55 protein-coding genes (1 of these 55 cut by a window edge) are annotated in these 57,220 nt (G+C 61.3%); 22 read left to right on the top strand and 33 right to left on the bottom strand.

The window, feature by feature from the left end:
- The 3 genes in view from hisF to coaA are tightly spaced (at most 19 nt apart) and all read left to right on the top strand, a layout consistent with a single transcriptional unit that may run on beyond the window.
- Window positions 1-168, top strand: partial view of an imidazole glycerol phosphate synthase subunit HisF gene (hisF, locus tag AX760_RS08850; protein ID WP_071832517.1) — the end only. Its footprint begins 609 nt before the window's first position; 168 of the gene's 777 nt are visible here — the last part of the coding sequence; the start codon falls outside the window, past its left edge; the stop codon is at window positions 166-168.
- 19 nt (window positions 169-187) lie between these two features.
- Window positions 188-508, top strand: a complete 321-nt coding sequence (locus AX760_RS08845; protein WP_071832516.1) for a phosphoribosyl-ATP diphosphatase — start codon at window positions 188-190, stop codon at window positions 506-508.
- A complete protein-coding gene (gene coaA, locus AX760_RS08840) occupies window positions 508-1,503 on the top strand; it encodes a type I pantothenate kinase (RefSeq protein ID WP_071832515.1) in 996 nt (331 codons plus the stop codon). Before AX760_RS08845 ends, coaA begins: the two co-directional genes overlap by 1 nt.
- Window positions 1,504-1,506: 3 nt before the next feature.
- Here coaA and AX760_RS08835 read toward each other — a convergent pair whose 3' ends face one another.
- The 5 genes from AX760_RS08835 to AX760_RS08815 form a co-directional block, all read right to left on the bottom strand.
- The gene (locus AX760_RS08835) at window positions 1,507-2,118 is read right to left on the bottom strand and encodes an alpha-ketoglutarate-dependent dioxygenase AlkB family protein (protein ID WP_071832514.1); all 612 of its coding nucleotides are present in this window, start codon (window positions 2,116-2,118) and stop codon (window positions 1,507-1,509) included.
- Between the two features lie 9 nt (window positions 2,119-2,127).
- A complete protein-coding gene (locus tag AX760_RS08830) occupies window positions 2,128-2,571 on the bottom strand; it encodes a hypothetical protein (protein ID WP_245294965.1) in 444 nt (147 codons plus the stop codon).
- Complete coding sequence (lysM, locus tag AX760_RS08825) at window positions 2,568-3,044, bottom strand: peptidoglycan-binding protein LysM (protein ID WP_071832513.1); 477 nt, start codon at window positions 3,042-3,044, stop codon at window positions 2,568-2,570. Before lysM ends, AX760_RS08830 begins: the two co-directional genes overlap by 4 nt.
- A gap of 102 nt (window positions 3,045-3,146) precedes the next feature.
- Window positions 3,147-3,581 carry an alternative ribosome rescue aminoacyl-tRNA hydrolase ArfB gene (gene arfB, locus AX760_RS08820; RefSeq protein ID WP_071832512.1) on the bottom strand — a complete coding sequence of 145 codons (435 nt, stop codon included), beginning with the start codon at window positions 3,579-3,581 and terminating at the stop codon, window positions 3,147-3,149.
- A gap of 113 nt (window positions 3,582-3,694) precedes the next feature.
- Window positions 3,695-5,305: a phosphoenolpyruvate carboxykinase gene (locus AX760_RS08815; RefSeq protein WP_071832511.1), complete on the bottom strand. Its 1,611-nt coding sequence runs from the start codon at window positions 5,303-5,305 to the stop codon at window positions 3,695-3,697.
- Window positions 5,306-5,643: 338 nt separating this feature from the next.
- On the opposite strand from AX760_RS08815, the gene AX760_RS08810 reads away from it, so the two are divergent.
- From AX760_RS08810 to trxA, 12 genes are all read left to right on the top strand, one after another.
- Window positions 5,644-6,375 (top strand): response regulator transcription factor, encoded by a 732-nt coding sequence (locus AX760_RS08810; RefSeq protein ID WP_071832510.1) that lies wholly within the window; start codon window positions 5,644-5,646, stop codon window positions 6,373-6,375.
- 294 nt (window positions 6,376-6,669) lie between these two features.
- Window positions 6,670-8,433: a sensor histidine kinase gene (locus tag AX760_RS08805; protein WP_425348828.1), complete on the top strand. Its 1,764-nt coding sequence runs from the start codon at window positions 6,670-6,672 to the stop codon at window positions 8,431-8,433.
- Window positions 8,430-8,894: an HPr kinase/phosphorylase gene (locus AX760_RS08800; protein WP_071832508.1), complete on the top strand. Its 465-nt coding sequence runs from the start codon at window positions 8,430-8,432 to the stop codon at window positions 8,892-8,894. The genes AX760_RS08805 and AX760_RS08800 overlap by 4 nt, the downstream gene beginning before the upstream one ends.
- A 147-nt stretch (window positions 8,895-9,041) precedes the next feature.
- Entirely contained in the window at window positions 9,042-9,443 is a 402-nt protein-coding gene (locus tag AX760_RS08795) for a PTS sugar transporter subunit IIA (protein WP_071832507.1), read from the top strand.
- A gap of 16 nt (window positions 9,444-9,459) precedes the next feature.
- A complete protein-coding gene (locus AX760_RS08790; RefSeq protein WP_071832506.1) occupies window positions 9,460-9,732 on the top strand; it encodes an HPr family phosphocarrier protein in 273 nt (90 codons plus the stop codon).
- Between the two features lie 174 nt (window positions 9,733-9,906).
- Window positions 9,907-11,307, top strand: coding sequence for an adenosylhomocysteinase (gene ahcY, locus AX760_RS08785; RefSeq protein WP_071832505.1), 1,401 nt, complete (start codon window positions 9,907-9,909; stop codon window positions 11,305-11,307).
- A gap of 399 nt (window positions 11,308-11,706) precedes the next feature.
- A complete protein-coding gene (locus tag AX760_RS08780; protein ID WP_071832504.1) occupies window positions 11,707-14,196 on the top strand; it encodes a sensor histidine kinase in 2,490 nt (829 codons plus the stop codon).
- Window positions 14,196-15,704, top strand: coding sequence for a tRNA (adenosine(37)-N6)-threonylcarbamoyltransferase complex ATPase subunit type 1 TsaE (tsaE, locus tag AX760_RS08775; RefSeq protein WP_071832503.1), 1,509 nt, complete (start codon window positions 14,196-14,198; stop codon window positions 15,702-15,704). Before AX760_RS08780 ends, tsaE begins: the two co-directional genes overlap by 1 nt.
- 9 nt (window positions 15,705-15,713) lie before the next feature.
- The gene (locus tag AX760_RS08770; protein ID WP_071832502.1) at window positions 15,714-16,448 is read left to right on the top strand and encodes a nucleotidyltransferase family protein; all 735 of its coding nucleotides are present in this window, start codon (window positions 15,714-15,716) and stop codon (window positions 16,446-16,448) included.
- Window positions 16,448-19,639: a double-strand break repair protein AddB gene (gene addB / locus AX760_RS08765; RefSeq protein WP_071832501.1), complete on the top strand. Its 3,192-nt coding sequence runs from the start codon at window positions 16,448-16,450 to the stop codon at window positions 19,637-19,639. The genes AX760_RS08770 and addB overlap by 1 nt, the downstream gene beginning before the upstream one ends.
- Window positions 19,629-23,198: a double-strand break repair helicase AddA gene (gene addA / locus AX760_RS08760; RefSeq protein ID WP_071832500.1), complete on the top strand. Its 3,570-nt coding sequence runs from the start codon at window positions 19,629-19,631 to the stop codon at window positions 23,196-23,198. The genes addB and addA overlap by 11 nt, the downstream gene beginning before the upstream one ends.
- 88 nt (window positions 23,199-23,286) lie before the next feature.
- Window positions 23,287-23,610, top strand: coding sequence for a thioredoxin (gene trxA, locus AX760_RS08755; protein ID WP_071832499.1), 324 nt, complete (start codon window positions 23,287-23,289; stop codon window positions 23,608-23,610).
- Window positions 23,611-23,662: 52 nt separating this feature from the next.
- On the opposite strand, the gene AX760_RS08750 is transcribed toward trxA, so the two are convergent.
- From AX760_RS08750 to AX760_RS08730, 5 genes are all read right to left on the bottom strand, one after another.
- Window positions 23,663-25,006: a bifunctional folylpolyglutamate synthase/dihydrofolate synthase gene (locus AX760_RS08750; RefSeq protein ID WP_071832533.1), complete on the bottom strand. Its 1,344-nt coding sequence runs from the start codon at window positions 25,004-25,006 to the stop codon at window positions 23,663-23,665.
- A gap of 142 nt (window positions 25,007-25,148) precedes the next feature.
- A complete protein-coding gene (gene accD, locus AX760_RS08745; protein ID WP_071832498.1) occupies window positions 25,149-26,066 on the bottom strand; it encodes an acetyl-CoA carboxylase, carboxyltransferase subunit beta in 918 nt (305 codons plus the stop codon).
- Between the two features lie 50 nt (window positions 26,067-26,116).
- Entirely contained in the window at window positions 26,117-26,956 is an 840-nt protein-coding gene (gene trpA / locus AX760_RS08740; protein ID WP_071832497.1) for a tryptophan synthase subunit alpha, read from the bottom strand.
- Between the two features lie 4 nt (window positions 26,957-26,960).
- Window positions 26,961-28,181 carry a tryptophan synthase subunit beta gene (gene trpB, locus AX760_RS08735; protein WP_071832496.1) on the bottom strand — a complete coding sequence of 407 codons (1,221 nt, stop codon included), beginning with the start codon at window positions 28,179-28,181 and terminating at the stop codon, window positions 26,961-26,963.
- Window positions 28,178-28,864 (bottom strand): phosphoribosylanthranilate isomerase, encoded by a 687-nt coding sequence (locus AX760_RS08730; protein WP_071832495.1) that lies wholly within the window; start codon window positions 28,862-28,864, stop codon window positions 28,178-28,180. The genes trpB and AX760_RS08730 overlap by 4 nt, the downstream gene beginning before the upstream one ends.
- Before the next feature lie 156 nt (window positions 28,865-29,020).
- On the opposite strand from AX760_RS08730, the gene AX760_RS08725 reads away from it, so the two are divergent.
- Entirely contained in the window at window positions 29,021-29,221 is a 201-nt protein-coding gene (locus AX760_RS08725; protein ID WP_071832494.1) for a YqaE/Pmp3 family membrane protein, read from the top strand.
- Window positions 29,222-29,230: 9 nt separating this feature from the next.
- Here the strand turns inward: AX760_RS08725 and AX760_RS08720 are convergent, their stop codons facing one another.
- A complete protein-coding gene (locus tag AX760_RS08720; protein ID WP_245294967.1) occupies window positions 29,231-29,926 on the bottom strand; it encodes a M48 family metallopeptidase in 696 nt (231 codons plus the stop codon).
- Between AX760_RS08720 and AX760_RS27960 the strand changes: the two genes are divergently transcribed.
- Window positions 29,865-29,996 carry a hypothetical protein gene (locus tag AX760_RS27960; RefSeq protein ID WP_280950765.1) on the top strand — a complete coding sequence of 44 codons (132 nt, stop codon included), beginning with the start codon at window positions 29,865-29,867 and terminating at the stop codon, window positions 29,994-29,996. The genes AX760_RS08720 and AX760_RS27960 overlap by 62 nt on opposite strands.
- Before the next feature lie 137 nt (window positions 29,997-30,133).
- Here the strand turns inward: AX760_RS27960 and AX760_RS08715 are convergent, their stop codons facing one another.
- From AX760_RS08715 to AX760_RS08670, 10 genes are all read right to left on the bottom strand, one after another.
- The gene (locus AX760_RS08715) at window positions 30,134-30,556 is read right to left on the bottom strand and encodes a DUF2852 domain-containing protein (RefSeq protein WP_071832492.1); all 423 of its coding nucleotides are present in this window, start codon (window positions 30,554-30,556) and stop codon (window positions 30,134-30,136) included.
- Window positions 30,557-30,704: 148 nt separating this feature from the next.
- Window positions 30,705-31,979 carry a polyhydroxyalkanoate depolymerase gene (gene phaZ / locus AX760_RS08710; RefSeq protein WP_071832491.1) on the bottom strand — a complete coding sequence of 425 codons (1,275 nt, stop codon included), beginning with the start codon at window positions 31,977-31,979 and terminating at the stop codon, window positions 30,705-30,707.
- 217 nt (window positions 31,980-32,196) lie between these two features.
- Window positions 32,197-33,030, bottom strand: a complete 834-nt coding sequence (locus AX760_RS08705) for an amidohydrolase family protein (protein ID WP_071832490.1) — start codon at window positions 33,028-33,030, stop codon at window positions 32,197-32,199.
- The gene (locus tag AX760_RS08700; protein ID WP_071832489.1) at window positions 33,027-34,046 is read right to left on the bottom strand and encodes a zinc-binding alcohol dehydrogenase family protein; all 1,020 of its coding nucleotides are present in this window, start codon (window positions 34,044-34,046) and stop codon (window positions 33,027-33,029) included. Before AX760_RS08700 ends, AX760_RS08705 begins: the two co-directional genes overlap by 4 nt.
- Before the next feature lie 69 nt (window positions 34,047-34,115).
- Window positions 34,116-35,090, bottom strand: coding sequence for an ABC transporter permease (locus AX760_RS08695; protein ID WP_071832488.1), 975 nt, complete (start codon window positions 35,088-35,090; stop codon window positions 34,116-34,118).
- Between the two features lie 48 nt (window positions 35,091-35,138).
- Window positions 35,139-36,674 carry a sugar ABC transporter ATP-binding protein gene (locus AX760_RS08690; RefSeq protein WP_071832487.1) on the bottom strand — a complete coding sequence of 512 codons (1,536 nt, stop codon included), beginning with the start codon at window positions 36,672-36,674 and terminating at the stop codon, window positions 35,139-35,141.
- Window positions 36,675-36,797: 123 nt separating this feature from the next.
- The gene (locus tag AX760_RS08685; RefSeq protein WP_071832486.1) at window positions 36,798-37,787 is read right to left on the bottom strand and encodes an ABC transporter substrate-binding protein; all 990 of its coding nucleotides are present in this window, start codon (window positions 37,785-37,787) and stop codon (window positions 36,798-36,800) included.
- 348 nt (window positions 37,788-38,135) lie between these two features.
- Window positions 38,136-38,591, bottom strand: a complete 456-nt coding sequence (locus AX760_RS08680; protein ID WP_071832485.1) for an RbsD/FucU family protein — start codon at window positions 38,589-38,591, stop codon at window positions 38,136-38,138.
- A gap of 22 nt (window positions 38,592-38,613) precedes the next feature.
- Window positions 38,614-39,633, bottom strand: coding sequence for an aldo/keto reductase (locus AX760_RS08675; RefSeq protein ID WP_071832532.1), 1,020 nt, complete (start codon window positions 39,631-39,633; stop codon window positions 38,614-38,616).
- A gap of 52 nt (window positions 39,634-39,685) precedes the next feature.
- The gene (locus AX760_RS08670) at window positions 39,686-41,191 is read right to left on the bottom strand and encodes a UxaA family hydrolase (RefSeq protein WP_071832484.1); all 1,506 of its coding nucleotides are present in this window, start codon (window positions 41,189-41,191) and stop codon (window positions 39,686-39,688) included.
- Between the two features lie 305 nt (window positions 41,192-41,496).
- Between AX760_RS08670 and AX760_RS08665 the strand changes: the two genes are divergently transcribed.
- Window positions 41,497-42,375: a GntR family transcriptional regulator gene (locus AX760_RS08665; protein WP_071832483.1), complete on the top strand. Its 879-nt coding sequence runs from the start codon at window positions 41,497-41,499 to the stop codon at window positions 42,373-42,375.
- A 17-nt stretch (window positions 42,376-42,392) separates the two neighbouring features.
- Complete coding sequence (locus tag AX760_RS08660) at window positions 42,393-43,484, top strand: mannitol dehydrogenase family protein (RefSeq protein ID WP_071832482.1); 1,092 nt, start codon at window positions 42,393-42,395, stop codon at window positions 43,482-43,484.
- Here the strand turns inward: AX760_RS08660 and hpaI are convergent, their stop codons facing one another.
- Complete coding sequence (gene hpaI / locus AX760_RS08655; protein WP_071832481.1) at window positions 43,485-44,303, bottom strand: 4-hydroxy-2-oxoheptanedioate aldolase; 819 nt, start codon at window positions 44,301-44,303, stop codon at window positions 43,485-43,487.
- A gap of 94 nt (window positions 44,304-44,397) precedes the next feature.
- Entirely contained in the window at window positions 44,398-45,858 is a 1,461-nt protein-coding gene (gabD, locus tag AX760_RS08650) for an NADP-dependent succinate-semialdehyde dehydrogenase (protein WP_071832480.1), read from the bottom strand.
- 263 nt (window positions 45,859-46,121) lie between these two features.
- Here gabD and AX760_RS08645 point away from each other — a divergent pair, with 263 nt between their 5' ends.
- Window positions 46,122-46,724 carry a nitroreductase family protein gene (locus AX760_RS08645; RefSeq protein ID WP_071832479.1) on the top strand — a complete coding sequence of 201 codons (603 nt, stop codon included), beginning with the start codon at window positions 46,122-46,124 and terminating at the stop codon, window positions 46,722-46,724.
- Between the two features lie 59 nt (window positions 46,725-46,783).
- On the opposite strand, the gene gyrB is transcribed toward AX760_RS08645, so the two are convergent.
- The 5 genes from gyrB to AX760_RS08620 form a co-directional block, all read right to left on the bottom strand.
- Complete coding sequence (gene gyrB, locus AX760_RS08640) at window positions 46,784-49,219, bottom strand: DNA topoisomerase (ATP-hydrolyzing) subunit B (protein ID WP_071832478.1); 2,436 nt, start codon at window positions 49,217-49,219, stop codon at window positions 46,784-46,786.
- A 137-nt stretch (window positions 49,220-49,356) separates the two neighbouring features.
- A complete protein-coding gene (locus AX760_RS08635; protein ID WP_071832477.1) occupies window positions 49,357-49,731 on the bottom strand; it encodes a helix-turn-helix domain-containing protein in 375 nt (124 codons plus the stop codon).
- A complete protein-coding gene (locus AX760_RS08630; RefSeq protein WP_071832476.1) occupies window positions 49,728-50,294 on the bottom strand; it encodes a Smr/MutS family protein in 567 nt (188 codons plus the stop codon). Before AX760_RS08630 ends, AX760_RS08635 begins: the two co-directional genes overlap by 4 nt.
- Window positions 50,287-51,396 carry a murein transglycosylase A gene (gene mltA / locus AX760_RS08625; RefSeq protein WP_071832475.1) on the bottom strand — a complete coding sequence of 370 codons (1,110 nt, stop codon included), beginning with the start codon at window positions 51,394-51,396 and terminating at the stop codon, window positions 50,287-50,289. Before mltA ends, AX760_RS08630 begins: the two co-directional genes overlap by 8 nt.
- A gap of 12 nt (window positions 51,397-51,408) precedes the next feature.
- Window positions 51,409-52,113 carry a Tim44/TimA family putative adaptor protein gene (locus tag AX760_RS08620; RefSeq protein WP_071832474.1) on the bottom strand — a complete coding sequence of 235 codons (705 nt, stop codon included), beginning with the start codon at window positions 52,111-52,113 and terminating at the stop codon, window positions 51,409-51,411.
- 138 nt (window positions 52,114-52,251) lie between these two features.
- Between AX760_RS08620 and AX760_RS08615 the strand changes: the two genes are divergently transcribed.
- Together AX760_RS08615 and secB are read left to right on the top strand one after the other, a co-directional pair.
- On the top strand, window positions 52,252-52,803 hold the full coding sequence (locus AX760_RS08615) for an FxsA family protein (protein WP_071832473.1): 552 nt from the start codon (window positions 52,252-52,254) through the stop codon (window positions 52,801-52,803).
- Between the two features lie 81 nt (window positions 52,804-52,884).
- Window positions 52,885-53,379: a protein-export chaperone SecB gene (gene secB / locus AX760_RS08610; RefSeq protein ID WP_071832472.1), complete on the top strand. Its 495-nt coding sequence runs from the start codon at window positions 52,885-52,887 to the stop codon at window positions 53,377-53,379.
- A gap of 64 nt (window positions 53,380-53,443) precedes the next feature.
- On the opposite strand, the gene dnaQ is transcribed toward secB, so the two are convergent.
- The 5 genes from dnaQ to AX760_RS08585 are packed head-to-tail and all read right to left on the bottom strand — an operon-like array spanning window position 53,444 to window position 57,051.
- Entirely contained in the window at window positions 53,444-54,148 is a 705-nt protein-coding gene (gene dnaQ / locus AX760_RS08605) for a DNA polymerase III subunit epsilon (protein ID WP_071832471.1), read from the bottom strand.
- A gap of 11 nt (window positions 54,149-54,159) precedes the next feature.
- Window positions 54,160-54,741, bottom strand: a complete 582-nt coding sequence (coaE, locus tag AX760_RS08600; protein WP_071832470.1) for a dephospho-CoA kinase — start codon at window positions 54,739-54,741, stop codon at window positions 54,160-54,162.
- On the bottom strand, window positions 54,738-55,598 hold the full coding sequence (locus AX760_RS08595; RefSeq protein ID WP_071832469.1) for a shikimate dehydrogenase: 861 nt from the start codon (window positions 55,596-55,598) through the stop codon (window positions 54,738-54,740). Before AX760_RS08595 ends, coaE begins: the two co-directional genes overlap by 4 nt.
- Window positions 55,591-56,190, bottom strand: a complete 600-nt coding sequence (locus AX760_RS08590; protein ID WP_071832531.1) for a Maf-like protein — start codon at window positions 56,188-56,190, stop codon at window positions 55,591-55,593. Before AX760_RS08590 ends, AX760_RS08595 begins: the two co-directional genes overlap by 8 nt.
- Window positions 56,191-56,229: 39 nt before the next feature.
- Window positions 56,230-57,051 (bottom strand): pyruvate, water dikinase regulatory protein, encoded by an 822-nt coding sequence (locus AX760_RS08585; protein ID WP_071832468.1) that lies wholly within the window; start codon window positions 57,049-57,051, stop codon window positions 56,230-56,232.
- Window positions 57,052-57,220 lie beyond the last annotated feature (169 nt).

Here is a 57,220-nt window from a genome sequence, read left to right as displayed (position 1 = left end):
GTGATTGCCTCCGGCGGCGTCGGTACGCTCGACGATCTGGTCGCCGGTATCAGGGATGGGCATGCGACGGCGGTTCTGGCCGCCTCGATCTTTCATTTCGGCACCTACAGCATTGGCGAGGCCAAGCGCTACATGGCCGAGCACGGCATTGCCATGCGTCTCGACTGACGCTGAAAAAGGACGCCTGATGAGTGATTTCACCCTATCGGATCTTGAAGAGATCGTTGCGGACCGCGCCAAGGCTTCGCCGGACGAATCCTGGACGGCGAAACTCGTGGGCCAGGGCCAGCAGAGAGCCGCAAAGAAACTCGGCGAGGAAGCCGTCGAGACCGTGATTGCCGCCATTGGTGGCGAGAAATCAGAGCTTGTCGCCGAAAGTGCAGACCTCCTCTATCACCTGATGGTCGTATTGAACATTGCCGGCATCCCGTTGCATGATGTGATGAACGAGCTTGCCAGGCGCACCGGCCAGTCCGGGCTACAGGAAAAGGCCAACCGGAAGAGTTAATGACGATCGTCGCAAAAGACCTTGAACCGGCCGACATTCCGGATCATTTCGACAACAAGCATTATTCGCCCTACCGTTTCTTCTCGGCGGAAGAATGGTCGAAGTTCCGTGCCGATACGCCGCTGACGCTGACGGCCGACGAGGTGCAGCGGTTGCGGTCGCTGAACGACCCGATCGATCTCTCCGAAGTCCGACGCATCTACCTGTCGCTGTCGCGGCTCCTGTCGGCCCATGTCGAATCCTCGCAGATGCTGTTTGCCCAGCGCCAGCGGTTTCTGTCGATGCCGGAAGAGGCAAAGACGCCCTTCGTCATCGGCATTGCCGGGTCGGTTGCGGTCGGCAAGTCGACCACTGCGCGTATCCTGGCCGAACTCCTGTCGCGCTGGCCATCGAGCCCCAAGGTTGACCTGGTGACGACCGATGGTTTCCTCTATCCGAATGCCGTGCTGCAGCGCGAAAACATCATGGATCGCAAGGGTTTTCCCGAAAGCTACGACACCGGGGCGCTGCTGCGCTTCCTCTCGGCGATCAAGGCCGGCAAGCCCTATGTCAAGGCGCCCTCCTATTCGCACCTGACCTATGACGTGCTGCCGGACCAGTTCAAGATCATCGACCGTCCCGACATCCTGATTTTCGAAGGCATCAACGTTTTGCAATCCCGCAACCTGCCGGCCGACGGCAAAATCGTTCCGATGGTCTCCGACTTCTTCGATTTCTCGATCTATATCGATGCCGAGGAAAGCCTGATCCACAGCTGGTACGTCAGCCGCTTCATGCAGCTGCGGGAGACTGCGTTCAAGGACCCGAATTCCTTCTTCAAGCGCTATGCGCAGGTCAGCGAGGACGCGGCGCTGGCGATCGCGGAAGGCCTCTGGCAGAACATCAACCTGAAGAACCTGCGCCAGAACATCCTGCCGACCCGCCCGCGTGCCGACCTGATCCTGCAGAAGGGCGAAAACCACCTGACGGCAACGGTTGCGCTGCGCAAGCTCTGACGATCAGAGCGTGACCCGGCGCAGCGTCAGATTGATGCGGCCACCATTCTTCAACAGCGTCGAGGTCGTCGGATAGATCTTGTCGACGCCATGGAAACAGAGGCGGCCCTCGCCGCCGAGCACGACGATGTCGCCGCTCGACAGCTTGAATGACAGGGTGCGCCCGCCGCGCTCGGTGCCGCCGACACGAAAAAGACAGGTATCGCCAAGCGAAATCGACAGGACCGGCGTCTGCAGATCCTGCTCGTCGCGATCCTGGTGCAGGCCCATGCGCGCATCGTCGCTGTAGAAATTCACCAGGCAGGCTTCCGGGGGGCTGGCGCCGGCGCAGACCGTGTTCCAGATATCGAGAAGGCTATCCGGCATGGCCGGCCAGGCTTTGCCGGTGACGGGATGATCAGGCTGATAGCGGTAGCCGCGCTTCTGGTCGGTTACCCAGCCGAGCGAACCACAATTGGTCATGCGCACGGTCATCGGCTTGCCGGTGCGCGGCATTTCCGGGACGAAGAGCGGTGCCTGTGCGACAACCTCCCGGATTGTTTCGACCAGCGCCTCCTGCCGGTCCCGATCAAGAAATCCGGGCAGATGCCGTATGCCCTTGGGCAGGACCTGCATGACCGCCCCCTATTCGAGCCCGAGGATCACCGGCGGCGCGCCGAAGCGGTCCGCCCAATCGAGATAGGCGACATCAGTCGGTCCGACGACGTGTTCGACGAGGTTCCAGCGTCCGGACTGGAAACGCAGCAGGGCAAAGACCGTCAGGCCGTCCATCATATCCGCGTCGCCGGAAAAGCTTGTATCCTCGACATTGATCGGGGCGCCGCCGGGGCGTTGCGGATCGACCTGGACGAAGGCCCATTTCGGCGTGGTGCGCAACGTTGCGACGACAAACTCGACCGGGCCGCGCATCTGCGCCTCGACCGCCGGCCGCAACGCATCGAGAACAGCGGCGCGCTCGGCGGATCCTTTTTTCGGTTGATGCACGGCCTGCGCCTGTGCAAGGCCTGCCCATGCGGCCAACAGAAGCGCACAGGCAAGCAGAAGGGTTTTTCCCAGACCGGAGCTCACGCCTGTTCCAGATCCGGAATGCGCAGGACCTGGCCGGGATAGATCTTGTCGGGATGGGTCAGCATCGGGCGATTGGCATCGAAGATCGCGGTGTTCTTGGCGCCCTTGCCCTTGCCGTACTGGGTCTCGGCGATCTTCCAGAGATTGTCGCCCTTCTTGACCGTGTAGAACACCGGCGTCTTGGCAGCTGCCGGCGTTTCGCTTGCGGACTCCGCGACCTTCAGCTCGCTCGCCTCGACCTGCGAGATGCCCAGCGTATTGCCGACTGCGATGACGGCCTTTTCGAAGATGGACTGATCCTTGACGGTGCCGGTCAAGACGATCTTGTCCTCGACCACGGTGACATCCACCTTGTCGGTACCGAGATCATGCGAGGCGAGTTCCTTTTTGACGGCCTCGACGTCCGGAGCGTCATCATCGCCACCAATTCCGAGCTTCTTGCCGGCATTCTTGATAAAGCTGAAAAGACCCATCGCACATCTCCCTTGGCGTTTTTGTCTTGGCCTATGTTTGTCTGCACTTAAGAGAGTGCAGTTGCCGGCAAAAAACAAGGTGTGCGCCGAAAACTTGTGGCCTCAATCGCCATCCGGCCGGCCGCGCATTTTCTTGATCTCGCCGCGACCTGTCTTGGCTTTCAGCCGGCGCTCGATGGAGCCCTTGGTTGGCCTTGTCTTGCGGCGCGGCGGCGGAGGCGGCTCGGCGGCCTTCAGGATCAGCTCTTTCAACCGCTCGCGTGCATCCTCGCGATTGCGATCCTGGCTGCGGAACCGCGACGCCTCGATCATCAAGACGCCATCCTTGGACACCTTGCGGCCGGCGAGCTTGATGGCATTGTCACGGACGCGCTCCGACAGGGCCGGCGAGGCCGCGATGCCGTAGAACAGCTGGACCGCTGTCGAGACCTTGTTGACGTTCTGCCCCCCCGGCCCCCCGGCCAGCACGAATTGCTCCGTCAGTTCCCAGCCGGCAATGACGATGCGGTCGTTGATGTAGAGCGGATCACTGGCCATCGCTGTCTTCCTTCGACTGCGTCTATCTCACAGGATCGGCCCGTTGAAAACGGCGCAACGGAAAAACCCGGCCAGAGGAGCCGGGTTTCACGTGAATCATCGCCTGCGATGGTTTATTCGGCCGCAATCTTCATGCCGGGCGCCGCATCGAGAACGCTGCCATCGACATGGCTTTCGAACTTGGCGAAATTGCCGACGAACATATCGACCAGCTTGCGGGCCTGCGCATCATAGGCGACGGCATCGCTCCAGGTGGAGCGGGGATCGAGAATGGTGGTGTCGACACCAGCGACGGCCACCGGAACCGCAAAGCCGAAATTCGCATCCGTGCGGAATTCGGCGGTCTTCAGCGACCCGTCGAGGGCTGCGGCCAGAAGCGCGCGCGTTGCCTTGATCGGCATGCGGTTGCCGGTGCCGTAGGCGCCGCCGGTCCAGCCGGTATTGACCAGCCAGCAGGTGACCTCGTGGCGGGCGATCAGGTCCTTCAGCAGATTGCCGTATTCCGACGGATGCCGCGGCATGAACGGCGCGCCGAAGCAGGTCGAGAAGGTGGCCTCCGGCTCGGTGACACCCTTTTCTGTGCCGGCCACCTTGGCGGTGTAGCCCGAGAGGAAATGATACATCGCCTGTTCCGGCGTCAGTTGCGCGATCGGCGGCAAAACGCCGAAGGCATCTGCGGTCAGCATGATGATCGTTTTCGGATGTCCGGATTTGCCGGTTGCGCTGGCATTCGGGATGAAATCCAGCGGATAGGCGCAGCGCGTGTTTTCGGTCAGCGAGCCATCGTTGAAATCGGGCACGCGATCATTGTCGAGAATGACGTTTTCCAGAACCGTGCCGAAGCGGCGGGTGGTTGCAAAGATCTCCGGCTCGGCCTCCGCCGAAAGGCGGATGGTCTTGGCATAGCAGCCCCCTTCAAAATTGAAGATGCCGTCTTCACCCCAGCCATGTTCGTCGTCGCCGATCAGCGTGCGCTTCGGATCGGCCGACAGCGTTGTCTTGCCGGTGCCCGAGAGGCCGAAGAAGACGGCCGAATCACCGGCGGGGCCGACATTGGCCGAGCAATGCATCGGCATGACGCCCTTTTCCGGCAGAAGATAGTTCAGCACCGTGAATACGGATTTCTTCATTTCGCCAGCATAGGAGGTGCCGGCGATGAGCACGAGACCATTGACCAGATCGCAGGCGATGACCGTTTCCGAGCGGCATCCGTGCCGGGCCGGATCCGCCTTAAAGCTTGGCAGGTCGATGATCGTCAGCTTCGGCAGGAAGGTTGCGAGTGCTTCGCGATCCGGGCGGATCAAAAGGTTGCGGATGAACAGCGAGTGCCAGGCGAACTCGGTCACGACCCGTGTCGGCAGGGCATTGACCGCATCGGCACCGCCAACCAGATCCTGTACATAGAGCGACAGCCCATTGGTATGGGCCAGCATGTCGGCATGCAGCACGGCGAAATGCTCCGGCGACATTTCCTTGTTGTTGTCCCACCAGATCTGGCCGGATGTCGTGGCGTCGCGGACAACGAACTTGTCCTTCGCCGAACGGCCCGTGTGCTGGCCGGTCAAGGCGCGAAGGGCGCCATGGGCGGTGACCTGTGCTTCGCCGTGGCGCAGGGCCTCCTCGTAGAGTTCAGCCGTACCGAAGTTATAGCGAACCGTATCCAGAGCCTTGAAACCGATTGCGTCCAGCCCGAGCGCCGGGTTGCGGATACCAAGTTCCTTCATGGTCCAGCTTTCCTTCCGTGTTTTGCCAAATGGCCTTTGAATTTCCCGGACCATAAAAGCGGAACATCTAAAACACAAGGCAACGGACTAAAAAATTCAACGATTTCAGTATATTAATCGATTTAAAGAAAAATATCGCTTTTTTAATCGGTTGAAATACGCGCTTCAAACGTCATATTTGAAAGGCCTTTTCCGATTTCTCGGTGCGGAGAGAACGTTTGGCGATTTACTTCGCCACAATTTGTTCCACCTTTATACTCAAGAAGCGCTTGGACTGGCAGTATGGCCTGAGGCTGGATCATTCGACCAGGAGCGCCTTAATGATGGAGCCACTTAACATGCAGACGATTGCACTTGTCGATGACGACCGGAACATCCTGACCTCCGTTTCCATTGCCCTGGAAGCGGAAGGCTACAAGGTTGAGACCTATACCGACGGTGCCTCCGCTCTTGACGGGCTTCTTGCGCGGCCGCCGCAACTGGCGATCTTCGATATCAAGATGCCGCGTATGGACGGCATGGAGCTTTTGCGCCGCCTGCGCCAGAAGTCGGACATTCCGGTGATCTTCCTGACGTCGAAGGATGAGGAAATCGACGAGTTGTTCGGCCTGAAGATGGGCGCGGACGATTTCATCACCAAACCGTTTTCGCAGCGATTGCTGGTCGAGCGGGTAAAGGCGATCCTGCGGCGCTCTGCCAATCGCGAGGCGGCGGCGGCTGCCAATGCCGCCGGCACGCCGAAGTCGGCCGCCGATATCCAGGCACGCTCACTCGAGCGCGGCCAGCTCGCCATGGACCAGGAACGCCACACCTGCACCTGGAAGAACGAGCAGGTGACGCTGACCGTCACTGAATTCCTGATCCTGCATTCGCTGGCCCAGCGTCCGGGCGTCGTCAAAAGCCGGGATTCGCTGATGGATGCGGCCTATGACGAGCAGGTCTATGTCGATGACCGCACCATCGACAGCCACATCAAGCGGCTGCGCAAGAAGTTCAAGATGGTCGACAATGATTTCGACATGATCGAAACGCTTTACGGCGTCGGCTATCGTTTTCGCGAGTCAGCCTGATTTCAACCGGCTTCAACAGGTGAACGGCGGTGCTGCAAGACTGGCGCGTCGCCGTCCCAGCCTGTATGATCGCCCGGGCGGCCAGATGGATAGGCGGAACTCGGGCTTGCCGGGACGGTCTGGCTCACCCCGAGATCGGGATCGACCGCCTGTTGTTCAAAGCCTGCAAATCAAGGTCTGTAGTTTCAAGGCCTGTAATTTCAGGGCCCGTAGTTTCAAGACCCGTAGTTTCAGGGCCCCTCGTTAAGGACCGCGCTGGCGGAAGTGGAAGGCTTGGTCGAAGTCTTGCGAAATATGGACATGGACGATAGCGACGGAAACAACCCTTCCGATCGGCGCTGGGTGCATCCGTTCACCCTGGTGCGCCGGATCTTCGGCAATGCCGTTTTTTCGAGCCTGACACGCCGCATCCTGTTTTTCAACCTTGTGGCGCTTGTCGTGCTCGTCGGCGGCATCATGTATCTCAACCAGTTTCGCGAGGGGCTGATCGATGCCCGCGTCGAGAGCCTGCTGACCCAGGGCGAAATCATCGCTGGGGCGATCGCGGCGTCGGCCTCCGTCGACACCAACTCGATCACCATCGACCCGCAGAAACTGCTGGAACTGCAGGCCGGGCAGAGCATTACGCCGCTCCCGAGCGACGAGGACCTGGAATTTCCGATCACGCAGGAGCGCGTGGCGCCTGTGCTGAGACGGCTGATTTCGCCAACACGGACGCGCGCACGTCTGTTCGACGCCGATGCCGATCTTCTGCTCGATTCGCGCCATCTCTATACCGGCGGCCAGGTGCTGCGCTTCGACCTGCCGCCGATCGACCCGGAATCGGCCACCTGGTCGGAACGGCTGAACGGCCTGTTCAACCGGATCCTGCAGCCCGGCAACCTGCCGCTCTACAAGGAGCCGCCCGGCGGCAACGGCTCGATCTATCCCGAAGTGATGAACGCGCTGACCGGCGTGCGCGGTGCTGTCGTTCGCGTCACGGACAAGGGCGAACTGATCGTTTCCGTCGCCGTGCCGGTGCAGCGCTTCAGGGCTGTGCTCGGCGTGCTGCTCCTGTCGACGCAGGCCGGTGATATCGACAAGATCGTGCATGCCGAACGGCTCGCCATCATTCGTGTGTTCGGCGTTGCCGCGCTCGTCAACGTGATCCTGTCGCTTCTCCTGTCCAGCACCATTGCCAATCCCCTGCGCCGATTGTCGGCGGCAGCCGTCCGGGTGCGCCGCGGCGGCGCCAAGGAGCGCGAGGAGATACCCGACTTTTCCTCCCGCCAGGACGAGATCGGCAACCTTTCGGTTGCCCTGCGCGAAATGACCTCCGCGCTCTACGACCGGATCGCCGCCATCGAGAACTTTGCCGCCGATGTCAGCCACGAGCTGAAAAATCCGCTGACATCCTTGCGCAGCGCCGTGGAAACCCTGCCGCTGGCACGGACCGACGAATCGAAAAAGCGGCTGATGGATGTGATCCAGCACGATGTGCGCCGTCTCGACCGGCTGATCAGCGATATTTCCGACGCCTCCCGGCTGGATGCCGAACTGGCCCGCAGCGACGCCAGTATCGTCGACCTCGAAAAGCTGCTCGGTGACCTCGTGGACATTTCCCGGCAGATCCGCAGCCACAAGAAGGCCGTCCTTCTGGAGTTTGTCGTCGACCGCAAGGACAATCCGAAAACCCGCTTCGCGGTTGCCGGTTATGAGCTGCGCATCGGCCAGATCATCACCAACCTGATCGAGAACGCCCGATCCTTCGTTCCCGACCCCGGTGGGCGGATCGTCGTGCGGCTGGCCCGGACGCGCACGCGCTGCGTCGTCTATGTCGAAGACAACGGCCCCGGCATCCAGGTGGAAGACATCGACCGCATTTTCGAGCGCTTCTACACCGACCGGCCGGAGGGCGAGGATTTCGGCCAGAATTCGGGGCTGGGCCTGTCGATCTCACGCCAGATCGCCGAAGCCCACGACGGGACGCTGAAAGCGGAAAACATCATAGACGCGAAGACTGGCGCGATCGTCGGCGCGCGCTTCATCCTGTCTCTGCCGACCGAGGCCAACCCGTGAGCGGCAGCCGTTTCAACGTCCACGGCACGGCGATCGTGCTGGGAACGATGGGTTTTCTTTTGGTCGGGCCTTCAGGTGCCGGAAAATCAACCCTTTCGCTCAGCCTGATGAGCCAGGCAAGGCTGCGGGGGCTATATGCCGCGCTTGTCAGCGACGACCAGGTGTTCGTCTCCTGTGCCGGCGGACAGATCCTTGCGCATGGCCCGGAAACGATCCGCGGCCTGATCGAGATCCGCGGCGCCGGGATTGCCGACATAGAGACGATTTCCTGCGCCGTCCTGCACCTCGCCCTTCGTCCGGTGAAGCTCGAAAACGTCGAGAGACTGCCGCCGGCGGCGGAACTTCATAGGCTCGACGCGCGGATGAGCCTGCCTCTCCTGCGTTTGCCCTATGGTGACGGGCAGGATTCCTTCGCAATTCTGGAACAGCTTTTGCCTCAAAATTCGGCGCTTGCAGGATGAAAGTGCCGCATTTGCCGCCGTTGTAGCATTTTGGGCTTGCACTTCGCCTTTTCCTTGCCAAGATGACCGCCCGAAAGGTGGACGAAATTGCTGCATTGCGATATCTGACCATCGAAGCGTTGCAGATGCAGTTGGAGCATAGACATCATGATCGGACTTGTGCTTGTCACACACGGCAAGCTGGCTGAAGAGTTTCGTCATGCACTCGAGCATGTTGTCGGTCCGCAAAAGGCAATCGAAACCGTCTGTATCGGCCCGGAAGACGACATGGACCAGCGGCGCCAGGACATAATCGATGCCGTCACAGCGGCCGATTCCGGCAAAGGCGTGATCATCCTGACCGACATGTTCGGAGGCACGCCCTCGAACCTGGCGATTTCCGTCATGCAGAGCGGCGTGACCGAAGTGATTGCCGGCGTCAACCTGCCAATGCTGATCAAGCTGGCCGGCGTGCGCGGCGAAAGCGATATGGACCGGGCCCTGGTCGAGGCTTCGGAAGCCGGCCGCAAATACATCAATGTCGCCAGCCGCGTTCTGAGCGGCAAATAACCGGAATGCCTGCCCGATGTCGCTCTCCCGTGAACTGCTGATCGTCAACAAAAGAGGGCTTCATGCCCGCGCCTCGGCCAAGTTCGTCCAGATGGTCGAAGGCTATGAGGCCGACATCACCGTGTCCAAGGATGGCATGACGGTGGGCGGCACGTCGATCATGGGCCTTATGATGCTGGCCGCCAGTACCGGATCCACCATCTTTGTCACCGCCGGTGGCGCGCAGGCGCAGGAAGCGCTCGATGCGCTCGATGCGCTTGTTGGCGACAAATTTGGTGAGGAAATGTAAAGCAAAGATATAAACATATAAAGACCTCTTTATATGACTATTGCTGCTGACGCCTTTTCCTGATAGGTCAATGCCAAACTCCCATTGCTTTTCGGGAGAGCATGATTCTGCGCCATGCCTTCGCCTCATCTGTCCGGGGCCGGCCGGCGGAATGCCACCAGTCAGGAGACATCCATGAGCACCACCAATGACTATATCGTTGCCGATATCGGCCTCGCCGACTTCGGCCGCAAGGAAATCACCATTGCTGAAACGGAAATGCCGGGCCTGATGGCCTGCCGTGAGGAATTCGGGGCTTCGAAGCCGCTGAAGGGCGCACGCATCACCGGCTCGCTGCACATGACCATCCAGACGGCCGTGCTGATCGAGACGCTCGCTGTTCTCGGCGCCGATATCCGCTGGGCATCGTGCAACATCTTCTCGACGCAGGACCATGCTGCGGCCGCGATCGCCGCGACCGGCATCCCGGTCTATGCAGTCAAGGGCGAAACCCTTGAAGACTACTGGACCTATACCGACAAGATCTTCCAGTGGGCCGATGGCGGCGTTTCCAACATGATCCTCGACGATGGCGGCGACGCCACCATGTACATCCTGCTCGGCGCCCGCGCCGAAGCCGGCGAAGACGTCCTGTCGAAGCCTGAGTCCGAGGAAGAAGAAATCCTCGTGGCCCAGATCAAGAAGCGGCTGGCAGCCTCACCGGGCTGGTTCACCAAGCAGCGCGATGCAATCAAGGGCGTGACCGAAGAAACCACGACCGGCGTTAACCGCCTGTACCAGCTCCAGGCCAAGGGCCTCCTGCCCTTCCCGGCAATCAACGTCAATGATTCGGTCACCAAGTCGAAGTTCGACAACAAGTATGGCTGCAAGGAATCGCTGGTCGACGGCATCCGCCGCGGCACCGACGTGATGATGGCCGGCAAGGTTGCCGTCGTCTGCGGCTATGGCGACGTCGGCAAGGGTTCGGCTGCCTCGCTTTCGGGCGCCGGCGCGCGCGTCAAGGTCACGGAAGTCGACCCAATCTGCGCCCTGCAGGCCGCCATGGACGGTTTCGAAGTCGTCCAGCTGGAAGACGTCGTGGCGTCTGCCGACATCTTCATCACGACGACCGGCAACAAGGACGTCATCCGCATGGACCACATGCGGGCAATGAAGGACATGGCGATCGTTGGTAATATCGGCCACTTCGACAACGAGATCCAGGTCGCATCGCTGCGCAACCTCAAGTGGACGAACATCAAGCCGCAGGTCGACATGATCGAGTTCCCGAAGGGCAATCGCATGATCCTGCTCTCGGAAGGGCGCCTGCTCAACCTCGGCAACGCCACCGGCCACCCGTCCTTCGTGATGTCCGCCTCGTTCTCCAACCAGGTTCTGGCGCAGATCGAGCTGTTCACCAAGGGCGAACAGTACGGCAAGGAAGTCTACGTCCTGCCGAAGCACCTCGACGAGAAGGTCGCGCGCCTGCATCTTGCCAAGCTCGGCGTTAAGCTGACTGAGCTGTCCGAGGAACAGGCCGGTTATATCGGCGTGAAAACGCAGGGCCCGTTCAAGTCGGAACACTACCGCTACTAATCCTTACCCGGATAATCCACAACATATAGAAGCCGCGTCCTTGACAAGGGGCGCGGTTTCTTTTTTGAGCATCGCCCTTCCCGGAGATTCCCCGAAGAAGTATGTTTTCAGGCATTGATTCGTGATGGAGATGCGGACCTCCAGCATTGCGGATCGGGCTGTCTTGTCGTTCTGCGGCAAACAGACAAAGACATGCCGGACATGCGATCGGACTGAACGAGCCTGCCAGTGGCGGACATCGATGTATCCTGCGTGGCGATTTGCAACCGGACCAGAAACCTTGACGATCGCGCTTCACCGAAAGGTCGGGGCACGCTCCAAGGTGTTGAATACGCGTGTGATTGCTGTTGCCGATTCGGCTCTGGCATCACGTGTTGTGCAAACGGGGAAAAGCACGCCATGAAAACAGGTTCTTCAAGGCGCACAAGCGCGGGTGGAAAAATCCGCCGGCTGATGCGCAGGCTCACGGCCGGATCTGCCCTGGCGGCATTGGCAAGCCCCGCCAGCGCATCCGTCGAAAACCTGCTGACCACAGGCACAATCTTTCATTCTTCGGAAGTCATCACCTTTTCCGTCCTGATCGGCGTGATTTCGGCTGCGATGATCTCGGCCATCTGGCTTATCCGCCAGCGGGGCAATATCGAGACCGAAAACCGCGACCTGAATGCTGCGCTGGCCGACGCCAATCAGCGGATTTCACGTTTCCAGGCCCTGATCGCCGACAAGAACCGCCGCATCGTCGTCTGGGACGGTCTGTCCGACAAGCCGGAATTCCTTGGCCTGCTGCCGGCCGAAACAGGCGCGCCGCAGGATGATCGCGATTTCCTCGCCTTCGGCCGCTGGATCAAATCGACATCCGCATCCGAACTCGAAAAAGCCATCGAGCTATTGCGCTCGAACGCCCAGAGTTTCGACCTCGTGCTCGAAACGAACCGCAACGAGGTGCTCGAAGCACAGGGACGGGTGTCCGGCGGCCGTGCCTTCGTGCGGTTCGTGGCACTCAACAATCTGCGCGCCGAACTCGCCGATCTGAAGCTCGAACGCGACCGCCTGCATGCCTCGCTCTCCTGTGTCCAGACCATGCTCGATTCCATCGACCTGCCGGTCTGGCAACGGGGTCCGGACGGCAATCTGCTCTGGGTCAACCACGCCTATGCGGAATCGGTCGAGGCGGCGGCGCCCGCAGTCGCCATCCGCGAAGGTCGCGAATTGCTGGCCACCGTGGCGCGGGAAAAGATCCGCTCGGTGAGCACCTATGACACGCCCTACCGCGACAAGGTCTCGACCGTCGTTCGTGGAAACCGGACCTTCTTCGATGTCGTCGACGCCAAGAGTTCCTCCGGTTCGGCCGGCATCGCCGTCGATGTTTCCGAGGCCGAGGCGGTGCGCGAGGAACTGAAGCGTACCCTGAAGAGCCATTCGGAAACGCTCGACCATCTGGCCACGCCCGTCGCCACGTTTGACGGCAGCCAGCGCCTGCAATTCTACAACCAGGCTTTCCAGACGCTCTGGGATCTCGACATGGGCTTTCTCGAGCGCAAGCCCGGCAATGGCGAAATCCTCGACCGGTTGCGAGCCGGCGGCAAGCTGCCTGAACAGCTGAATTGGAAACAATGGAAGGACCAGGCGCTTTCCGTCTACCAGGCCATCGAAACGCAGACCGATCTCTGGCACCTGCCCAACGGCCAGACGCTGCGCGTGTTTGCCACGGCACGGCCGCAGGGCGGCGCCACCTGGGTTTTCGAGAACCTGACCGAGAAAGTCGATCTCGAAACACGCTACAATACGCTGGTCCAGGTTCAAGGCGAAACCATCGATCATCTGTCGGAAGGCGTTGCTGTCTTTGGGCCCGATGGTCGCATCAAGCTCTCCAATCCCGCCTTCCGGGCGCTCTGGGGCGTCAGCGAGGCAGATGCCAAACCGGGCACGCATATCCGCGCCATCGAACAGGCCTGCATCTCGTCCTACGACCAGCCGGACGGCTGGAAGCGGTTTGCGCACATCATCACCAGCTTTGACGATGAGCGGCCATCTTGCCAGGGCGTGCTGGAACTGCGCACAGGCCTGATACTCGATTTCGCCGTCATTCCGCTGCCGAACGCACAGACCATGGTGACCTTCGTCAACATCACCGACAGCGCCCGCGTCGAGCGCGCCCTGACCGAGAAGAACGAAGCCCTCAGGCTTGCCGATTCGCTGAAGAACGACTTCGTCCAGCACGTATCCTACGAATTGCGCTCGCCGCTCACCAATATCATCGGTTTTGCCGACCTTTTGAAGACGCCGACGTTTGGCGCGCTCAACGAAAGACAGGCGGAATATGTCGACCATATCTCGACATCGTCCTCGCTGCTGCTGACCATCGTCAACGATATTCTCGATCTTGCCACCGTCGATGCCGGCATCGTCGAGCTCGATCTCTCCGAAATCAACCTCACGGACTTCCTCGATGAAGTCTCGTTGCAGATGGCCGACCGGCTGCAGGAAAGCGCGGTGACCCTGCGCATCGATGCGCCCGACACGCTGGGGCTTTTCGTTGCCGATCACCAGCGGATGAAGCAGATCCTGATCAAGCTCCTGACCAATGCCGCGAATTTTGCGCCCGATGGCAGCACCATCAACCTGCGATGCCGTCGCGACGGCAATGACTTCGTCTTCAGCGTCTCCGACAACGGCCCGGGCATCCCGCAGGATATTCTCGACACGGTGTTCAACCGCTTCGAAAGCCATGGGCAGCACGGTGGCGCAGGCCTCGGCCTGTCCATCGTCGAAAGCTTCGTCAGCCTTCACCACGGCACGGTTTCGATCCGCAGCCATGAGGGCGAAGGCACTGAGGTCACCTGCCGCATTCCGTCCGGCGACCTGCAAAAAGCCGAAGCGGCGGAATAATGCAGCCGATCACGCTTTTCCTGAAGGATGAGGCGGCCACCATCGCATTCGGCGAGGATCTGGCGCTGGCATTGAAGGCGGGCGATTGCCTGGCGCTGTCCGGTGATCTTGGCGCCGGCAAATCGACCCTGGCCCGCGCGCTGCTGCGCGCCATGGCCGATGACGAGACGCTGGATGTGCCGAGCCCGACCTTCACGCTGGTGCAGGCCTACGACCTGCGCATTCCGGTGGCGCATTTCGACCTCTATCGTCTCGGCGATGTCTCCGAACTCGACGAGCTTGGTTTCGACGAGGCGCTGTCGGACGGCATCTGTCTGGTCGAATGGCCGGAAAAGGCCTTGTCGGGTCTTCCCCGGGATCGCCTGACCCTGGATTTTTCGCATGTCGGCGAGGGGCGCGACGTCACGCTTTCGGGCAATCCGCCGGCGCTGGAGCGCATTGCCCGCAGCCTGGCCATCCGCGAATTTCTCGACCGCAATGGCTATGCTGGAGCCAAACGCCGGCATCTGAGCGGCGATGCTTCGGCCCGCGCCTATGAGCGGATCGAAACGCCAGACGGCCCGACGACGATCCTGATGGACGCCGCCCGGCACAGTCCCGGCCCGATCCTGCAGGACGGGAAATATTACCAGCAGCTCGCCCACATCGCCGAAGATGTGGTTCCCTTTGTCGCCATCGCAGACGCGCTCCGGCGCCAAGGGCTTTGTGCACCGGAGATCCATGCCGCCGATCTCGATGCCGGCATATTGCTGATCGAGAACCTCGGCCACGATGGCGTGCTCGATGCTGCGGGCCAGCCGATCACGGAGCGCTATCTCGAAAGCGTGCGTCTGCTGGCGCAGCTGCACGCGACCCCGCCGGAACGGGACATTCCGGTCGCGCCGGGCATTATCCATTGCATTGCGGACTTTGATCGCACGGCGATGAAGATCGAGACGCAATTGCTGATCGACTGGTTTCTGCCCTGGAAACGCAATGCACCGGCATCGGAGGCGGAGCGAAAAGACTATGCAGCGATCTGGGACGGCCTGATCGATCGGATGGCCTCTTCGGAAAAAAACCTGCTGCTGCGCGACTATCATTCGCCGAACATCATCTGGCGCGCGGATCGCGACGGGCTGGAGCGGATCGGTATCATCGATTTCCAGGACGCGATGATCGGCCCGACCGCCTATGATGTCGCCTCGCTGACGCAGGATGCACGGGTCACCATCGCACCTGAACTCTCAATGCTTATGCTCGACGCATACACGGCAGCGCGCCGAGCGCAGGGGCCTTTCGATGAAGACGCGTTCCGGCGCGACTGGCACCTGATGTCGGCGCAACGCAACTGCAAGCTGGTCGGCATCTGGGTGCGGTTGATGCAGCGGGACGGCAAACCCGGCTACATGAAACATATGCCGCGCACATTTGCCTATCTCGAGGTCGCGCTCCAACATCCTGTCCTCGCGCCCTTGCGCGATTGGTGCATAAAGGCTGGAATCCTTTCCACCGAATCAGCGGATTGATGACCAGATATGCCGATCACGAATGCCATGGTGCTGGCCGCAGGGCTCGGCACCCGCCTGCGCCCGATTACCGACACGATGCCGAAGCCGCTGGTGCCCGTGGCCGGCGTTCCGATGATCAACACCGTGCTCGACCTTTTGGCCGATGCCGGTGTCGAGACAGCGGTCGTCAACGTCCATCATTTTGCCGACCGGATGGAGGCGCATCTGGCAGAGCGGGCCAGCCCGAGGATTCTCATCTCGGATGAGCGCGACGGGCTGATGAATTCCGGCGGCGGCCTTGCGCGGGGGCTGGCGCTTCTGCCGGACGGGCCTGTTCTGGTGATGAATGCCGACCTGTTCTGGATCGGTGAAACACCGGGTCAACCGAGCAATCTGGAAAGGCTGGCAGACGTCTTCGACCCAGACATCATGGACATGGCGCTGCTCTGCGTCCGGCTGGAGGATACGACGGGCCACAACGGCAAGCTGGATTTTTCGCTGGCGGACGACGGCCGCCTGACCCGGTTTGCCGAGGGCATGGCGAACCCCGTGGTCTATGCCGGCGCGATTGCAATGCATACAATGCTTCTGGACGATGCGCCCAATAATGCCTTCAACCTCAACATCTATTTCGACCGGGCGATCGAAAAGGGACGGCTCTACGGCCTCGTGCTCGAGGGACACTGGCTGACCGTCGGAACGCCGGAAGCGATCGGCGACGCCGAGGCCGTGATTGCCCGGCTGCTGGCGAAGGCCGGCTGATGGCGCAGGCTGCAGGCAATGTCTTCACGATCCCGGCCGGACTTGCTTTCCTGAAGACGCTGGTTGCAGCCCTTTGCAAGGGCGAACTCGTTCCCGGTTTTCGCTATGATCCGGCCGATCCCCTGTCGCTGGCCGGTGTGACCATCTTCGTGCCGACGCGGCGCTCGGCCCGTGTGCTGCGTTCGGAACTGGTCGATTATCTCGGTGGCCGCTCGGCGATCCTGCCGATGATCCGGGCGCTGGGAGAAACCGATGACGACAGCGGCTTCTTCGATGCCGAAATCCCTGCTATCCTCGATCTCAGCCCGCCCTTGCCGGGCACGTCCCGCCTGATCGAGCTGGGCCGGCTGGTACTGGCCTGGCGCAACCAGCTGCCGAAGATCGTGCTCGACATCCATGCCGAAAGCCCGCTGATCGCGCCGGCCAGCCCCGCCGACGCCATCTGGCTGGCGAAAAACCTCGCAGATCTGATCGATGCGATGGAGACCGAGGAGCTGGACTGGGCAGCGCTCGATACGATCGAGGCTGCGGACCACGCGCTGTGGTGGACCCTGACACTGGAATTCCTGAAAATTGCCCGGACCTACTGGCCGGCGCGGCTGGAAGAACTCAAACAATCCTCGCCGGCGCGGCACCGCAACGCCATCCTGCAGGCCGAGGTCCAGCGTATCGCGACCGGCAAGGTCACGGGGCCGATCATCATTGCCGGCTCGACCGGCTCGATTCCGGCAACGGCCGACCTGATCGCCGCCGTCCAGAAGCTCGACAACGGCACCATCGTGCTTCCCGGCCTCGACGAGGCGATGAGCGATGCGGACTGGGCGATGATTGCTTCGGATGGCGAGACGCTGGCGGGAAAACCGAGCCCGGCCAGCCGCAGCCACCCGCAATACGGATTTTTGCGCCTGCTCAAGCATATGGGGATCGCGCGCAGCGACATCCCGTCGCTTGCCGTGGCAGACCCCGACCTTGCCTATCGGGCGACGCTTCTCTCCCATGCCCTGCTGCCGGTCCAGGCGACCAGCGGCTGGCCGGATCTGCGCGCCGATATCGATCCGGCACGCAGCGATGCCGCCTTCCGCGATGTCGCGCTGATCGAGACGGCCAATGAACGCGAGGAAGCAACCGCCATCGCGATTGCGCTGAGACTTGCCCTGCAGGACGACGACAACAGCCAGGTGGCGCTGATCACGCCCGATCGTGATCTCGCCCGCCGGGTTGCAGCAGAACTGACGCGGTTCGGCATCGAGGCGGATGATTCGGCCGGTACGCCCTTGTCCGCGACACCGGCCGGCAGCCTGATGCGCCTTTTGCTCGAGGCGACGCTGCGGCCGGGTGACCCCGTCGCCGTGACCGCCCTGCTCAAACATCCGCTTGCCCGTTTCGGCCTGCCGTCGGACGAAGTCCGCGGGGCAGCCGACGGTCTGGAACTGCTGGCGCTGCGCGGCGGCACCGCCAGCGTTGATATCTCCGACCTCGAGAGCTTTCTCGACCAGGCTCTGGCGCGCGAGGCGGACAACCGCCACTGCCCAGAATGGCGCGCCGGGCTGGAGGAGGCCGCGATTTCCGCCAGCCGCGACCTTGCCGTGCGGATCGCAGCCGCCGTCGAACCGCTTGCCGGGACGCTGGTGCGCCGGCACCCCAGCGGGCGCGGCCTCACCGTTTCGCTGACCCTGGCCGAATGGGCGACGAAGACCGGGCAAGCCCTGGAAGCGGTCGCAATGGACGAGAACGGCAGCCTTGCCGGGCTCTGGTCCGGCGAGGCCGGCGATGCGCTGGCGACGCTGTTGCGCACCATCCTCGAGACCGATGGGCAGATGACTGCCGACGGCCCGCAATGGAGCGACATCATGGAGGCGCTTTCATCGAGCGAGGCGATCAAGCCGCGTTCGATGCGACATCCGCGTGTGTTCATTTTCGGCGCGCTCGAATCGCGCCTGCAGAGCGTCGATCTCGTGGTGCTCGGCGGCATGAACGAGGGCACATGGCCGGGGCAGACGGCCAACGACCCCTTCCTGTCGCGCACCATGAAAACCGCCATCGGGCTGGAGCCGCCGGAACGGCGCATCGGCCAGCTGGCGCACGACCTGCAAATGGCCTGCGGCACCCGCAAGCTGATCTTCACGCGCGCCATGCGCAAGGGGGCGACGCCGACGGTTGCCTCGCGCTGGCTCCAGAGGCTGCTCGCTATTGGCGGCAAGGGTCTGGGCGGCCAGCTTCGCGCCAATGGCCGGGATTATGCGACCTGGGCGGGCATGCTCGACCAGGACGGTTTCCAGCCTCTTGCGGAACGACCGCAGCCGAAACCCGATGCAGAATTCCAGCCGCGCAAATATTCCTTCAGCGAAGTGAGCCGGCTTCGCCGCGATCCCTATGCGATCTATGCGCGGCGTATCCTGCGCCTGCAGCCGATCGATCCGTTCAACCGCGATCCCGGCGCTTCGGAACGGGGCACGCTCTATCACCGCATCGTCGACCGTTTCATTCGCTCCGGCTTTGATCCCGCCTCCCCCCAAGCCGTGGAGGAGATGAGCCGGATTCTGAACGAAGTCTTCGACGCCGAGCTTCTGCCGGCACATATCGATGTCGTCTGGCGTCCGCGCTTTGCCGCCGTCGGCAAGGCCTTCATCCAATGGGAGGCCGGCCGCAAACCGGACATCCGCCAATCCTACACCGAAGTGCCGGCCGCCATGGATCTGGGCGTCGCCGGCATTCGCCTGACCGGTATTGCCGACCGCATCGATATACTCGGTGACGGCTCGGTCGTGCTCGTCGACTACAAGACCGGCTCCAACCCGTCGCTGAAGGAAGCGCGGGCACTGCTTGATCCGCAGCTGGCGCTCGAGGCTGCGGCCGTCAAGGCCGGCGCTTTCAGCGCTGTCGGCAAACGGCATCCGCAATCGCTGCTTTATGTGCGCCTCAAACCCGGCGAACGGTTTGCGTCGGAAGAGGTAAACAACGAACATGCCAAGCCCCGCGCCAATGTGCAGACCAAATCGGCCGAGCAACTGGCCGGCGAATCCCTGAAGGAGCTGACAGGCCTGCTGGCCGCCTTGATGAGCAAGCGGCATGGGTTTGCCTCCCGCCTGATTGTCCAGAAGGAGCGGGACTATGGCGGCGACTATGATCACCTCGCCCGCGTTGCCGAATGGACCACCGCCGACAGCGAGGACGAAACCGATGAGGGATGATGATTTCGGCCCGGCCGAGCCTTCGCCGCAGACCTGGCTGGACTGGACCTCTCAAAAACAGGCGCTGGCTTCCGACCCGGCCCGCTCCGCCTGGGTGTCTGCCAATGCCGGCTCGGGCAAGACGCATGTGCTGACGCAACGGGTTATCCGGCTGCTGCTGGCCGGCTGCCGGCCCTCGGCGATCCTCTGCCTGACCTATACCAAGGCTGCGGCCTCCGAAATGTCGAACCGTGTCTTTGAACGGCTGGCGGAGTGGGTGACGCTCGACGATGCCGCGCTGGAGGAACGAATCCGGCAGATCGAGGGTGAGCGCCCCTCGCTCTTCAAGCTGCAGGAGGCGCGGCGGCTGTTTGCCCGCGCGCTCGAGACACCGGGCGGGCTGAAGATCCAGACCATTCACGCCTTTTGCGAGGCGCTTCTGCACCAGTTTCCGCTGGAAGCCAATGTCGCCGGGCATTTTTCGGTTCTTGACGACCGGGCCTCGGCGACGCTGCTGGCCGATGCGCGACGCGCGCTTTTGACGGCAACGGCCAGCGAAGACGACATCGAACTCACAGAAGCCTTTGCCACCGTGCTTGAACTGGCCGACGATACCGGGTTGGAAAAGCTCCTGTCGGCGATCGTCGCCCAGCGGACCGCCATCCAGGGTTTTCTCGATCACGCCGAATCCAGAGGCGGCGCCGACGTTGCCTTACGGGCTGCGCTGGGGCTTGATTCGAACGAGACGGCCGACGGCATCCTGGCCTCCGTCTGGCCGCTTGACGGCCTGAACGGCGCAGCGCTGGAACGCTATATCGGCATTGCGCTCAATGCCGGCGGCAGCAAAGTGTTCGAATTTGCCGAAGGCCTGAAGGCGATCGGCCGGATGAGAGAGCCATTGGAACGTTTCACCGGTCTGCGGGATCTGTTCTTCACGCAGGCCGGCAAGCCGCGCGCCGATTCGGCGTTTGTCTCGAAAGCCATGCTGAAGGCCGCGCCGGATCTCGAAGAGATGATCACACGCGCCCGCGACCATGTCGTTTCGCGGACCGACCGGCTCAACCTGCTGCGCATGGTCGAGGCGACCTTGGCGGCGCTGGTTCTGGCCGACCGGCTGAACCGGGACTACGAGGACATCAAGAAGAGCCGCAGCCAGCTGGACTTCGACGATCTGATCAACCGCACGGCGACGCTTCTGTCGCGCGGCGATGTCAGCCCCTGGATCCACTACAAGCTCGACCAGGGCATCGACCACATTCTCGTCGACGAGGCGCAGGATACCAGCCCGGTGCAGTGGACGATCATCCAGTCGCTGGCCTCGGAATTCTTCTCCGGCGAAACCGCCCGGGCCGGAAACCGCACGATGTTTGCCGTCGGTGACGAGAAGCAGTCGATCTATTCCTTTCAGGGCGCACGGCCCGAGCGGTTTTCGAACGAGAGCATTGCGACCGAACGGCGGGTGCGGGCCGGCGAGCGTCTGTTCAGCGCCATCCGGCTGCAATTGTCGTTTCGCTCAACGGAGGATGTCCTGTCGGCCGTCGACACGGTCTTTGAAAACCCCGCCCATTCGCGGGGCTTAAGCGCCCGCAGCGATGCGGTGGTGCACGCATCGAACCGGATCGGCCATCCCGGCATCGTCGAGGTCTGGGATGAGATCGCACCCGCCGAGACGTTGCAGGAGGACGAGTGGACGGCGGCCTTTGATGCAACGCCGGAAACCGCGCCGGTCAATATCCTGGCGCAGCGCATCGCCGCCGTTCTCGGCACCTGGATCGGCCAGGAGACCGTGATCGAAAAGGGCGTGGCGCGGCCGATGCAGCCGGGCGATGTCATCGTCCTCGTGCGCAAGCGGGATGCCTTCGTCAATGCCCTGACGCGGGCGCTGAAGAGACGCGACAATATTCCGGTGGCCGGTGCCGACCGGCTTGTGCTGACCAGCCATATCGCCATTCAGGACCTGATGGCGCTTGGCCGCTTCGTGCTCCTGCCGCAGGATGATCTTTCGCTGGCAGCTTTGTTGAAAAGTCCGCTGTTCAACCACAGCGAAGAGGCACTTTTCGACCTTGCCGCCCGGCGCGCGCCGGCAGAGGGCCTGTGGATGGCCTTGCAGCATGCCGGAGCAGACCCGGAAAGCCCCTGGCACGGCACCGGGCAGTTGCTCAAAACCTATGCGCGGCTTGCCCGCCAGCTTCCCGTCCATGATTTCTACGCCCGCATTCTCGGCCCCGCCGGCGGGCGGGCGGCGTTCCTCGGTCGACTGGGCACCGAAGTGAGCGACATTCTCGACGAATTCCTGACCTTTGCCCTCGACCACGAAAAAAATGGCCTGCCCGGCCTGCAAGCCTTCATCTCCGGCCTCGAAATGGAGGCGCCGACCGTCAAGCGCGAGCAGGACAAGGAGCGCAACGAGGTCCGGATCATGACCGTGCATGCCGCCAAGGGGCTGGAGGCACCTGTGGTGTTTCTCGTCGATGGCGGCGGCAAGGCCTTCAATGCACAGCATGTCTCCGGCCTGCGGCTGCTGGAAGCGGATGACACGGCACCCTTGCCGATCCGGCTTCCGATCTGGCGCCCCCCGGGCGCCGCGTCGAATTCGGTCATGGACGCAGATACGGACCGGCTGAAAACAGCAGCCGAAGAGGAATATCGCCGGCTTCTCTATGTCGGCATGACCCGTGCGGCTGATCGCCTGGTTGTCTGCGGCTATCGTGGGAAACGGCAGAACCCGGATACATGGCATGCGATGATCACCGCCAGCCTTTCGGCCGACGCCAAGGGACGCTGCACACCGCAGCGCTTCACGGCTGCGGACCTGGAATGGTCAGGTTATGCCTGGCGCGTAGCCAATGGACCGCCGGTGGCACAGACCAAGTCCAGCGACGCAGGCGCCCCGAAGCCGGACCGCAAGCCATTGCCCGCGGCGCTATCCCTGCCACTGCCGCCGCAGCGGCACCTGCCGCGTCCGCTCAGCCCGTCCGGGGCCGGCGTCATCATCGAGGAGGACGCTGCCGATCTGATCGTCGGATCGGCACTGTTTTCACCCAAGGCAGCCCCCCACGCCTCGCTCCTGCGCGGCGCCATCCTGCACCGCTTCCTGCAGATGCTGCCCTCCATCGCGCCGGTGGACCGGCTGGCGGCGGCGGAGCGTTATCTGCAGCGCTCGGTTCCGGGGTGGGCGCAGGCAGAGCGGCAATCGCTGCTGACATCGGTCTTCCGGGTCCTCGATCATCCTGATCTCGACGATCTCTTTGATGAAAACGCCCGTGCCGAAGTAGCCTTGATGGGGACATTGAGGCTGGGACGGCGGGACTATGCCGTCTCGGGACGGATCGACAGGCTGGCGGTGACCGGAGACACGGTGGTGATCGCCGATTTCAAGACCAACAGGGACGTTCCGGAAACGGCTGAAGCCGTGCCCTTCACCTACAAGGCCCAGCTTGCGATCTACCGGGCTCTGCTGCAGCCACTCTATCCGCAGCATCGCTTCCGGTGCGTGCTGATCTACACGGAAGGGCCGCATGTTATCGCCTTGCCGGAGGCGATGCTCGACAGGAACCTTGAAGAGCTCGCGACAAAGTGAGATACCCCGTATTGAAAACCCGCGGCCGGCGCCTCACATCTGTGGCAACCGTTCCCCGAACGCAGACTTCGAAACCAAGGAGAGCCCCATGGCTACCGTAAAAGTCGATACATCCAATTTTCAGGCGGAAGTCCTGAATTCCGCCGAACCGGTGGTCGTGGACTTCTGGGCCGAATGGTGCGGCCCGTGCAAGATGATCGGACCGAGCCTCGAAGAAATCTCCAACGAGATGGCCGGCAAGGTCAAGGTCGTCAAGGTCAACATCGACGAGAACCCCGAGATCGCTGCCCAGTACGGCGTGCGCTCGATCCCGACGCTGGCGCTTTTCAAGGCCGGCGAAGTGGCGGACATCAAGGTCGGTGCGGCACCGAAGACGGCGCTGACATCTTGGATTTCCAACGCAGCCGCCTGATCGGCTGGTGTGAAATGAAAAAAGCCCGGTTCGCCGGGCTTTTTTGTGCGGTCTATTTCGGCGGCGTGCCGTTGTCTGCGAGCACATCCCCGACCAGATAGAGCGAGCCGCCGATCAGGATGCGCGGCGCAACCGGATCGTTTTCAAACATCTGCGAAATTGCCGCCAGCGCTTCGGCAACCCCGGATACGGCACCAGCCTCGAATCCGGCGGAGGCAGCATCATCCGCCAGTGCGACCGGGTCAAGACCGGCATCGGAGGCGCGGATCGGCACGGTGAAGACCTGTTCCGCAAGCCCCTTGAAGGCGTTGAAATAACCGATTGGATCCTTGGTGTTGATCATGCCGATGATCAGGAACAGCGGCCGTGGATCGCGCTCCTCGAAATTCGCCATGGTTTCGGCAATCACCTGTCCGGCACCCGGATTGTGTCCGCCATCCACCCAGATTTCCGCACCGACGGGCGCAATGGCGGCGAGCTTGCCCAGCGTCAACCGCTGCAGGCGTCCCGGCCACTCCACCGATTGCAGACCCTGCTCGATGGCGTGATCGGACACGTCGAAGCCGGCCGCCTTGACCGCACGGATGGCGGCAGCAGCATTGGCATATTGATGCCGGCCTGTAAGCCTGGGCAGAGGCAGATCCGAGAGGCTGAATTCGTCCTGGTAGATCAGGCGGCCGAATTCCTCATGGGCCATGAAATCCTGACCGTAGACCGTATAGGGGCAGCCGAGGCGATCGGCGGTGGAGACCAGCACCTCGCGGGCGGCCTCCTCTTCCTGATGACCAATGACCACCGCGCAGCCGCGTTTCATGATTCCGGCCTTTTCGGCGGCAATCAACTCGACGCGGTCGCCGAGATAGGCCTGATGATCGAGCGAGATCGGCATGATCACCGAGACCGCGGGCCTGGCAATGACATTGGTGGCATCAAAGCGACCACCCAGGCCGACCTCGATGATCGCCACATCGGCGGGATGCTCGGAAAACAGCAGGAAGGTGACAGCGGTGAGGATTTCGAAAACCGTGATCTTCTGGCCATCATTGGCAGCCGCAACGCGCCTGACAGCATCGGCAAACACCGCATCGCCGACCAACTGCCCGCGGCCGCCCTTGACGCCCAGCCGGTAGCGTTCATGCCAGTTGACCAGATGCGGCGAGGTGTGGACATGCACGCTGAGACCGGACGCCTCGAGAATGGCCCGTGAAAAAGCGGTGACCGAGCCCTTGCCATTGGTGCCGGCGATATGGATGACCGGCGGCAGGCGTTCCTGCGGATTGCCGAGCACTCCGAGCAGCCGGGTGATCCGGTCGAGCGAAAGATCGAATCCTTTCGGGTGAAGCCCGAGGAGCTTTTCAATTTCCTGCGCCGCTTCGCTGGCCTTTACTGCCGTCATCGTCTTTCCCCGGAAATCCCGGTGATACGACCGCTTGCCTGCGAACGCGGGATCACCGAACAGCTTCAACGTAAAACCGCCCCTGCGCAGACAGGCGCAAAGGCGGCGATGGTGGTCTGCCGTGCCCGGAAACAGCCTGAAATCAGGCGCTGGCCGCGATCGGGAGGGCGACGACAGGCGCTGCCGCACCGTTGGTTTTGACTGCATCAGCCGGCTTTTTCATCAGGATTTTCAGGACGCTGGCCAGCGTGTCCGGAATATCGTGCCGTTTGATGACCATGTCGACCATGCCATGCTCGAGCAGGTATTCCGAGGTCTGGAAGCCCTCCGGCAGCTTTTCACGGATCGTCTGTTCGATGACGCGTTTGCCGGCAAAGCAGATTTCCGCACCCGGCTCTGCCAGATGCAGATCACCCAGCATTGCATAGGAGGCGGTGACGCCACCCGTGGTCGGATTGGTCAGGACGACGATATAGGGAAGCCCCGCTTCCTTCAGCATCTGCACGGCAACGGTGGTGCGCGGCAGCTGCATCAGCGACAGGATGCCCTCCTGCATGCGGGCGCCGCCCGATGCCGGGAAGATGACCAGCGGGCATTTTTCCGCGATCGCCCGTTCGAAAGCCTTGATGATGGCTTCGCCGGCGGCAATGCCGAGTGAGCCGCCCATGAAGTTGAATTCGTGGACAACGCCGACAAGCTTGACGCCCCGGCAGCGGCCAAGGCCGGCAACGATGGTGTCTTCAAGCTCGGTCTTGATGCGGCTGTCGCGCAGCCGGTCAGTGTATTTCTTCGAATCACGGAATTTCAGCGGATCCTGCGCCACCTTCGGCTGCGGAAAGGCCTCGTAGACACCGTCATCGAACAGGTCTTTCAAGCGCGCCTTGGCCGGCATCTTCATATGAAAGCCGGAAGCGGGAATGACCCACTTGTTTTCCTCGAGATCGCGGTGAAACACCATCTCGCCGGTTTCCGGGCATTTGATCCACAGATTCTCCGCGACTTCCCGACGACCCAGCATCGAGTTGATCTTCGGGCGAACGTAGTTTGTGATCCAGTTCAAAGCGAAACTCCTGAATATTCACATCCGGTCCTGCGCCACAATGTGGGCAATTATTCGGCCGCTGCTAATCTTGCGCTGCGGACGCCGGCCGAAAGACCGCGCACCAGCGTTTCCACACCGGGAACGGTCGCCCCGGTGGCCTGTCCATCTTCGGTGAGGCTGGATGCAACCTGGTTGATGATCGCCGTTCCAACGACGACGCCGTCGGCTGCTGCGCCGATAGCCCGTGCATGTTCGGCCGTCTTGACGCCGAAACCGACGCAGACCGGCAGGTTCGTATGGCCCTTGATCCGCTGCACGGCGCCCGCCACCAGCGACGGATCGGGCAGTGCCGAGCCGGTGATGCCGTTCATCGACACGTAGTAGACAAAGCCGGAGGTGTTCTGCAGAACCTTGGGCAAGCGCTTGTCATCGGTCGTCGGTGTGGCCAGGCGAATGAAGTTCAGGCCCTTTTCCAGCGCCGGGATGCAAAGCTCGTCATCCATTTCCGGCGGCAGGTCGACGACGATCAGGCCGTCGATACCGGCGGCAAGCGCATCGCTGACGAACCGGTCGACGCCGTAGATATAGATCGGATTGTAATAGCCCATCAAAACGATCGGCGTATCCTGGTCGTCGGCGCGAAACCGGCGGGCGAGATCGATGGTCTTGACCAGCGTCTGTCCGCCCTTGAGCGCACGCTGGCCGGCCAGCTGGATCGCCGGGCCATCGGCCATCGGATCGGAAAACGGCATGCCGAGTTCGATGACGTCGGCGCCGGCCGAAGGCAGGGCCTTCATGATCGACAGCGAGGTTTCGAAATCCGGATCACCGCCCATGAAATAGGTGACCAGCGCCGGGCGGCCTTCGGCAGCGAGATCGGCAAAACGTTTGTCCATGCGTGCGGTCATCGTCTTACAGTCCCATTCCCAGCAGCTTGCCGACGGTGAAGATATCCTTGTCGCCACGGCCGCAGAGGTTCATCACGACAATCTGCTCCTTGTCCATTTTCGGCGCACGCTTCATCACTTCGGCGAGCGCATGGCTCGGTTCCAAGGCCGGAATGATGCCTTCGAGGCGGGTCAGCAACTGGAAGGCCTCGAGCGCCTCATGATCCATGATCGGCACATATTCGACGCGGCCGGCATCCTTCAGCCAGGAATGCTCCGGGCCGATGCCGGGATAATCGAGACCGGCGGAAATCGAGTGGCCTTCCTTGATCTGGCCGTCGCCGTCCTGCAGCAGATAGGTGCGGTTGCCGTGCAGCACGCCGGGCGATCCCGCGGTCAGCGATGCGCAGTGCTCCTCGCCGTCCAGGCCCCGGCCGCCGGCTTCGACGCCGACGATCTTGACGCTGGCGTCATCCAGGAACGGATGGAACAGGCCGATCGCGTTGGAACCGCCACCGACGGCGGCAATCAGCATGTCCGGCAGGCGACCTTCAGCAGCCATCATCTGCTCGCGGACTTCGCGGCCCATGACAGACTGGAAATCGCGGACCATTTCAGGATAGGGATGCGGGCCGGCAGCCGTGCCGATCATGTAATAGGTATCGTCGACATTGGTGACCCAGTCACGCAGGGCCTCGTTCATCGCATCCTTCAGCGTGCCATGGCCGGCCGTGACCGGCTTGACCTCGGCGCCCAAGAGCTTCATGCGGAAGACATTCGGCGCCTGACGCTCGACATCGGTTGCGCCCATGTAGACGACGCAGGGAAGCCCGAAGCGGGCAGCAACCGTGGCCGAGGCGACGCCATGTTGGCCAGCACCGGTTTCGGCGATAATGCGGGTCTTGCCCATGCGCTTGGCCAGCAGGATCTGGCCGAGGCAATTGTTGATCTTGTGCGAACCGGTGTGATTGAGTTCGTCGCGCTTGAAGTAGATCTTCGCGCCACCCAGTTCCTGCGTCATGCGTTCCGCGAAATAGAGCGGGCTCGGCCTGCCGGTATAATGGGTGTTGAGATGCTGGAGTTCCGCCTGGAACACCGGATCGGTCTTGGCGATATTCCACTTTTCCTCGAGATCGAGAATGAGCGGCATCAGGGTTTCGGCAACGAAGCGGCCACCGAAAATGCCGAAGCGCCCGTCTTCATCCGGACCGGCCTTGAACGAATTGAGTTTTGGCGTCTCGTTCACGTGTTTCTCCCTGCCACTGCTGCATGCTTGCCGATGACCGCTTCTGCCCGGTTCACCGCTTCGAAAAATGCGTCCATGCGCACCAGATCCTTGACCCCCGGGGCACTTTCGACGCCAGAGGACGTGTCGATGGCCCTGATGCCGGTCATTGCCAGCGCTTCACCGACATTGTCCGCGTTCAAACCACCGGAAAGCATGTAATCGACGCCGTCGTCAAGCGCCTCCAGCAGCCGCCAGTCAAAGGATACGCCATTGCCGCCCGGAAGCTCCGAGCCCTTGGGCGGCTTGGCATCGAGCAGGAACCTGTCGGCAATGCCGATATAGGCCTCGATCCGGCGCAGGTCGTCCGCATCGCGGATCGACAGGGCCTTGATCACAGGAAGCCCATAAACAGCCTTGACGTTGAGAACACGGGCCGGGCTCTCTTCGCCATGCAATTGCAAAATGTCCGGCGACAGCGCCGAGATGATCTCGTCGAGATCATCATTGTCGGCATTGACGGTCACAGCAACAATTTTTGCCTTGCCACGGATGCGCGCAGCCAGTCGGCCGGCGTCATCGGGCTCGATGTTGCGCGGGCTTTTCGGGAAGAAGATGAAGCCCGTGTGCGAGGCGCCGAGCGCAACGGCCCGGTCCACGGCTTCGGCGGTCTTCAGCCCGCAAATCTTCACTTCCGTTTTCATGCAAGCGACCTGACATGAAATCCCGCAGGAGTCGAGCCAAAAAGCGGCATTTGCTGGCCTATGGTCATGTTTGCCGCAACCGCGATTCCGTTCCTCTCTTGCAAGCGGGCCTGATGCGAACCATATCCGAACCGACAACGGCACCGGAGAACAACCATGCGCCTTCTGCTTGCCCTGCTTCTGCCCTGGCTGCAGTTTTTCACGATCGGCCGGCCGATTGCCGGGATCATCTGCCTGATCCTGCAGGTCACCCTGATCGGGTGGATTCCGGCGGCGATCTGGTCCGTCTATGCGCTCAGCCAATACAAGACCGACGAGAAGATCCGCGACGCGCTCGGCAACCAATCCCGTCGCTGACGCTTTCGATCAGTCGAAATCGATGGCGTGCAGCATAGTGCCGTTGCGTTTCAGCCAACGTTTGGCATCGTCCATCGCCGGGCAGAGGTCCTCGCAGAGATCCCAGAAGTCCGGGCCATGGTTCATCTCGCGCAGATGCGCCACTTCATGGGCCGCCAGATAGTCGATGACCCTGGGTGGCGCCATGACGATGCGCCACGAAAAGCTCAGTGCGCCATCGGCCGAGCAGGATCCCCAGCGGCTTCGCGTGTCCTTCAAACTGAGCGACTTTACCTTGCGGCCGACCGTGCGGGCGTGGGTCGCCACGAGGCGCTCGAGGTCCTTGCGGGCCTCTTTCTTCAGGAAATCGACGATGCGGCGTCCAAGATGCTCTTCCGCTCCGCTCACCCGCAGAACCTGTTCATCATCGATTGTGACCGCCTCGGTGAGACCGCGCAGCTTGCCCGTGCGCTCGATGCGATGGGCGATGCCACGAATGAGAATGCTGCCGCCATGCTCCAGCGCACTTTCACCGGAAAAACGCGCAAGCTTGGTCATCAGCCAGCCCTGATGCCGGTCCAGGAAAGCATTGACCTCCCGTTCCGGCAGGCCCTGCGGAATGGTCATCTTCAGCGACCGGCCACCGGGCTCGATCCTGAGAGTCATGCGCGTTGCCCGGGCATTCTGCCTTATCGTCAGCGACAGGATTTTTCCGGCCACGTCGATGCTGCGCACCGTTGGCGGCGGCGGCTTCTTTGGCGAACGACTGGATTTTCTCAGCAGCGAAAACATCTGACGGTGATAACCGATTCGATTGGCGGGTGCATGTCTCACGTAACAGCGGACCCGCTCGACAAGCAGGTCTCACAGAAAAGACCGGCGCCCTGGTGAAGGCGCCGGCCCGATGGTCTCAAAACAGCTGGCTGCTGTGGATCAGTTTGCCGGGAAACCGGGAACCGATCCGCTCGAATTGCGCTCGCGCATGAAACGATCGAAATCGTCCTGGTCCTTGGCGCGGCGAAGTTCACGCACGTAGCTATCGAACTGCTCGCGCATTTCGTCCAGCTTGCGGCGTTCCTCGTCGAGGCGGGCCAGTTCGGCGTCGCGCCAGTCATCGAAAGCAACGTTGCCGGTGCCAAAGGACGGGCGGTAGCGGTTGCGACCGCCGCGCTTGAAGGACGAAAACACGCCATCGACGGTGTCGTTGGCATCCTTCTTGAAGGTCTTCAGCCGTTCGCCGAAGATGATATAGGCGAGCATGGCCAGGCCGAGCGGCCAGAAAACCACGAAACCGAGAACCATCATTGCGATGGTCGCGGGCGTCCAGTCCGGACGGATCAATGCGGATTGGTTCATCTGTGGAAGTCCTCGTTAACAGTGGGCCGCCCTGTGCGACCCGCTAACGAGAATGTGGGAAGGCTTTCCCGCCTCCGCAAGATATTCCTCCATTCCAATCGATCAAGTGGCTGATCAGAATGGAGGAAATCCGTGACAGGCAAATGCCTCAGGCAGACTTTCCGCCCTTGATGACGCGCCGCACCGGTCTGGCGCTGCGGGCGTGTTCGCGCTGGAAAGCCGAAATCCGCGGAGCGATCTCGCGGCGGAAGCGCGAGCCGTTGAAGACGCCGTAATGCCCGACATCCGGTTGCATGTAGTGAAGCCGCATCGTGTCGGGGATATTCGTGCAGATCGTCTGCGCCGCCATGGTCTGGCCGACGCCCGAGATATCGTCGTTCTCGCCCTCGACTGTCAGCAGCGCCACCTTGCGGATGGCCGTCGTATCGACCCTCTGGCCGCGATGCATCATCTCACCCTTCGGCAGGGCATGCTGAATGAACACGACGTCGACAGTTTGCAGGTAGAACTCGGCGGTCAGATCCATGACCGCCATGTATTCATCATAGAAATCGCGGTGCTTTTCCGCCGCGTCGCCATCGTTCTTGACGAGGTGGTCGAAGAAATCCTTGGTCGCCGTCAGGTGGCGATCGAGATTCATCGACATGAAACCGGACAGTTGCAGGAAGCCCGGATAGACCTGGCGCATGAAACCGGCGAGCGGAAACGGCACCGGCATCACGACGTTGTCGCGGAACCATTCGATCGGCTTTTCCTGGGCAAGCTTGTTGACCGCCGTCGGATTGATGCGCGTATCGATCGGCCCGCCCATCAGCGTCATCGAGGCTGGCGACAGCGGATCATCATTGGCTTCCATGATGGCAACGGCAGCCAGAACCGGCACGGCCGGCTGGCACACCGCGATCACATGCGTGTCCGGTCCGAGAAAATGCAGGATGTTGATGACGTAATCGATGTAATCGTCGAGATCGAACGTGCCTTCAGCGAGCGGCACCGTGCGCGCGTCGATCCAGTCGGTGATGTAGACGTCGGAATTCGGCAGCATGGCTTCAACCGTGCCGCGGAGCAGCGTTGCATAGTGGCCGGACATCGGCGCGACGATCAGCACCTTGGGGTCTGAAGCCCGGCCCTTTGGCAAAGCACGCTGGAAATGCAGGAGATTGCAGAATGCCTCGCGCCAGACGATTTTTTCCGTGACGCCCACAGGCACGCCGTCTATCACGGTTTCCGGCAGACCGAAGGTCGGCTTGCCGTAGCGTCGCGTCGAACGTTCGAACACCTCGAGACCGGCCGCCGCGGCCCGCCCCATATAGGTGTGAGAAATAGGATTGAGCGGATTGCTATAGGCGAGACGCATGGCATCGGCAGCAGCACGCCACGGGGCCATCATTGCATGATTGAGTTCATAAAGCTGGTAAAACATCGGAAGCGCACTCCTTGTTACCGTCAACGACAACGCCGCTCCCCACTGGACGCAACCCTGCATTCATTTCTTTTCGCCGCAGCAACACGCGACACTAGGCAGTTTGCTGTTGCAACGCAACAAATAGGGCGGAAGCGCTGAGAGGCAAACCATCCTGTCCTGACCCTACAGGACAGGGCTTGATATAACGTAAAGTGGCTTGCCCCTGCCTGTCGGTTCAATCGACAAGTCCGTAGAAGCGGGCGGCCGTGCCGAAGAAGACCGCATGCCTGTCTGTCTCGCCGAGATGCGCCGTCAGATCATCCGCAGCCTGCATCCAGCCTTCATAGGTCGCGGCGAGTTCGACGACCGGCCAGTCGCTACCAAACATCACGCGGCTGGCACCAAAGACATCGAGCAGATGCTGCGCATAGGGTTTCAAGCGGTCCAGCGACCAGCTTTCACCAGCTTCCGTGACCAGGCCAGAGAGCTTCACACAGACATTGGAACGCTCCGCCAGGGCCGCCATATCGGCGCGCCAGGGCTGTGAAATGCCGTTTTCGATGAATGGCTTGGCGCCATGATCGACAACGATCGGCAAGGCCGGAAGGCGGTCCGCAAGCGCTGCCATCACCGGCAGATGTCTTGGCTGGATCAAGGCATCGAAGCGCAGCCCCATTTCTGCAATGACTTCGAGCGTGGCGAGCGCCGCCGGCTGCAGGATATAGGCGGTCTCCTCGATGCCCTGCAGCATCGGCCGGATGCCCCTGAATTTCGGGTGCTGGCTGAACCGGCGAAGATCCGCGATCGCATCGGGGGCGCAGACATCGATCCATCCGACGACGGCCGCAACGCTGTCTTCCGTTTTTGCAAGATCCAGCAAGAACTCCGTCTCGGTCATGTTCGGGGCGGCCTGGACCAGGACCGTCCCGACCACGCCGCAGGCCGACAGGTGCGGGCGCAGATCGGCGGGGGTAAAATCGCGGTGGATCGCAGCAAGGTCCGGCGTCGGCCAGTTGTTGTGGCCAAGGCCAAGCGTCCAGTAATGCTGATGCGCATCGATCCGCTTCATGGCGAGACCTGGATCACCGCCTTGATCAGACCGGCCTTTTCGCGTGCCCAGCGGGGCAGATCGTCGACTGCGCGCTCCAGTGTGGTGCGATGGGTGATCAACTGGTCGATTGGGACGTGCCCTGCCCGGATCGACGCCGCCACATGCTCGAAATCCACCCGCGTCGCATTGCGGCTGCCGATCAGCATCATTTCGCGCTTGTGAAATTCGGGATCGGAAAAGCGGATCTCGTCCTTCACGACGCTGACGAAGACCAGCGCGCCGCCATGGGCGACGAAGGAGAAGGATTTTTCCATGGAGCCGCCATAGCCGGTGGCATCGAAAACAACATCGAAGCCATCGCCCCCGGTCGCCGACAGGACGGCGTCGAGCGCGCCGTCGCCGGCCAGAATGCCAGAGGCAAAGCCGAGACGGTCGGCCGCCATGTCGAGGCGCTCGGCGCTGGCATCCAGCAGCGTCACGGCATGTCCAGCGATGCGCGAAAAAATAGCAGTGCCGAGGCCAATCGGCCCGGCGCCGATGACCAGCGCCCGTACACCGGACGGCGCCAGCGAGCGGCGCACCGCATGGGCGCCGATGGCCAGGAATTCGACGGTGGCTGCAGCCTCCAGCGACAGGTCACCAGCCGGATAGAGATTGGCCTCGGGAACGAGAATTTCCTCGCAGAAGGCCCCGTCGGTGTGCACGCCGAGCACCTTGATAGCGGTGCAGCAGTTCGGCTTGCCCTGCCGACAGGCGACGCAGGTGCCACAGGACAGATAGGGATTGACGATAACAGGCGTGCCGCGCTTCAGCGCAACACCAGGACCCGCTTCCAGCACTGTCGCCGAAATCTCGTGGCCCATGACCCGTGGATACTCAAGGAAAGGATGTTTGCCCTCGAAGATATGATAGTCGGTGCCGCAAATGCCGACATGGCTGACCGCAAGACGAACCCAGCCTTCCGGTGGCGTCGGCAGTGCCGGTCGCTCGACTATTTCCAGACGTCCGGGTTCAGGGCAAAGAACAGCTTTCATGGCAACGTCCGAATCATGTTTTGGGGGGACGCTCCGTGGCGCGGCAAAGCCAGCGCCACGGAGGATCGGTCAGCGGCTGGCGCGGCGGCGCAGCTGGTCGAAATAGACGATGATAATGATCAGCGCGCCGGTGATGATGCGCTGCCAGAACGAATTGACGTTGAGAAGGTTGGCGCCGTTGTTGATCGTCGCCAGGATGAAGGCGCCCAGCAAAGGACCATGCACCGACCCCACAGCACCGAACAGGCTGGTACCGCCGATGACGGACGAGGCAATCGCCTGCAATTCCCAGCCTTCGGCCTGCGTCGCATTGCCGATACCGATGCGCGAGGCCAGCAGCAGGCCAACGAAGGCGGCGCAGGTTGAGGACAGGATATAGGCGAGATAGATGGTCCGGTTGACGTTGACGCCGGACAGGCGGGCGGCCTCGCTATTGGAGCCGACAGCGAAGAGATAGCGGCCCCAGCGCGACAGATGCAGAAAGATATAGGCGGGCACCGCAACGACCAGGACCATCCAGAACAGGCTGGGCACGCCAAGGAAGTCGGCACGGGAGAAATCGGTAAAGGCATCATTGCTGATCGATATGGTCGAGCCGTTGGTGATCAAAAGGCCGATGCCACGCAATGATGTCAGCGTTGCCAGAGTGATGATGAACGCCGGCAGGCCCATGCGGACGATGCCGAAAGCGTGGAACGCGCCGATGGCCACACCGACCAGCAGCGTCAGCCCCATGGCGGGCCAGAGCGGCACGCCGGCCTGCAGCAGCCAGGCGATGGTGACGCTGGCAAACCCAACCACGGCACCGACGGACAGATCGATGCCGGCGGTGATGATGACGAAGGTCTGACCGACGGCCAGGATGGCCGTCATCGACCCCTGTCGCAGGAGGTTGCTGATGTTGTTCGACGTCCAGAAACTGGTGGTCGACATGCCGAGCAACAGCCAGAGGAACAGCAGCAGCCCGAGCAAGGTCAGGCCAAACAGGATGTTCATGCCCCTTTTCGGCACCGGGGCGGTTTCCGTTGTAGTCTCGACGCTCATGATTTTCCTCCACGCAATTTCTTGATTTTATCGCTCGTCCGGCGTCGATCAGACGCCAATCGCCTGCGTCAGCACTTCCTCGTGCGACGCGCTGCGATAGGTATGGCTGGCAACAAGCTTGCCCTGCCGGAACACGTGCAGCCGGTCGGACAATTCATAGACTTCCGGCAGATAGGACGAGATCAGAATGATGCCGGCGCCCTGCTCGAGGAGCCGGGCGAACAGCCGGTAGATTTCCGCCTTGGTGCCGACGTCGACGCCGACGGTGGGCTCATCGAAGATGAACAGCTTGGCGCCATGGCTCAGCCATTTGCCGATGACAATCTTCTGCTGGTTGCCGCCGGACATGGCCGAGGCCAGCACGCGCCGCGTCGGCGTCTTGATCTTCAGGTCGCTGATCTGCTTGTCGGCATTCTCGATCTCGCGGCGCCTGTTGATGGTGAGGCCCTTGGTCAGCCGGTCGAAGATCGGAAGATTGATGTTGAGGCCGATCGGCAGGTTGAGACAAAGCCCTTGGTCGCGGCGGCTTTCCGGCGCCAGCGCAATGCCGAGATCCATGGCCTTGCGCTCGTTGGCGATCTTGACCTTGTCGCCCTGCCAGAAGATTTCACCGCCGCTCACGGGCTGGCGACCATAGAGACCGAGTGCGAATTCGCTGCGGCCGGCACCGATCAACCCGTAGAGACCGACAATCTCGCCGGCCCTCACCGACAGCGAAATATCATCGAAACCCGGACCGGACAGGCCGCGCGTCTCGACGATCGTTTCGCCGATCGGCAGGTGTTCCTTGTGATAGATCTGCTCGATGGTGCGGTTGATCATCATCGAGATCAGTTCGGCATCATTGGTTTCGCCGATCAGGCGCGTTCCGACATGGGTTCCATCGCGCAACACCGAGACGCGGTCAGCCAATTCGAAGACTTCCTCCATGCGGTGGCTGATGTAGACGATCGTCACCCCCTCACTCTGAAGCCGGCGAATGAGCCGGAACAGCTGCGCCGATTCCTGGCGGGTGAGATAGGCGGTGGGCTCGTCGAAAATCAGGAACTGGGTGCCGCGCATCGCCGCACGGGCGGTTGCTACCAGCTGCTGCTGGCCGATCGTCAGATCGCTGAGCAGGGCGCCGGCCGGCAGGTTGAAGCCGAGGTCATCGAGAACCGCCTGCGCGGCCTCTGTCATGGCGCGCTTGCGCATCAGGCCGTTGGCCTGGATCTCGTCGCCGAGAAACATATTGGCCGCAACCGTCAAATGGCGGCAGAGGACGACCTCCTGATGCACGGCGTTGATGCCGCGCGCGATCGCCTCGGTCGGTGTTGCAAGCTGCACGGACTTTCCGCACCAGAAGACCTCGCCGGAGGTGCGTCGGATGACGCCAGTCAGGAGCTTGATCAGGGTCGACTTGCCGGCACCGTTTTCACCGACAATGGCGTGGACTTCGCCCGAAAGGAAGGTGATGTTGGCCGGCTTCAAGGCTTCGACGGCGCCATATTTCTTCTGCAACCCGCGCAATTCGAGGATCGGCTCTCCCTTGGCAACAGGGTGCCCCTCGGCGTGCAGCTTGGTGATATCGTGAAGTCCTGTCATGGCGACTCCCTCCCCATATTCGAAAACCCGCCTTACGCGGCAACAGCCCCATAAGGCGGGATGATTCGTCTGGCTTGATGCCGGCGGGGCACGGTCATAAACCGCGTCCCGCCGGCATGACGATCAGTTGACCTTCGGGTTCAGAAGGGCATCGATCTTCGGGTCTGCCATGTTGGCCTTGGTCACCAGGTTTGCACCGGTATCAACATTGGTCTCGACCTTTTCCTTCTTGGAAGCAGCGAGTGCCGTCTTGATGCCATCATAACCCATGCGATACGGGTCCTGCACGACGAGACCGGCAAGCACGCCTTCCTTGAGGAAGCCGACCGTCTTTTCGTCTGAATCGAAGCCGATGACCTTGATCTTGTCGCCGAGCTTGTTTTCAGCGATCGCCTGGCCAACGCCCTGCGCCATGATCAGGTTGGAAGCAAAGACGCCAACGAGGTTCGGGTTTGCGGTGATCAGGTCGGTCATCATGTTGAGGCCGGTGGTTGCCTGACCGTCTGCATATTTGTCGGCAACAACCTTCAGGCCTGGATATTTGGCAGCAATGACTTCAACGAAGCCTTCGTGGCGCTGGTCGAGCGAGCCGACGCCTGGCAGGCTGGTGATGATGGCGATTTCGCCCTCTTCCTTGCCGGTCGCTTCCTTGATGGCAGCGGCCAGACCGTCAGCAGCGATACGGCCGCCCTGGACGTTGTCGGTGGTCAGGAAGGAGGTGAACCCCTTCGAGTCAGCGCCGGAATCGATGCCGATGATCGGAACAGCCTTGGCCGCTTCGTCAATCGGCTTGCCGAGCGCCTTGAACTCGGTTGGCGAGATCACGACAGCTGCCGGTGCGCCGGCAACGGCGTTTTCAAGAATGCTGATCTGGCCGTTGATGTCGGATTCCGACTGCGCGCCCAGTTCCGGAACGTTGACGCCGAGATCCTTGCCGGCAGCGCGTGCGCCAGCCAGAACGATCTGCCAGTAGAAGGACGTCGTGTCCTTGACGATGATCGGGATGGTCACGTCCTGTGCGAACGATGGCATCGGCATCATGGTTGCAAAAACCGCAGCGCCAGCAAGGCTGGTGAACGCGCGACGGGACAGGATATTCTTCATCAGTGTCATGGTGTTGTTCTCCTCCAACAACGTCTTGTTGAGTTCTCCTCAGACCAGCCTGCAAGACGCGAACAGGTGATCTTTTATCCATAAAAAACATTTTACAGAGGCAAGCTATCCCAGTGGTTTTGAAAATGCAAGCGGTACAAAACGACTTTTTAGCGCGCCGCGATATATTTCAAACTATTGAATTAATTCAATTTATTGACTTCTGCACAAGCACACTTCCAAGACGACTGACGGGAAGCGGGCTCTTCTCCCTGTGCCGAGGCTAGATCAGAGCCATTTCAAACGCAACAGATAAATGATACATCTGTTCCGAATTAATCCGTTTTAGAATATTCAGTCTAACACGCTTCAATCGCTGTCGACCCTGAACAATTCCTCGGGACGGACAACCCCCTTCTTCAGAATGATATTTCCATAGAGCTGAAATTCGGTCGTCGCGACAATGTAGGCTGCCCGTCGGGCGCGCTCGTAAAAGGCAAAGCGTTCGATCGGCACAACCGTGAAGTCGCCGGCCAGCTTTTTGACCAGGCCCTGGAACGTGACGCAGATATCCGGCACAGCCGTTGCATCGCCGACAACCTCCATGCGCCACGCCGATTCGTCGACGAAGGTATCGAGCGGCATATGCGCCAATATCGCCTCAAGGATGCCCGGCGCACCGACACCGTCGGCGCGCACGACTTTCGGGCCCATCGTGCTCGACGGGAAATTCGCATCGGCGATGACGATCTCGTCGCCGTGACCCATGGTGCGGATCGCGTGCAAAAGCTCGGGTCCAAGCAGGGGGTGAATGCCTTTCAGCATGGGGTCTTCCTTTTCTGTCCGGTCAGACCCTGACCGCGTCCGTTCCAAGTTCAGGGGCGACCAACGTGTGGGCGTCATAGGCGGTGAAGTCTTCCGGCACGAGACGCCGGTCTGTCAGCTCCATATTGCGCAGAAGGCTGGAAGGTTTTGCCGTGCCGAGAAGGACAGAGGCGACGATAGGGTCCTGCAGCGGAAACTGGATCGCAGGCTGTGCAAGCGGCATGCCCTGCGCCTGTGCGATCTTCTCCATGGCCGCAACCTTTTCCAGCACGTCGGGGGTCGCCGCCATATAGTCGAAATGCGCCCCCTCGACAGGGCCCGTTGCCAAAATGCCGGAATTGAACACGCCACCAACCACGAGCGAAGTCTGCTTCCTGACGCAGAGCGGCAGAAGTTCGGCGGTCGCCGTGCGGTCGAGCAGCGTGTAACGACCGGCCAGGAGAATGCAGTCGAGGTCGGCTTCCCGCATCACGTCGAGGCAGACCGGAACTTCGTTGACACCAAGACCATAGGCAGCGATCGCGCCGCTCGATTTCAGTTCGTCCAGCGCTTTCAGACCGCCATCGAAAAGCTGGCGCAGATAGACCGCGTTGCGTTCCGCGCCATGGGTATAGACACCGATGTCGTGGACAAAGAGGATGTCGATGCGGTTGAGGCCGAGACGCGCATGGCTGAACTCGACCGAGCGCATGATGCCGTCATAGGAATAGTCGTAATCCGTTTCGAACGGCAGCGGATCGACGAAACCGTAGCTCGGCACCTTGTTCTCGGCGACCGGCCGCTGGAGGCGCCCGACCTTGGTGGACAGGACATAACTTCCCTTAGGCTTGTCGCGCAGGAAATCGCCGACGCGCCGCTCGGCCAGACCAAAGCCATACCAGGGCGCCGTGTCGATAAAGCGCATGCCGGTTTGCCACGCGGCCTCGAGCGTCTCCATGGCCACGTCGCGCGGGCATGCCCGGTACATGCCGCCAAGCGGCGCGGTGCCGAAGCTGAATTCCGTGACCGACAGATCCGTCCGGCCGATTTTTCTGGTCTGCAACAAAGGTCTCTCCTTCCGCCCGACAGTCGCATTCTGTCAGCGCATGCTTCCGTCAGAGCGTGGCGCCGAGATGCCAGGGCACGAATTCATTGTCCCCATAACCGAACAGTTCGCTCTTGGTCTTCTTTCCCGACGCGGTGTCGATGATCAGGTCGAAAATCTCGCGCGCCTTGCCGGCAATCGTCGTATCGCCGCTGGCGATCGTGCCGCAATCGATGTCCATGTCCTCTTCCATCGCCTGGTAGAGCGCCGTGTTGCTGGTCAGCTTGATCGAGGGGCATGGGCGCGAGCCAAAGCAACTGCCACGACCGGTGGTAAAGGTGATCACATTGGCGCCGCCGGCAACCTGACCGGTCGCGGAGACCGGATCGTAACCGGGCGTGTCCATGAAGACGAGACCGTGTTCCTTGACCCGCTCGGCATAATTGTAAACCGCGGTCAGCGGCGACCGTCCGCCCTTGGCCACAGCCCCGAGCGATTTTTCGAGGATGGTCGTCAAGCCGCCGCGCTTGTTTCCCGGTGATGGATTGTTGTCCAGCGAAGCACCGTGCATCGCGACATAATTTTCCCACCAGGAAATCAGCCCGTCGAGCTTGCGCGCCACGTCATCATTGACGGCACGGCTGCGCAGCAGATGTTCCGCCCCATAGATCTCGGAGGTTTCCGACAGGATTGCAGTGCCACCGGCACCGGCAAGAATATCGACCGCGGCGCCGAGCGCCGGATTGGCGGTGATACCAGAAAGCCCATCGGAACCACCACATTGCAGGCCGACGATAATTTCGCTGACCGGGATGGCGATGCGCTTTGCTGTTCCGACCTCGGCAGCAATCTCGCTCAGCACCCCAAGCGCGCGGGCAACGGCGCGGCGCGATCCGCCAGCGTCCTGAATGTTGAAATGCCGCTTGCCGGCACCTGCTCCGCTCTGTCCATACAGCGTCAGCTGGTTAACTTCGCAACCGAGGCCAACCATCAGCACGCCGCCGAAATTGACGTGCCTTGTATAGCCGGCCAGCGTCCTGTGCAGGTTCTGCATGCCGTCGCCGGTCGAACTCATGCCGCAACCCTGATCGTGAACGATCGGCACGAAACCGTCGATGCCGTCATACAATGGCAGAATGGTCTTGTTGGCTTCCTCGGCAATAGCGCGGCAGACGGTGGTGGAACAGTTGACGCTGGCGATGATGCCGATGAAGTTGCGGGTGGCAGCCCGGCCGTCGGCGCGGCGATAGCCCATGAAGGTGCGGGCCTTGTCCTCGGCGCTCGCCGATTCCGGCGGCACCGGCGCACCGATCGACAGACGGTCCTGATCGAAGGCGAGATTGTGGGAATGCACATGGTCACCGGCGGCGATCTCGACCGTCGCGCGGCCGATCGCCTGGCCATATTTGACGACAGGTTCGCCGATATGCACGGGACGGATCGCAACCTTATGGCCGGGATCAATCCTGCCATTGGCAAAAACGCCGCCCGTCAGCGCGCCACCGGCCTCGATGACAAGCGATGCGACGGCGACATTGTCTTCCGGCGACAAAATGATGAAGGACGGTGCGGCCACCCGGTTTATCTCCCATGACGATTTTCTGGAGAACGGTGCCGTCCTCCTATTTTTGTCTTTTATCTACAATAGACAGTTTGCCGTCAATGGGTATTATGCCGACCAACGTGATGCCGCCACACAACGGCAACGCGCAAGAAAAAACCAAAACAGGGATGAAACTATCATGGAAGATCAGACCGTTGGCGCAGACAGGATGAAGCGGAGACGATAGAGGACGTTAGCTGTGCGGCGCTTGATCGCCGTGCTATCAGGCACGACCGCGCAGGCGGATCGACAGACATTCCTCTCCATCCGGCGACATCATGGCCAAACAAAACACCGTCTTCAAGGAAGCCTTTAACCGTTGCCTCAAGCTCCTGGCCGAGACGGCGACGCTTCCGTCCGAGCCTGAACTCGGGACCGTACTCGGCGTCAGCCGCACGACGATCCGGGCCATCCTGACGCGTCTGGAAGAATTGAAGCTGATCACCTGGGATAAGCGGGCGAAGGCCGTTCTGCGCCAGCCGGAACCGGCCGATTATTACCCGGCGGAGGAAACCGATTCGCTGTCGGATATCATCGAGCGCAGTTTCATGCGCCGGATTCTGGCGGGCGGCGCGGAGCCCGGGATGCAGATCAACGAGTTGGAACTGGCGCGCGACATCGGCACCGGGACAACCAGCGTCCGGGAATTCCTGATCCGCTTCAGTCGCTTCGGCCTGATCGAGAAACGGCCGAACAGCCACTGGATCCTCAAGGGTTTTACCCGGGAATTTGCGCTTGAATTGACCGAGGTGCGCGAAATGTTCGAGCTGCGCTCGGCACATTCCTTCGTCGCCCTGCCGGAAGATCATCCGGCATGGGCCGAGCTATCGCGGATCGAGGCACTGCATCACGAGATTCTCGGTGATATCGACCGCCGCTACAGGGAATTTTCGGAGCTCGACGAGCGCTTTCACCGCCTGTTGCACAAGTCCTCGAGCAACCGGTTCATCGTCGATTTCTACGATATCATCGCGATCGTGTTTCACTATCATTACCAGTGGAACAAGGCGAATGCCCGCGAGCGCAACGCCCGGGCGCTCGAGGAACATCTCGCCTATATCGCCGCCCTGCGCGGCCGCGATCCTGTCAAGGCCGAGGATGCCTGCCGCCGGCATCTGCGCTCGGCGCGTGAAACCCTGCTGCAATCCATCCAGTAAAGGCCGGACCCAGACCCATGAACACACCAATCGTACAATTTGGAACCAGCCGCTTCCTTCAGGCGCATGCAGATCTGTTCATCAGCGAGGCGCTCGAGCGCGGCGAAGCGGCAGGCAAGATCACCATCGTGCAGACGACGGGTTCATCCGAACGCGCTGGCCGGCTTTCAGCCCTGGCGGCACCCGGCGGCTTCCCGGTGATCGTGCGGGGACTGGAAAACGGCATCGCGATCAACCGAACCCAGCAGGTGACGAGCGTCGCACGCGCGCTATCGACGGGTGAAGACTGGACCGAGGTGATCCGTATCGTCACCGAGGAGGCGGAGATCCTGATCTCGAACACCGGCGACACCGGCTACCGGATCGATGCCGATAAGCCCGACCAGCCTGTTCCGGCGTCCTTTCCGGGCAAGCTGCTGCTTCTGTTGCATGCACGCTTCATGGCAAACGCCCGCCCCTTGACGATGCTGCCCTGCGAACTCGTTTCCCGCAACGGCAGTGTGCTGAAGGCGCTTATACTTGACCTTGCCCGCCAGCGGCTCGCCGATGACGCCTTTTCCGCCTGGCTCGATACGCAGGTGATCTGGGCCAACACGCTGGTGGACCGCATCGTCTCGGAACCGATCGAGCCGGCGGGCGCGGTTGCCGAACCCTATGCGCTCTGGGCGATCGAAGCGCAGCCGGGACTTTGCCTGCCCTGCACGCATGCAAGTCTCCTGGTCGTTGCCGACCTAACGCCCTATGAGAAGCTGAAGCTGCACATCCTCAATCTCGGACACACCGTGCTTGCCGACATCTGGCTGAAGGAGAAGCGGCCTGAAGCCGAGACTGTCCGCGAAATCCTGACCGTTGCGCAAATCCGCTCGACACTGCTCGACCTTTACGAAACGGAGGTTATCCCGGCGTTTGCGGCTAAAGGTCTGGGCGAACAGGCAATGGCCTATGTGGCGGCGACGCTCGAGCGCTTCGACAACCCGTTTCTCGACCATCGCATGCGCGACATCGCCAATCATCACGCGGAAAAACGGGTGCGCCGCATCGTCGATTTCAGCGCATGGAGTCCCACCGTGCCAATGCCGAAGCTGACGGCGATTGCCAATCCGGCCTGATCAGTAGCCGGATACGGGTTTTGTTCCCGATACAGGTCCGGCTGTCGCGTCGCCGGCCAGAAACGCCTCACGCAGTTGCTGCGTTGCGCTGACGAGAAGAGTGACATCGGTGCCGATGGCCATAAAGGTTGCACCGAGATCGCGGTATAGGCGTGCCTGCTCGAGATCGAGCGTCATGATGCCGCGTGCCTTGCCGGCGGTTTTGATGCGGGCGAAGGCATCGGTGATGGCTGCCAGAACCTCTGGCGATCCCGGTTTTCCGAGGTGACCCATGTCGGCGGCCAGATCGGAAGGCCCGATAAAGACGCCATCGACGCCATCCAGCGCGGCAACGGCATCGAGAACATCCAGGCCGGCGCGGCTCTCGATCTGCACTAGCAGGCAGATCTCGTCATTGGCGGTTTCGAGATAATCGCCAATACGGCTGAATCTCGAGGCGCGGCCAAGGGCTGCACCCACGCCGCGAATGCCATGCGGCGGATAGCGCACGGCCCGGACCAGCGCCTGCGCCTGCTCGACCGATTCAACCATCGGAATGAGCAGAGTCTGCGCACCGGCGTCGAGGATCTGCTTGATCAGCCAGGCCTCGCCGATCGGCAGGCGGACGATCGGATGGCTGCCGGAACCGGCCAGCGCCTGAATCTGGGCCGAAAGCAGCGGAATATCGTTCGGGCCATGTTCGCCATCGATCAGCAGCCAGTCATAACCGCTGCCGCTGATGACTTCGGCGGCATAGGGGCTGGCCAGCGCCACCCAGAGCCCGAGCTGGAAACGATCGTCGCGAAGCGCCGCCTTGAACGGGTTCTTCGGTGCAGGCATACGTTTTCTCCTTGATGACGACTATGATCCTTAGCCGGAATCGAAAAAGCCGGCCAGAACAATCCGGCCGGCTTTGCCATGAACATCGGAAATATCAGGCGATGCCGCCGAGGCAGACATATTTGACCTCAACGAATTCCTCGATGCCGTATTTCGAGCCCTCGCGGCCAAGTCCGGAGAGCTTGACGCCACCAAACGGCGCTTCGGCCGTCGAGATCAGCCCGGTATTGACACCGACCATGCCGTATTCCAACGCTTCGGCGACACGGAAGACGCGCGACAGATCACGGGCATAGAAATAGGAGGCAAGGCCGAACTCGGTATCATTGGCCTGCTCGATCACGTCGGCCTCGTTCTTGAAGCGGAACAGCGGCGCCAGCGGACCGAAAGTTTCCTCGCGGGCAACGGCCATGTCCTTGGTGACATCACCCAGAATGGTCGCCTCGAAGAAGGTGCCGCCCAACGCGTGCGCCTTGCCGCCCTGCAGCACCTTGGCGCCCTTGCCGAGCGCATCGGCAATGTGCTCCTGAACCTTTTCCAGCGCCGATTTGTCAATCAACGGACCAAGGATCACGCCCTCGTCCATGCCATTGCCGGTCTTCAGCTTGCCGACGGCCGTTGCCAGTTTCTCGGCAAAGGCGTCATAGACGCCCTCCTGCACATAGATCCGGTTGGCGCAGACGCAGGTCTGGCCATTGTTGCGGAACTTGGCGATCAGCGCGCCTTCGACGGCGGCGTCGAGGTCAGCGTCGTCAAACACGATGAACGGCGCGTTGCCGCCGAGTTCCAGCCCGAGTTTCTTGATGGTCGGCGCGCTCTGCTTGTAAAGCTCGATGCCGATTTCGGTCGATCCGGTGAACGTCACCTTGCGCACGGTCGGGTTGGATGTCATTTCCGCACCGATTGCGGCAGCCGAACCGGTGATGACGGAGAAAAGGCCCTTCGGAAGCCCGGCACGTTCGCCCAGGATGGCGATCGCGATGGCCGAGAACGGCGTCTGCGACGCCGGCTTCAGCACCATGGCGCAACCGGCCGCAAAGGCTGGTCCGGCCTTGCGGGTGATCATCGCATTGGGGAAGTTCCACGGGGTGATGGCGGCAACCACGCCGATCGGCTGTTTCATCACCATCAACCGTTTGTCCGGCTGGTGGCCGGGGATGAGATCGCCATAGATGCGACGGCCTTCTTCGGCAAACCAGTCGATGAAGCTCGCACCATAGACGATTTCGCCCGTGGCTTCCGCGAGCGGCTTGCCCTGCTCGAGCGTCAGGATGCGGCCAAGATCGTCCTTGTTCTCGATCATCAGGTCGAACCACTTGCGCAGAATGCCGCAGCGCTCCTTCGCCGTTCGGGCAGCCCAGCCCTTTTGCGCGACCCGGGCGGCCTCGATCGCGGTTTTCGTCTCGGCGGCGCCAAGCTTCGGAACATGGCCGATGATCTCGCCCGTGGCCGGATTGTTCACGGCAATGCCGGTCGCCGGATCAGCCTCGATCCACTCCCCCCCGACGAGGGCGGCATGACGAAAAAGCGAAGGGTCTTTCAGTGTGGGTGTCATCGCGGCGATCCTTTTTCAAAAACTTTGCAGAACTTATACAAGTTATTTTGGAATGTCGATAAGGGGGCGGCGGCAAATTTTGGCTGATCCATCCCGGCAACACCAGCCCTTTGGTCCTTTTCCGGCCGTCGTCTGCGAAACGGAAACACTCCATCTCCACAACGCTGCCTTTCCGCAGCCTTGCCGAGAGGGTAAAAGACCGTCATCACAAATTGCCCCCGATTTTCACGACATCGACGGCACAAACAGACGGGACCATTGCCATGACCACCACCAGCAATCATCGCCAGGCCGATTTTCCGATCGAGCCCATGTTCCTCGACCGCTGGTCGCCGCGTGCCTTTGCCGACCAGACCATGTCCGAAGCGGACCTCTTGACGATCCTCGAGGCTGGCCGCTGGGCGCCATCTGCCTTCAACTCGCAGCCCTGGCGTTTTGCCTATGCCCTGCGCGGCACGGAACAGTGGCAGACGCTTTTCCCCATTCTCAACGACTTCAACCAGAGCTGGGCCAAGTCTGCAGCCGCCATCGTCATCGTCATTTCGAAGACGCATTTTACGGCACCGGGCGCGACGGAGGCAAAGTTTTCCTATAGCCACAGCTTCGATGCCGGTGCGGCCTGGGGTGCGATCGCCCATCAGGCGCAGCTCGACGGTCTCCAGGCGCATGGCATGACCGGCATTCATTTCGACAAGGCCGTCGAGATTCTCGGTATTCCGGAGGGCTACCGCGTCGAAGCGGCAATTGCGATCGGCAAGGTCGGCGACAAAACCCAGCTTCCCGAGCAGCTGCAGGCGCGCGAGACCCCAAGCCCGCGTCGGCCGCTGTCGGAAATCGCCTTCAACGGGACTTTTGTCGCCGCCTGACAACAAAAAACCACGCCGCCCTGCGGCGGCGTGGTTTGAAATTCTGCAAGACAAGGACGTCAGACGTCCAGGTTGGCAACGTTCAGGGCATTTTCGACAATGAAGTCGCGGCGCGGCTCGACCTCGTCACCCATCAGGCGCGAGAATAGGCCATCGGCATCGGTGGCATCGGGAACTTTGACCTGAAGCAGCGAGCGGACGTTCGGATCGAGCGTTGTTTCCCAGAGCTGCTCGGCGTTCATCTCGCCGAGACCCTTGTATCGCTGCATCGAAAGGCCCTTGCGGCCAGTAGCGAAGATTGCGTCGAGAAGCGCACGCGGACCGCTGATTTCGAGCGTTCCATCCTTGCGCCGCAGGATCGGCGGATGACCGTAGATCTCCTTCAGCCGTGGTGTCAGCTGGTCGATATGGCGTGCATCCGAAGAGCCGATCAAAGCCATGTCGAGGGCAGCAACTTCCTTGACGCCGCGCACCATGCGCTCGAATTTCAAGCCGCCATCGCCGGCAACCACGGCGGTCCAGCCACGCTCGGTTTCCTCGGCGATCAGGTCGAGGCGTTTGGCTACCTCGGCAGCCGTGGCTTCGGACTGGGCCTGGTTGTTGTTCAGTTCCGGGTTTAGCGCCCCGGCAATTGCCGCCTGCTCGACGACGGAGCGGCTGTAGCGGGAATGCAGGCCTTCGACCAGGCTGCGCAGCCGAAGCGCATCGGCGATAACTTCACGCAGGTCCTGGCCGGCGCGAACTTCGCCCGAACCCAGATGCAGCGACGCGTCCTCCAGGCCCATCGAGATCAGGTATTCCTCGAGTGCCTTTTCGTCCTTCAGATACTGGGCTGACTTGCCGCGCGATACCTTGTAGAGCGGCGGCTGGGCGATATAGAGGTGCCCCTGCTCGATCAGCGACGGCATCTGGCGGAAGAAGAAGGTCAACAGTAGCGTGCGAATATGGGCGCCGTCGACGTCGGCATCCGTCATGATGATGATTTTGTGATAGCGCAGCTTGGCGAGGTTGAACTCGTCCTTGCCGATCGATGTGCCGAGAGCGGTGATCAGCGTGCCTATTTCCTGGCTCGACAGCATCTTGTCGAAACGGGCCCGCTCGACGTTCAGGATCTTGCCGCGCAGCGGCAGGATCGCCTGGTTTTCGCGCGACCGCCCCTGCTTGGCCGAGCCGCCGGCGGAATCACCCTCCACCAGGAACAGTTCGGATTTGGCTGGGTCGCGTTCGGAGCAGTCGGCCAGCTTGCCGGGCAGCGAGGAAATATCAAGCGCGCCCTTGCGCCGGGTCAGCTCACGGGCCTTCTTGGCCGCTTCACGGGCGGCGGCCGCTTCGATGACCTTGCCGACGAGGATCTTGGCGTCACCCGGATGTTCTTCCAGCCAGGTGCTCAGTGCTTCGTTGACCAGGCTTTCGACGACCGGGCGGACTTCGGAGGAGACCAGCTTGTCCTTGGTCTGCGACGAGAATTTCGGATCGGGAACCTTGACGGAGAGCACGGCGGTAAGACCTTCGCGGCAATCTTCGCCTGTGAGCGTCACCTTTTCCTTCTTCATGATGCCGGAACTGTCGCCATAGGAGATGATCTGGCGGGTCAGGCCACCACGGAAACCGGCCATGTGCGTGCCGCCGTCGCGCTGCGGAATGTTGTTGGTGAAGCACAGCACATTCTCGTGGTAGCTGTCATTCCACCACATGGCCACTTCGACAGTGATGCCGTCCTTTTCGCCCCGGATCGAAACCGGCTTGGCTACAAGCGGTTTCTTGGCGCGGTCGAGATAGGCGACAAACGCTTCCAGGCCGCCGTCATAGAGCATCTCGGTTTCGCGGATATCGGAATGGCGCTTGTCCGTCAGCAGGATGCGAACGCCCGAATTCAGGAAGGCGAGTTCGCGCAGGCGGTGTTCCAGCGTGCCGTAATCGAAGTCGATCATCGTGAAGGTTTCGGTGCTCGGCAGGAAGGTGACTTCCGTCCCGGTCTCGCCATTGCTGTCGCCGATCACCTTCAGCGGCGCATCGGCCACGCCATGGGTGAAGTTGATCTCGTGGATCTTGCCCTGGCGCTTGATCTTCAGCTGCAGCTTGACCGACAACGCGTTGACGACCGAGACGCCGACGCCATGCAGGCCGCCGGAGACCTTGTAGGAATTCTGGTCGAATTTTCCGCCGGCGTGCAGCTGCGTCATGATCACTTCGGCAGCCGAGATACCCTCGCCGGTGTGGATATCGGTCGGGATGCCGCGGCCATTGTCCGTGACGGTCACCGAGCCATCAGCGTTCATCGTCACGGTGACGAGATCGGCGTATCCGCCCAGCGCCTCGTCGATCGCGTTGTCGACGACTTCATAGACCATGTGGTGCAGGCCGGAACCATCGTCGGTATCGCCGATATACATGCCCGGCCTCTTGCGAACGGCATCAAGGCCTTTGAGTACCTTGATGGAGTCTGCACCATATTCGGCATTTCCGCCGGTTTCGGTTTCGGGAGTATCGGTCATTCAGCGTGGGTCTTTCCAAGGTTTTCGAGCGGGGACAATTCGGTTCGAATCACCTCGCAATGCCTTCCGGACTATAGGGAATTTGTCCATGGTTCCAAAATCCTGCACGGCCTGAAGCGGCAGAAAACAGGGGATCATCACAGTTCATTATCAGCAAATCGGGCTTTTTCCAAAACATCTTCCAAACTGGCGATGGTTTGACCGGAAAGCGTTCCGATCTGGGCCGCCAGGCGGTTGGCAAATGCGGTGTGGGCCGGCGAAAGACCGGCCGTATCGAGCGTCACTCTGGGATCGGACAGCGATGCCAGGCGAAAGAGTTCGTCGGCTTCGTCCCAGATCACGTTGAAATAGCCGGCGACGCGCTGCAGAAATTCAAAACTCGGCGCGCCGCGCTTGCCATGCTCGAGCGCCGACAGATAGGCGGCCGATATGCCGATCGCCGCAGCCATCTCCTTCTGGGAAACGCCCTTCTGGTGCCGCAGAGCGTGCATCGCCTCTCCGAACGGCGTCACGACGTTTCGCCCCGCACCCGTGCAAGCCGCACATAAAGCGCGCCTTCGCCGCCATGATTGCGCGCCGCCGGCTCATAGGAGGAAATCAGCGTGCGGAACTCCGGCAGGGAAAACCACATCGGCACCGCGCGCTTCAGCGCACCGTCGCTGCCAAGCGAGGTGCCCTTGCCGGTGATTACAAGAACATGGCGCATGCCGCGATCATGGGCGCGAAGCAAGAAATGCAGGAGAAAACCATGGGCCTCGCTCTGGATCATGCCATGAAGATCGACGCGCGCCTCGAGCGTCAGGTGCCCCTTGGCGAGCTTGCGCTTGACCAGCTTTTCCAGCGGCTGGTGCAGTTTTGGCGCCGGCTTCTTCGGCGCCGCTTCATCCGCGCCGCCAAACGAATCACGCAGCGATTTGCCCTGCTTGACGACAATCGCCATGGGCTTTTCTGGCTCGGCCACCGGTTGCTCGAAACCTTCCAGATCCTCCATCCGGCCGGGCAACGGCCGGGTCGAGCGCGCGACCTTGCCCCAGAGGATACGGTCTTCACTGGAGAGCTTCTTTTCCTTAGCCATGACCGTATCTTGCCGCGGCCGCCTTCGGAATCAAGACGTAAAACGTCGCGTCATTGCGCACGGAGCCGGCAAGCCGGCCGGCCTCGTCGCCTGATCCAGTAAAAATATCGCCGCGCGCCGGCCCGAGGATCGCCGATCCGGTATCCAGCGCCAGCATCAGCCGCCGGAAGGGCTTGTCGCCATCCATATGGGTCAGGCTGTCGCTGGCGATGAAGAAGGGCATGCCGAATGTATGGATCAACCGGTCAACGGCGAGAGAGCGGCCAGGCACGAGCGGCACCTTGGCGGCGGCGATCGGGCCGAGCGCCGGATCATCGACGTCGGCTTCGCGGAAAAAGATGAAGGAGCGATTGTGCCAGAGCACCGATTGCGTCTCGTCCGGATGATCGGCCAGCCAGTGCCGGATCGACTGCATCGAGACTGTCGCCGCATCGATGGCGCCGCGCTCTATCAGGAGCTTGCCGATGGCAGAGAAGGGATGGCCGGTCTTCGCCGCATAGGTAATCCGGCGGACCGATCCATCCGGATAAACCAGCCGTGCCGCGCCTTGTACATGGGCGAAAAACACATCGACCACGGAGGTCGCATAGGCAATCTCCAGGCCGCGCCCGTGCAGATAGCCCTCTTCGATCGCCTGTCGATCCGGATATTCGACAACGCCACCGTCGGCCTTCTGGCCGAAGGCGAAAGAGGCGTCCATGCCGGTTGATCGGTTTGACATATCGACATCGATGAGATCGAGCGGCCGGCGATAGAAGGGATATCGATGGGTTTCGTCCGGGAGCGCGCTGACGGAGACGTCCGGTTCGTAAAAGGCCGTGACGAACCCGGATCGACCATCCGCACCATCGATCCGGAATGGCACGAACTGGTCCTGAAAAAAGGCACGCGCCGCCATTGGATCATCGGTCTTGACCGATGTTGCCGCCTCGAAAGCCGGCATCAGATCCGCGACCGAAATGCCGAGCGTGCCGGTCTTGTAGGCCTTGACCTCGGTCACATGCCGCCTGCAACGGCCAAGGGCCGCAAGAAGCGGCCCCGGATCATCATCCGCCCAGCCGGGCAGATCCGCAAAGGCGACCGGCTGCACCTCGAAATCCATCAAAGCGTCCGATCAGTTTTCCGATTCCGTGGCGATCAGCTTCCAGTTCGGATCGCGCGAGCGGGTATCGCGGGCAAACGTCCAGAGATCATTGACCTCGGAGACAGCTTCCGCATCGCCATCGATGATCGTACCGGCCTTATCGTAGGTGGCGGAAATCAGCTGGCTGATGATGCGGACCGTGATGTTGGCTTCGCTGTCCTTGACTTCGGCATGCACCATGTCGGCCTTCTCGATTCCGACGAACGTGGACTTCACCAGCTCGCCCTTGGTTTCGCGATCGGTGATCGCGGCATCGAAGCCCTCGTAGACCTCCCGGGACAGAAGGCCCTTGAGCGTCTTGCGGTCGCCGTCGGCGAAGGCCATGACGATCATCTCATAGGCCATCTTGGCGCCATTGACGAACTCCTTCGGGTCGAAAGCGGCATCCGTATCGACCATGCGGCGCAGCGCTTCATTGAGCGGCGTACCGGATTTGGCGAAGGCATCAACGGCTGCGTAGCGGTTGTCCTCGTCGGTCGCGCCGTCGCGTCGCGGCAATTGCACGACCTTGCCGCGATCCTGCCCATCCGGGGCGTCGATCCCGTCTCGAGGCGAATAAGGATCCACCGGTGGCCGCTCGTTGCCTGTCCTTTTGCCAAGGACATTACGCAGCTGGAGGAAGATGATCACCGCAGCAACCAGAAAAAACAATGTGACGAAGTCAAAAGAGCCCATTTCCACCCAGAACCGCTGTTAAAATTTCTTGCGCTTACCCCATATAGTCTGCATGTCACGATCATTCAAATGGCTATATCACTTCTTTGCCCTGAAAGACCGGGCTTTGCAGACCCCTTCCATCACCGAGCGGATACAATGCGTTCCCTGATCATCCCTCTTTTCTTTCTGACCCTGCCCCTGGCGGAGATCGCAACCTTCGTGCTCGTCGGTCGTGAAGTGGGGGTGTGGACGACATTGCTGCTCGTTCTGCTCAGTGGTGTGGTCGGTGCCGTCTTGTTGCGCGTGCAGGGTCTTGGCGTGATGAAGCGGCTGCGCGAGACCACCGGACGCGGGGTCGATCCGGGTCGCGAACTGGTGCATGGCGTGATGATCGTCATTGCGGCCTTCCTGCTGATCATTCCAGGCTTCCTCTCGGATACACTGGGGCTGCTGCTGTTCATTCCAGCGGTTCGCGAAGTGACGTGGAAAGCCATCAAGAACCGTATGACGATCGTCTCCATGTCTGCCGGTGGCGGTTTTCGCCGTGGACCCGACACTTCGCCAGGCATGGGGCCGGCGACAGGCACCAACACCGCGACGGGGGCCTTCACACGCAGCAATCCCAAGGTGATCGATCTCGACGAGGATGAGTTTTCCCATGACGATCCGCAGCGTCCGCCATCGGACGACAAGGACCGGCTTCGCTGAGCCCCTGGCTGCAAGGGTTGTAAGCCTTCCTCCGAAATGCTAGACGGCGTCACCAAATTGAAGTCCGAAGGAAAAGGCCTTATGACGACCGAAACAGCAACAAATGGCGCGGCCGGCGCGACCGAAAGCCCGTCGCTCAACATTCTCGCCCAGTACATCAAGGATCTCTCCTTTGAAAATCCGGGTGCACCGCGTTCGCTTCAGGCCCGCGACAAGGCCCCGGCGATCAACATCAATGTCAACGTCAATGCCAATCCGCTCTCCGAGACGGAATTCGACGTCATTCTTTCGCTGACCGCGGAAGCAAAGGACGGCGACAAGATGCTGTTCAATGTCGAGCTGACCTATGGCGGCGTCTTCCGCATCGTCGGTTTTCCGCAGGAGCATATGCTGCCGCTGCTGTTCATCGAATGCCCGCGCCTCCTGTTCCCGTTTGCCCGCCAGATCGTTTCCGACGCGACGCGCAACGGCGGCTTCCCGCCGCTGATGATCGATCCCATCGATTTCGCGCAGATGTTCACGCAGCGCATGGCCGAGGACAAGGTCCGGACGCAGGTCGCAGGCACCGCGAACTGATCTGTTTCCTACGTGTTTGATTGTGATGCCCGGCTTTAACGAGCCGGGCATTTTTTATGGGCGCTCAGGCCTGCGGATCGTATTTAGCCCAGATCGCCTTGTCGCCCATCTTTGCCACGAGAGCCGCATGGCTTGCCAGATCCGCCTCGCTCAGTCGCGACGCCAACGGATGCGGTCGCTTGCCGGTCGGCACGATGGTTTCGTCGGTATCGGAGACTTCCCCCCGGCTTTCGCCGGACATCAGCCCGAGTGCGGCCTGCCGTCCGCCGATCATCTCGATATAGACTTCGGCGAGAAGCTCGGAGTCGAGAAGCGCGCCGTGTTTTGTCCGGTGCGAATTGTCGATGCCGTAGCGCCGGCAGAGTGCATCGAGCGAGTTTGGTCCCATCGGGTGCTTGCGACGGGCAAGCGACAGCGTGTCCGTCACCAGATCATTGGAGACCGGCGGCAAATCGAGGCGCGCGAATTCGGCGTTGATGAAGCCCATGTCGAAGGTCGCATTGTGCGCGACCCAGCGCGCGCCCTCGAAGAACGCGACGAGGTCTTTGACGATACCGGAGAAGGCCGGCTTATCCTTCAAGAAATCATCGCTGATGCCGTGAATGGCCAGCGCATCCGGATGCACCTTGCGATCACCGGGATTGATAAAGACGTGGAAGGTCCGACCAGTGGGGAAATGGTTATCGAGCTCAATGCCGCCGATTTCGATGATGCGGTCCTGCCTGTTGTCGAGTCCCGTGGTTTCCGTATCGAAGATGATTTCCCGCATTCCGGTCTTCCTCAGTTCAAGAGATCGTCAACAATGGTTGCGACTTGGGCCCGGGCCGAATCAAGCCCGCCGCCGGTATCGATGATGTAATCGGCTTTTGCGCGTTTTTCAGCATCGGGCATCTGCCGTGCGAGAATCAGTGCGAATTTATCCACCGTCATTCCAGGTCTCGCCAGAACACGCTGCCGCTGGATGTCAGGATCACAGGTCACCACCACCACCCTGTCGACTCTGTCCCGCCCGCCGGTTTCGAACAGAAGCGGGATATCGAGAAGCACCAGTGGCGTGGCATTGGCGCGGTGGGCATCCAGAAACTGCATTTCCCGCTCGCGCACGAGGGGATGGACGATGGCCTCGAGTGCCCTGAAACGGGTGGGGTTCTGCGCCAACGCACCCGACAGCGCTGCACGGTCGACCAAGCCATTTTGGGTCGTGCCGGGAAACTCCGCCTCGATCGGCGCCACGGCCGCACCGCTGTAGAGGGAATGCACCACTGCATCGGCATCGTTTACGGGAATGCCGAGATCGGCAAACATTTTAGCCGTCGTCGATTTTCCCATGCCGATCGAACCGGTGAGGCCGAGAATGATCATGCGTGTCGTTCCATGTCATCGATGATGACCTGGCGCAGCGCGGCATCAACCACCGGCCGGCGACCAAACCATTTTTCGAAACCTGGTGCTGCTTGATGCAAAAGCATGCCGAGGCCATCGACAATGCGCAGCCCCTGGGTTTCCGCCTGGGCAAGAAGCGGCGTTTTCAGCGGTACATAGACGATATCGGTAACGACCGCGCCCTTGGCCATTGTCGTGAAATCGATCTGCGGAACCGGCGTGCCGTCCATGCCGAGCGACGTTGTGTTGATGAACAGACCGGCACCCTTCATCAGATCTGGCATTTCGCCCATGGCCTGCGCTCTGATGCTCGGCCCGAACCGGTCTGCGAGTTCCCGGGCTTTTTCCAGCGTTCGGTTGACGACATGGATCGTCTTTACACCCCGATCCCGAACCGCCTGGATGACCGCGCGGCTCGCTCCGCCGGCGCCAAGAATGACCGCTGTATCGCAATGATCCCAGCCTGCAGCCCGTTCATCGAGATTGGTTGTGAAGCCATAACCATCGGTGTTGGTGGCATGAAGGAGGCCGTCCTTGAGCCAGAGCGTGTTGACAGCCCCGAGTTCCCGGCTGAGGTCGTCCGGTCGATCACACAGCGAAAACGCCCGTTCCTTGTGCGGGATGGTGATATTGCCGCCGCCAAAGCCGGACGTGCCGTCACGCAGGGATTGCAGGAATCCGACCAGAGCCTCCGGCGAGACCGCCTGCGCACCGTAGCTTCCCTCCAAAGCAAGGCTTTTCAGCCAGTATCCGTGGATCAGCGGCGACCGCGAATGTTTGATCGGGTAGCCCGCAACGAAAGCATGGTTAACAAATGTTTCACGTGAATCACGCATGGATCACCCGCAGGTCCCGCAATTTTTCGAGGAGCGGCAGCAGAGGCAGGCCGAGGATCGTGAAATAGTCGCCTTCGATCCTTTCGAACAGCTGGATGCCCTCGCCTTCCAGCTGGTAGGCGCCAACGCTCGACAGTGCACGCTCACCGACGTGCTCGAGATATCTGTCGATGAAAGCCGGCGAAAGACTGCGCATGGTCAGCCGTGCGGAGGAGACATGTTTCCAGAGAAGCGCCCCACCCTGCGTCAGGACAACCGCGCTGTTCAACTGATGCGTATGGCCGGACAGAGAGAGGAGATGATCGCGGGCGTCTTCTTGGTCGCGCGGCTTGTGGAAGACCCGGTCACCCAGGGACATGGTCTGGTCGGAACCGATGACAATCGCATCCGGACAGTTTGTGCCCACGGCGCGGGCCTTGGCTTCTGCCAGAACAAGGGCAACATCCTGGGGTGACGCACCTTCGTCTTCCAGCGGTTTTTCGATCGCCCGTTCATCGATGGCTGCCGCCTGCCAGTCAAAGGTCAGGCCTGCATTGGTCATGAGCATCCGTCGGAACGGGCTGGAGGAAGCGAGAATGAGTGAGGCTGACATTGCGGATCCTGTCGCGGCATTCGGCATTCGCGTGAGCCCTTAGCGCAGACGTGGTCTGAGGGCAACGATGGCCGCCGCCGTTTCCTCGATCGAACGACGCGTTACGTCGATCATTGGCCAGCTGTTGCGCGTGCAGAGCGCGCGCGCATATTTCAGCTCCTCGGAAATGGAGGCCCGGTCGGTGTAGTCCTCGCCGTGAAACCCTAGCGTGGTGCCCAGCACCCGGTGCTGGCGTACCTGCGAGATTCGGTCGGCCGTTGCGATGAGACCAACGACCAGCGGCGTCGTTGCTTCATAGAGACGATCGGGCAACGGCACGCCCGGGACGATCGGGATGTTCGCAGTCTTGATGCCGCGATTGGCCAGATAGATGCTGGTCGGTGTCTTCGAGGTCCGGCTAATGCCGATCAGCACGACATCGGCGTCGTTGAAATCGGCCGGTAGCTGGCCATCATCGTGATCCATGGTGAAATTCAACGCATCGATTCGCGCGAAATAATCGGCGTCCATGACATGCTGTGCGCCGGACCGACGACGCGATGGTGCGCCGAGATAGGTCTGGAACAGGTCTATCACCGGTTCGAGCACCGAGACACAGGGCACGCCCATCTCCTTGCACTGGGCATTGATGGTATCGGAAAGCTCGCGATCAACGATGGTGTAGAGCACGATGCCCGGTGCGCCGTCGATCGCCTCCATCACCTGCATAAGCTGCTTGCGGTTGCGGATCAGCGGATAGACATGTTCGAGCGCATGCGAGGATTGGAACTGCGCGGCCGCGGCGCGACCTGCGGCAATCAGCGTTTCGCCGGTGGAGTCAGAAATCAGATGCAGATGGAAATAGTTTTTCTGGTTCTCCACGCTATTCTCCGGCAGCTGTTGATAAAGCGGGACAAACACAGCTAAGGGGGCGCAGGGGGGGAAGGCAAGGGGAAAACCTCCGACTTATGCACAATTGGGTCGGCGCAAAGTGTTTTTCGCCGCGCTTGTGGAGAAGACTCACAGGACGACAAAGGGTCACGTCGATCCA

It is taken from the genome of Pararhizobium antarcticum, from assembly GCF_001885585.1.
Lineage (GTDB): Bacteria > Pseudomonadota > Alphaproteobacteria > Rhizobiales > Rhizobiaceae > Pararhizobium > Pararhizobium antarcticum.
This window is presented reverse-complemented; position numbering and strand designations above follow the sequence as displayed.

Excerpts from the sequence above, each read along its gene's own strand:
- AX760_RS08845 (WP_071832516.1), top strand. The coding sequence starts at position 188 with ATGAGTGATTTCACCCTATCGGATCTTGAAGAGATCGTTGCGGACCGC.
- coaA (WP_071832515.1), top strand. The coding sequence starts at position 508 with ATGACGATCGTCGCAAAAGACCTTGAACCGGCCGACATTCCGGATCAT.
- AX760_RS08835 (WP_071832514.1), bottom strand. The coding sequence starts at position 2,118 with ATGCAGGTCCTGCCCAAGGGCATACGGCATCTGCCCGGATTTCTTGAT.
- lysM (WP_071832513.1), bottom strand. The coding sequence starts at position 3,044 with ATGGGTCTTTTCAGCTTTATCAAGAATGCCGGCAAGAAGCTCGGAATT.
- arfB (WP_071832512.1), bottom strand. The coding sequence starts at position 3,581 with ATGGCCAGTGATCCGCTCTACATCAACGACCGCATCGTCATTGCCGGC.
- AX760_RS08815 (WP_071832511.1), bottom strand. The coding sequence starts at position 5,305 with ATGAAGGAACTTGGTATCCGCAACCCGGCGCTCGGGCTGGACGCAATC.
- AX760_RS08810 (WP_071832510.1), top strand. The coding sequence starts at position 5,644 with ATGCAGACGATTGCACTTGTCGATGACGACCGGAACATCCTGACCTCC.
- AX760_RS08805 (WP_425348828.1), top strand. The coding sequence starts at position 6,670 with ATGGACATGGACGATAGCGACGGAAACAACCCTTCCGATCGGCGCTGG.
- AX760_RS08795 (WP_071832507.1), top strand. The coding sequence starts at position 9,042 with ATGATCGGACTTGTGCTTGTCACACACGGCAAGCTGGCTGAAGAGTTT.
- AX760_RS08790 (WP_071832506.1), top strand. The coding sequence starts at position 9,460 with ATGTCGCTCTCCCGTGAACTGCTGATCGTCAACAAAAGAGGGCTTCAT.
- ahcY (WP_071832505.1), top strand. The coding sequence starts at position 9,907 with ATGAGCACCACCAATGACTATATCGTTGCCGATATCGGCCTCGCCGAC.
- AX760_RS08780 (WP_071832504.1), top strand. The coding sequence starts at position 11,707 with ATGAAAACAGGTTCTTCAAGGCGCACAAGCGCGGGTGGAAAAATCCGC.
- tsaE (WP_071832503.1), top strand. The coding sequence starts at position 14,196 with ATGCAGCCGATCACGCTTTTCCTGAAGGATGAGGCGGCCACCATCGCA.
- AX760_RS08770 (WP_071832502.1), top strand. The coding sequence starts at position 15,714 with ATGCCGATCACGAATGCCATGGTGCTGGCCGCAGGGCTCGGCACCCGC.
- addB (WP_071832501.1), top strand. The coding sequence starts at position 16,448 with ATGGCGCAGGCTGCAGGCAATGTCTTCACGATCCCGGCCGGACTTGCT.
- addA (WP_071832500.1), top strand. The coding sequence starts at position 19,629 with ATGAGGGATGATGATTTCGGCCCGGCCGAGCCTTCGCCGCAGACCTGG.
- trxA (WP_071832499.1), top strand. The coding sequence starts at position 23,287 with ATGGCTACCGTAAAAGTCGATACATCCAATTTTCAGGCGGAAGTCCTG.
- AX760_RS08750 (WP_071832533.1), bottom strand. The coding sequence starts at position 25,006 with ATGACGGCAGTAAAGGCCAGCGAAGCGGCGCAGGAAATTGAAAAGCTC.
- trpA (WP_071832497.1), bottom strand. The coding sequence starts at position 26,956 with ATGACCGCACGCATGGACAAACGTTTTGCCGATCTCGCTGCCGAAGGC.
- AX760_RS08730 (WP_071832495.1), bottom strand. The coding sequence starts at position 28,864 with ATGAAAACGGAAGTGAAGATTTGCGGGCTGAAGACCGCCGAAGCCGTG.
- AX760_RS08725 (WP_071832494.1), top strand. The coding sequence starts at position 29,021 with ATGCGCCTTCTGCTTGCCCTGCTTCTGCCCTGGCTGCAGTTTTTCACG.
- AX760_RS27960 (WP_280950765.1), top strand. The coding sequence starts at position 29,865 with ATGCGCGTTGCCCGGGCATTCTGCCTTATCGTCAGCGACAGGATTTTT.
- AX760_RS08715 (WP_071832492.1), bottom strand. The coding sequence starts at position 30,556 with ATGAACCAATCCGCATTGATCCGTCCGGACTGGACGCCCGCGACCATC.
- phaZ (WP_071832491.1), bottom strand. The coding sequence starts at position 31,979 with ATGTTTTACCAGCTTTATGAACTCAATCATGCAATGATGGCCCCGTGG.
- AX760_RS08705 (WP_071832490.1), bottom strand. The coding sequence starts at position 33,030 with ATGAAGCGGATCGATGCGCATCAGCATTACTGGACGCTTGGCCTTGGC.
- AX760_RS08700 (WP_071832489.1), bottom strand. The coding sequence starts at position 34,046 with ATGAAAGCTGTTCTTTGCCCTGAACCCGGACGTCTGGAAATAGTCGAG.
- AX760_RS08695 (WP_071832488.1), bottom strand. The coding sequence starts at position 35,090 with ATGAGCGTCGAGACTACAACGGAAACCGCCCCGGTGCCGAAAAGGGGC.
- AX760_RS08690 (WP_071832487.1), bottom strand. The coding sequence starts at position 36,674 with ATGACAGGACTTCACGATATCACCAAGCTGCACGCCGAGGGGCACCCT.
- AX760_RS08685 (WP_071832486.1), bottom strand. The coding sequence starts at position 37,787 with ATGACACTGATGAAGAATATCCTGTCCCGTCGCGCGTTCACCAGCCTT.
- AX760_RS08680 (WP_071832485.1), bottom strand. The coding sequence starts at position 38,591 with ATGCTGAAAGGCATTCACCCCCTGCTTGGACCCGAGCTTTTGCACGCG.
- AX760_RS08665 (WP_071832483.1), top strand. The coding sequence starts at position 41,497 with ATGGCCAAACAAAACACCGTCTTCAAGGAAGCCTTTAACCGTTGCCTC.
- AX760_RS08660 (WP_071832482.1), top strand. The coding sequence starts at position 42,393 with ATGAACACACCAATCGTACAATTTGGAACCAGCCGCTTCCTTCAGGCG.
- hpaI (WP_071832481.1), bottom strand. The coding sequence starts at position 44,303 with ATGCCTGCACCGAAGAACCCGTTCAAGGCGGCGCTTCGCGACGATCGT.
- gabD (WP_071832480.1), bottom strand. The coding sequence starts at position 45,858 with ATGACACCCACACTGAAAGACCCTTCGCTTTTTCGTCATGCCGCCCTC.
- AX760_RS08645 (WP_071832479.1), top strand. The coding sequence starts at position 46,122 with ATGACCACCACCAGCAATCATCGCCAGGCCGATTTTCCGATCGAGCCC.
- gyrB (WP_071832478.1), bottom strand. The coding sequence starts at position 49,219 with ATGACCGATACTCCCGAAACCGAAACCGGCGGAAATGCCGAATATGGT.
- AX760_RS08630 (WP_071832476.1), bottom strand. The coding sequence starts at position 50,294 with ATGGCTAAGGAAAAGAAGCTCTCCAGTGAAGACCGTATCCTCTGGGGC.
- mltA (WP_071832475.1), bottom strand. The coding sequence starts at position 51,396 with ATGGATTTCGAGGTGCAGCCGGTCGCCTTTGCGGATCTGCCCGGCTGG.
- AX760_RS08620 (WP_071832474.1), bottom strand. The coding sequence starts at position 52,113 with ATGGGCTCTTTTGACTTCGTCACATTGTTTTTTCTGGTTGCTGCGGTG.
- AX760_RS08615 (WP_071832473.1), top strand. The coding sequence starts at position 52,252 with ATGCGTTCCCTGATCATCCCTCTTTTCTTTCTGACCCTGCCCCTGGCG.
- secB (WP_071832472.1), top strand. The coding sequence starts at position 52,885 with ATGACGACCGAAACAGCAACAAATGGCGCGGCCGGCGCGACCGAAAGC.
- dnaQ (WP_071832471.1), bottom strand. The coding sequence starts at position 54,148 with ATGCGGGAAATCATCTTCGATACGGAAACCACGGGACTCGACAACAGG.
- coaE (WP_071832470.1), bottom strand. The coding sequence starts at position 54,741 with ATGATCATTCTCGGCCTCACCGGTTCGATCGGCATGGGAAAATCGACG.
- AX760_RS08595 (WP_071832469.1), bottom strand. The coding sequence starts at position 55,598 with ATGCGTGATTCACGTGAAACATTTGTTAACCATGCTTTCGTTGCGGGC.
- AX760_RS08590 (WP_071832531.1), bottom strand. The coding sequence starts at position 56,190 with ATGTCAGCCTCACTCATTCTCGCTTCCTCCAGCCCGTTCCGACGGATG.